Source organism: Luteimonas terrae (assembly GCF_031457535.1).
Taxonomy (GTDB): Bacteria; Pseudomonadota; Gammaproteobacteria; order Xanthomonadales; family Xanthomonadaceae; genus Luteimonas; species Luteimonas terrae_A.
Genome location: NZ_JAVDWO010000004.1, coordinates 230686 through 275806, shown reverse-complemented (window position 1 = coordinate 275806; position 45121 = coordinate 230686). Strand labels below are relative to the sequence as shown.

Sequence of the window (45121 nt, the reverse complement as noted above, 5' to 3'; positions counted from 1 at the left end):
CGCGCCCTCGGCGGCTTGCCACCGATGCGCTATGCGATGGCACACTCACCCACCACCTCTACTTTTGAATGACTCGAAAAAAGGAGGACGCTTCACCCCGGTTGTTCCACACGCCAACCAGCGCAGGTGTTCGACTGCCGCGCTCGGTCGCGTACACGGCGACGGAGATGTGCAGTAGTGGCTCCAGGTCCTCGGGATAGCGCAGCCGGAACCACGCATCCCGGTTGCCTCCGCGCTGCAGCAAGGTGCCGTCCCGTACATCGTCGATGACATTGCCGAGCATCGACCAGGGCGTGACGTTGCCCATCGCGCCCTCGCCGCCAGGCGTGTTGCTGGCTGAGATCCAGCGATGATCGAACTCCACGCTGACCCTGGTCTTCCTACTTCACTTCCACAGCTGACGCTCGCGATATCGCTGCTCCGAACGCGCATCGGCAGCTTCGTTGTCAGCGAATTCCGCGATGACCGACGGTTCTGGCAACTGGTGCGGATCTCCTGGCTCGATGGCACACTCCGCCTCCACTTCCGGTGGAAATACCGGTGCGCGGCAGCTCTTCATGGTCAGCCAGCGACTCAGAGTCAACGCGCCATAGATCGGGAACATCAGGTTCCACCGCAACGGATGCAGATTGGTGCCCATCATCAGGCACACCATCAGCCAGCAGTTGTGCCATGTCACTTGAGTGGAGAGCGCGATCATCCGGTCCGCCGGGTGGTCGAAGCACTTATCCGGCCCGTCCTCCATGTAGCGGCGGATCAGCTCCCATTCCTCCCGCACGCGGTTTTCATGGTCCCAGAAGTGGCCCACCGTAAAGGTTTGCTGGACCTGCCGGTGACGGCCGAGCACATGGCAGCGCAGGTCACGCAAGAGCTTGTTCTGTGCGCCTTGGCCGATATGGAAGTAAACGCTTGGATCGCCCCACGGCAGCGTAACCGTGCCGCCGGGACCATCGTGGCGGAAGAAGTAGATCTTGCGAGTCTTCCGATTAAAGCGGACTGGATAATGGGTGTACTGAAATACGTCTTTACTGAGAAGCAATAACCATTGCGCCCAAGCAACGCCAAAACAAAGCAAGCCAAAAAAAGCTATAAAAAATAACTTTGAAATGAAATTAATCCTGTGATTTCCAGTAATATCAAATAAAATGAATAAAAAGAAAGATATGAAGAACAGCTCGCCAATTAAAAATATTAAAGTCGGCAGCATTCCTTTTATCTTAAAAGTTCGGTCCACAAAGTCAATGAATGTCCCGTTGAACCGGATCATTCCGATAGCCTCGTCAGGACTGAAATTCTGCGAATTTTCGTAGGGCAGATAATTATTTCGCTCGTGATCATCCAGACCACGATCCAACTTAAATTTCGGATACCAGCCGGTCAGCATGTCATCGCACCTGCTGCAGCTCAGTCATGGCAGAACTTTGCGCAGCCAAATCTGGATACACACCCGAGATATTATTTCCAAAATACATGACCTTATCCAACCAACGCTGAGTATCGTCGGGCTTAAGCCAATCAACCACTACTGCCACTACCGCGCAAATAATCACAAGCACAATCGCCACGGGCGCTGCAATACCAGCGAATATAAAAATTGCTGCGGCGATAGACGCAACTCCCGCAAACATAGCTGTATATCCGTACGTAGCGTCCAGATTCCTATCGTTGTAGCCATCAACCGCAGTCACCCCTCCCATCACAACCCCACCAATACCCGTCAGCCAGCGCCCCACGCCTGCAATCACTGCTGCGCGGGTGGTCGCATTACGCAGCAGAAAGCGATTCGGCGTTGCCAGTTCCTGCGAGAACCATGGCAACTTGCTCCCTGCCGCACCTACACCTTCCGCGCCGATGCCTAGCACACCCACCACACTTGCTCCGAAATTAGCAGCCTTCAGCCCACGCTCCCCTGCTGCCGCCTTTTTGTACTCGGCGCTCAGTTGGCCCAGGCTGCCGCCCGCGAAGATCAGTCCCACCACCCCCAGGCCCAGCGAGCGGTTCCCCAGGTTGCCGATACTCTGCCGCAACAGGCCGCGGAATTCGTGCGCGCGATAGTGCTGAGGTAGCGCGGCCCGATAGCTGTCACCGGGTGAGATCGCACGAATGTTCAGCGCGTTCATCAGCCTGACCTGGTTAGCATTCGCAAGCACCACGTAGCCGAATCTCACGCTACCCGGCCCACTGGTTGGTGCGCCGCCCGCCCGCAACGCTTCGCGTGCGGGCCTGCCGGCGCTCACCCGGTCCGGCAAGCCTGCCTGGATCGCGATGGTCGCCGCCAATGCTCGCGACGCATTCTGCGGACTGACATGACCGACCAGATCGATGATTTCTACCAGCGGGTCCTCCACCTTCACAAGCGCACCCAGCAAGCCTATCTGCATCTTGTGCGGCAACTGCGTGATTGCACCCGTCGCTAGACCGTTTACTCGTCTCCCCACCATAGCGGTCAGGGGACCCGCCAATTGCTCCGTGTACTTGGCCAAATTCTCGAACGCCCCCGTGAGCTTTCCCGCGCCTTGCGCGTCCAGCAGTTCCTTGAGCGCATTGAACAGCCCACCCGACAGGGCTCCCCAGTCGATCGATGGCCCCTCCCCCTGACTGGCGACGGCAGACTTCCAAGCCGCCACTGCCTTGTCCTGGTTCCACACCTGCGCTCGCAGAACGAAGGCCGTCGGTTGCTCCGGATCTTCCTCGTCCAGGCAACGCGCGATGTGGTTGTACACCACACCACGCGATGCGGCGTCCTGCAGCATGACCGCCACCGCTTCCTGGTACTGGATGCCGCTGTCGATATCGTCTGGATCGAAGTTGCAGATCATGTGCTCGTGCAACTGCGGGGCTTGCAGCCACCATACGAACGCATCGTCGAGTGCTTGCAGGTGCGCCTCATAGAACGCTTTCTGTTCCGTCGGATAGGTTTGCGTCAACCACACGTCGTATCCGTCCCCGTCCTTGAGATGTTTGCGGTATTTCTCCCAGGATTCCTCACCGAGGCGAAGCACAGTCTCCTCGTCCTCCACCTTGAACCAGTCATCTTCCCATTCGTCCACCGGCAGCATGACCTGGTTGCGCGCGGTCGGGCCGGCAAGCACACCCACAAGTGCGCGACCCACAAATGCGCGGTCCCGCCGCCGATGCTGCTCCCCTTCCAGGGCGCCGTTCCTGATCGCCTCCCGTAACGAGATGACAGCTGAAGCGCAGGCCTTCTTCTCTTGTCGCTCCGGCTCCTGCTCCCACTCCACAATGCGTTCGAGCACCAACTGATTGATGTCCGCGGCGATACCGATCGGATCGTCCAGCGCTATGAGCGCCGGGGTTACACCCTGCGGATGGTCCGGTGTCATCTGGTGCGCGGCCTCTCTCGCTTTCGAGCGCAACTGATCCACTTGGCCCTGATCAAGCGCAACGCAGTCGGACATGCTGTGATCGAACGGCCTCGCTCCCGGTTGCACCGATACGGTCGCTAGGGTGGGAATGCCTCGCGGATCGTCTGTTTGCGGCCGGTAGTCAGCCGCCAGTTTGAAGTCGGAAACCTGATCGGCCGCTCGGTAGAGGCTGTCCACATGCGGCTGCGGTGTCGGCGTTGCAGCCCAAGCGCCTGCATCGATCTGACGCATGTGTCTCTGCCGGTACGAAGCCTGCCGATGGCGCGCAAATACCGCCGGCGTCCAAGGCGTTCCACTAAATGCCAGCCACAACACCGTCGTCTGTTTTGCGTCCGGAATCACGATGCACTTTGCCAGTGCCGACGCGCCATGCCGTGAGCACACTGCCTGCGGACCATCTTCCTGCGGCGGCGGCGAGGGGTCACGAATGTCGAACTCGGTCAAGTCGCCGTAATTGTCCGACTGGTACGCCGCCCACTCGTCACGGGACTCGTTGAACACGTATAGATAGCCGCTACGCAACAGGCGAAGCGTGTATGCGGCTGCGTCAGGAAGTTCGATCGACTGTACACCGTCACCGAACGGCGCCTCCAACTGTGGCGCCTTGGTGCGCACGCTGTCGTCGTGGCGCGCGACCGCGTAGCGCGCCGGCAGGATGGGCAGACCGAACTTGGTGCAGTTCGGGCATGGTGTTTGCTGGGGCTGATCGGTCGTTGTCATGCTCGTCAATCCTTGTACAAAGCCACGAAGCGCATTGTCGGCGTGGGGGATCGTCTTACGGCATGGAATCCCATGCCGCGATACTGCTGGAGTTCACTCACAAGGGGCGCGCAGCCCTATTAATACCGCCGGGTGCAGTGCGCTCTAGCCCTCGTGCCAAATGCTGGCGCGCGTACAGCATCACATCCACGTCCTGCACCAGCCCTTGCCGCCCTGCTTCCAGCAGGCCTTCGAGTAGGCCGCGCGCAGTGTCGTCGTCGGTAGCCTCGCCTGCAGCGGAAAGATCACGCAGGCAGCCGTTCAACGCCTCGAACTGCTCCACCGCCTCCCACTGTTTGGCATCCAGACGCAGCCGCGGATGTCGTTGCACAACCGGGCAGCTCCACTGGTGCCAGCGCCTGCAAAGCGGATCGAAACCCAACCAGGTTTGCGCCGGCCCCATGAGTGCCGCCACTTGATCATGGTCGAACAACCATTGCAGGTGACGGAAGACGCGCGGATCGTGATAGCGCAACCATACATGCCGTCCTGCGCGTCGGAGCAGCATGTTGGCCAGAAGGTTGGGCATGACCCTGTCGGGTGGCCGCGAACTCGAAAACAGCGCGCTGAACAGCGGCATGTGGTGGCGGCGCGCCCACTGATTAGTGCGTTCGAGCAGTTCGAGCCGCCTTGGCTCGTTGACACTTGCCAGGCGGACAAGCAGCGGCATCATTCGGTGGTGCCGTTCGAGTCCTTTCGGAATCATGCGCTGGGCATCGAGATCGCCGTACTGATCACTGCTGACCTGCATCGGATTGATGATGGCGTAGTCCTGAGCCAAGAACAGCCGATGCTCCAATTCAACGATCATTGGATCACCCCAGGCTCACGACACCTGCGCCGCCGGCATCGGCCCGCTTGGCGTCGAGTTCGCAGAATTTTGGCTCCGCTTCGCCGAAAGAAAGCGGCTGCGCAGTTGCTGACCGTGCCCCCACCAACTCCTTCCTGCTCGCCTTGAACTCCACCACCCCGGGCGCGCCCAGTTCGATGTTGCCGCCTTCGAGCTTGAGATAGGCGCCCTGCGCGGTCAGTAGCACATGCTTGTTGGGGGCGGAAATCTCCACATCCGCTTGCGTGCTCGCAATCGTGACGCTGGTCTTCGCGGCCACTTTCGCTTCGTTCTTGTGCGCACGTGCACTCACCTTGCCCTGCGCGGCATGCAGCGCGATGCCGGTCTCCTGGTTCGGTTTGCCGGCAGGCGGTTTGCCGCCCTGGGTGAATAGTGCGATGCCGTCGGCTGCGGCAACCACGGTGCCGGCCTGGCTCATCCAGTCGAGATCACTGCCGGCGAGCAGTGTGGTGCCGGTGCCCGACACCCAGGCCTGGTCGGCCGGGGTCAGGCTCATCACGCCGGCCGGGCTGCCCAGCAGCAGTTGCGGGGCGCTCCAGCCGGGGGCCTCGCCGTCCCCACCGCCGATGGGCGCGCTGTCGTCGCTGCGCCCTGAGCCGCCACTGCCCTGCTGGGTGGCCTGCAGGTCTTCCTGCAGCGCCTGCAGGCTGGCCTGCGCTGTCAGGGTGTCGGGATCCTCGGGCAACGTGGCCTGCTGGCTGCGCGCGGTGTCGGCCAGCGCCTGCAGCAACTGCTCGCCTTCGGCCAGTTGCGCGAGCGCCTGCGGCGCGGCGAGTTGCTGCGTGCCGGGCTCGGTGGTCAGCAGCAGGCCGGCGCCGGCGCGCACGGCGCCGGACGCGTCGGTGGACAGTTCCACGCCGAAGCCGCGCTCGCCCTCGCGCACGTTGTCCTGCCCGCCTTTCAGGTGGCCCAGGGTCAGCGTGGTCTGATGCTGCGTGGTGGCCAGCTGCGCGCGGCCCTGGCCGGGCGTGTCGTCCAGCCGCAGCTGCTGGTAGCCGCCGCTGCCGGTCTGGCTGTCGGCCAGGGCCTGGCTCTTGAGCCCGGTGAACACGGCCGCGTGCGCGTTGCCATCGAACCACGACGGCGCGTTGCCGGTGGCGCCACCGCCGCCGCTGGCGACCTGGTTATGGGGCGCGTCCGCCTGACCGCGGCCGTTGTAGAGCGCGCCGATCACCACCGGGCGGTCGATGTCGCCCTCGAGAAACGCGACCAGCACTTCCTGGCCCTTGCGTGGGACCACCACCCCGCCCCAGTTGTCGCCCGCCCAGGGCGTGGCCACGCGCACCCAGGTCCAGGCGCTGTCGGTGCCGGGGGCGTTGTCGTCGCCGCCGGGATGCGCCTCGCCCCCACTCGCGTCGTGGCCTCGCTGCCACGGGAACTGCACCTTGATGCGGTGGTCGCGGTCGGTCTGCAGCGGCGCGCCGTCGCTGACGACGATCGCGGTCTGGGTGCCGTATACGGTGGGTCGTGGGTGCGCGCGCAGGCCGTGGCCGTCGACCGTCTTCGGGCGATAAGGCACGCCCGCAGGAATCACCGAGAACGTGTTGCGGTAGAAATGCTCGCGCGGATCGACGGGCTGCTTGGCAGCATGCTCGGCCCATGCATCGATTGGCGCATCAGCATCCGCCATCAAACCATCCGGCAGTCCCAATGGCGTGCGCGTCCATGCGCCCAGTGCGTCCTCGGCCGCATCGAAGACTTCGGCCTCCAGATTGTTGCGCCCGCAATGCGCCACGCGCACGCAGGCGAAACGTGCGCCCTCGGGGTCACGATGTGCGAAATGCTGGGTGAGCGCGAACACGCCACCGGGCGCAAGGGCGCGCCAGCTGCCGCTGCCCTCGATGCGGCAGGCATCGACCTGCAACGCCTCGACCTGGCGGCCGATCCGGCGCTCGCCTGATGCCGCGTCGTGCCAGGCATACGGGCCAGCCGTGTCGGAATCCACCGGGGCGACGTCGCCGTGCGCCTGCCCTGCCATGTCGAGCGGGCGCCGATCCAGGCTGCGATAGTCCCAGCTGGCGCGCGTCAGCCGCGCGGTCTGCAGACGCCGCGCGTCCGACCACTGCTGGATGCTGTCGTGACGCTCGGTCACATCGCTGCGGTGGTAGCGCACCGCGCCCAGGTCCAGGAACGCGTCGGCATGGTCGGCCAGCACCAGCGTGTGGGCACCGCGAGTCTCGGAGGCAGCGTCTCCCTCATGCTCGAACCAGGCGTAGATGCCCTCCTCGGCCAGCAGGCGCTGGAGGAAGGCGAAGTCGCTCTCCTGGTACTGCGTGGTCAGGCTGCGCCGCGCGTAGATCCCGCGATCCGCCAGATCCCAGCGCCAGGCGGGGACCAATGGTCCGGCCCCGGCGTAGTCGGCCAGCACGTCCTCGACGATGTCCATCACCGTCATGTCCTGGAACACGTAGCTGTCGACGCGATGACGCAGGAACGCAAGCCAGGGCTCGAGCACAAGCCGGTAGCGCGCCAGTCCCCCATTGCTCCCCACCCGCTCGCATGCGGTGACGTGGGCGTGGAAGGGACGATAGCCGGTATCGGAGGTCAGCAGTTCAAGCAGCAGGGGCGCGCCGAGCATCGCGCCAAGATCGAGATGCGCGTCCGCCGACAGCGCCAGCACCTCGAACCGGAAGCCGTTGCCATCCAACGATTCCTCTCCCGCGAACTGCTCGGGCACGAGCACGTCGACGCCCAGCGCGGTATGCAGGCGGAGCAGTCGGTCCTGCTGCCCGGGGGCGGCGCGCAGGTGGGTCAGTGCGGTCTGGATTGCATCCATTGCATTGCTCCTTGCCGGATGCGGCTCTCCCTGAGCCAGCAACCATCGGCGTCGCCGACTTGGCGACGTGCGTCCAGTCAGGTGGTGATGCGCTCGAGTGTCAGCGACGGGCTCTCGGTGCAATGGAGAACAAAGCTGCGCGCTCCCGCCGTCACCACCACTTCCCGCGTATTACTGACAAGCCGATTGGCAGAGTGTGTGGGCGCAGAAGCCTGCTGGATGCGCCACGGCATCCGCGACAGACGTGTTGCGAGCATATTTGCATCACCGCGGGCGTCCCATGACGCCTGGTCGAGCAGATCGACGACATGCTCGGGATGGATGCGGTTCCATGCGCGCACGGAGGCGACGTCACGGCCCGCACGACCGAGCGCGGCGCTGTCGCAGTTGGCGATCGCACGACCGCGATCGAGTCCATAAAAGTCCATCTCACTCCTCCTTGTTACGGGTGTTGCTTACGACACCTTGTACTTGAATGCGCCATTCTTGCCCGTCGTCACCCGCACCTGTCCGACCTTCCCGCCTTCGGCCATCGTCGCCAGGACCGTCTCCGCAATCTGTGGCAGCAAAGTCCCGTTGAGGATGTGATCGACATTGCGGGCGCCGGAATCGACCTCGGTGCAACGCGCCAGCACCGCATCCACGAGGCCGGTGTCCCATGCAAACACTGCCTTGTGGTTCGCGGCGATGCGGTCACGAATGCGTTCGAGCTTGAGCACGATGATCCGGGCCAGCGCGTCGTCGCCGATCGGATAATAGGGCACCACCTTCATCCGTCCGAGAAAGGCCGGCTTGAACCGCTGCATCAGCACCGGCCGCAGCATCTCCGCGAGCGCATCCGCATCGGGGATCTCGGTGGCCTGCTTGTTCAGGCAGGCCTGCATGATCTGTGCGGAGCCAATATTCGATGTGAGGATGATCAGCGTGTTGCGGAAGTCGATCTCGCGGCCTTCCGCATCGTCCATTGCTCCCTTGTCGAATACCTGGAAGAACATTTCCATGACATCGGGATGGGCCTTCTCGACTTCGTCGAGCAGGACCACGCTGTACGGATTCCGGCGTACGGCTTCGGTGAGCACACCGCCCTCGCCGTAGCCGACATAGCCCGGCGGTGATCCCTTGAGACCGGAGACGCTGTGCGCTTCCTGGTACTCGCTCATGTTGATCGTCACCAGCTTGCGCTCGCCGCCGTAGAGGATGTCAGCCAGCGCCAAGGCGGTTTCGGTCTTACCGACCCCGGATGGGCCGACAAACATGAATACGCCTCTCGGCTTGTTGGGATCTTCCAGCCTGGCGGTCGCTGTCCGTACCCGCTGCGCAATTGCATCGAGTGCATGATCCTGGCCGATCACCCGTTCGGACAGTAGCCCGGCGAGGCTGCGTACGGTCCGGATCTCGTCCTTGACCATCCGCCCCAGGGGAATGCCGGTCCACGCCGAAACGACTTCGGCAACGACCGTTCCATCGACCTGCAACGGCACCATCGGGGCATCGCCCTGCAGCTCGGCGAGTTCGGCCAACAACGCGTCCAACTGGCTCTGCTGAGGTGAGTCGGCCTGGGCGGTCTTGTTACCCCGGCTGGACTTCGAGCGGCGGACGTCCGTCACTGGGGCCAGGACGTGCTCACCGCCGTGGTCATCCCCATCTTCGTCGGTGACGGCCGCGGCCCCGTGCTCCATCGATTCACGCAAGGCGCCGATCCGGACAGCCAAGGCCCGCTCATGCGCCAGCCGGTCCTCACTGGCGACAAGCACAGCTCGCGCCTGGAGCTGCAGTGCGTGCAGCTCATCCAGCCGCGCGGTGTGATGCCGCGCGCCGCCCGCAGCTTCCCGCCCCAGCGCCGCGATCTCCGCCTCCAGCCGTTCGAGCTGCCGTCGTGTGTCCTCGACGATGCCGGGAGTCGCGCTTTGCCCGAGCGCGACTTTGGCGCAGGCCGTATCTAGAACCCCGACGGCCTTGTCGGGCAACTGACGCCCGCTGATATAACGATGGGACAAACGCACGGCTTCTGTGATCGCTTCGTCAAGCACGCGGATTCCGAAATGCTGCTCCATCAACGGCACGATGCCACGCAACATTGCGGCCGCCATGGTTTCGCTGGGCTCTTCAACCTTGACGACCTGGAACCGACGCGCGAGCGCGGCATCCTTCTCGAAATACTTCTTGTACTCGCCCCATGTAGTCGCGGCGATCGTCCGCAGTTCTCCGCGGGCAAGCGCGGGCTTGAGCAGGTTCGCGGCATCGTTCTGGCCTGCTGCGCCGCCGGCGCCGATCATCGTATGCGCCTCGTCGATGAACAGGATGATCGGGTGCGGACTCCTCTTGACCTCGTCGATGACGTTCTTCAGGCGGTTCTCGAACTCGCCTTTGACGCTGGCGCCCGCCTGCAGCAGGCCCATGTCGAGCACATGCAGCTCGACGCTGTGCAACACCTCCGGCACGTCTGCTTCAGCGATCCGGCGTGCAAGCCCCTCGACCACAGCCGTCTTGCCGACCCCTGCCTCTCCCGTAAGGATCGGATTGTTCTGGCGGCGCCGCAGCAGGATATCGATCAGTTGCCTGATTTCGCCGTCGCGCCCGATGACGGGATCGATATGGCCGTCGCGCGCACGCTGCGTGAGGTTGGTCGTGAACTGGTCGAGCGCTGGCGTCCTGGACAGGCCGGGATCGACGCGCGCCGCATCCGGCTCGGCATCACCCGATGATGCATCGGCGAAATCGACTACGCCCGCCGATTCCTGCGATCCCTCGGTCACCTTTGCGAAATCGTGCTTCAGGGCCTCGCGTTTGAATTTCGCGAACTGGCCCGAGGCGCGACTGGCCAGTTGCGCCAGGTCCGGCTCGGTGAGCAGCGCCAGCAACAGATGACCGCTGCGGATGCGGGTGGTTCCGGAATCCAGCGATGCCAGCAGCCAGGCGTGCTCGAACAACGTAGGCAGATGCGTCGAAAACACGGGCGTCCGGGTATTGCCCATCTGGAACCGACCGATCTCGGCGGAAAGATCGCGCTCCAGTGCTTCCGGCGAAACGCCGCTACGGCGCGCGATCAGCACGAAGTCGCATTGCGGCTGTTCCAGCAATGCGAGGAAGAGATGTTCGAGATCGACTTCGAAATGGCCGCGTGTCAGGCACAGGTTGGCGGCACGCTCGGCGGCCTGGCGACAGGTGTCGTTGAGCTTGCCGATCAGGGTCTTGAGATTGATGCTCATGCGGTCAGGAACACTCCATGTCGTTCATCGTGATTGCGTCAATGCAGCGCATGCAGGTGATAACGGGTGTCGGCCCGGGGCACCGGAGACGGACGCGTGCACAGATGGCTGTCCCACCCCAACCGTACGCCCTCCCCCACACCTGAGCTGAATCCCGCAGGGCGAACGTCTTCGGCGCGGATCAACAGGCTGACCTCGTACTCCAACACGCTGCCTGTCAGCAGGGTCAGCCATTTCGCGAGCGAGGCCGCGGCGCTTCCGCCCGGCAGGAAATCATCGAATGCGGCCCGATCGAGCGGCCCCACCTGCAGGCGCAGCCGCAAATCACGTTGCCAGACCCGCTCACCCGCAAGCGCCGTCGTTCCCAATCCTGCATTCTTCATACCCAGCCGGCTGCGCTGCGCTTCGGGAACGTAATACCAGGCGCCCGCAAACTGTTCTACCTGCACTGGTACGCCGAAATATTCCGACAGGATCTGGCGCACCACCACGGCAGAGGCCGGTCGCTGCCGGATGGCCCCGGCATAGTAGGCCACGGCCTGATCGAAGATGTCGCCGTGCCCGTCCACCATGCGGTCGCGAAGCCCCTGCATGCCGAGGCCGCCCAGCGACAGCGCCAGAGGCAGGAAGTGCTCCTTCCGGTCGAGTTCGTACTGCATCGCGAGCCGGTACTTCTTCCATGCGCCGTAGTGCAGGGCCACAGCACGCGTAGTGAAGATGTCCAAAAACGCGCGCGCAGCACGATCGCGCTTGTAGATCTCCCGACCAGCGATGGTTTCGGTGTAATGCAGTGGTAGCGCGCCAGCCGTCCCCAGCAATCCCATGAAGGCGGGCGTCAGATGCACCTCGCCAATGGACTCCGTTGCGGCGGCGTGGTCGATGGCCCCCGGCAACTCGAGCGGCTCGCCGGTGGTGGAGATCGCGCGTGCCGATTCCAGTTCGGCGGACGGGAATGCCAGCGAAGTACTGTTCTGGAAGCGCAGAAAGCGCGGTACCAGATCGCCGCCCTTCGCGCCCTGCCCCAGGAACACGTGCTCGAGGACCCGCAACGCCTGGAAGAATTCGAAGCGATGCGGCTCGGCAAGCAGTTGCTGCGCTATGCCAGGATCGATTCGCCGCTTCGCGGGTCGCATCGGATCAACACCTCGTCGTCATTGATGGAAAGCAGCGTCAACTGCGTGAAGCTGTTGGCATGCACATAAAGCGCGAAAAATCGATCCAGTACGCCGGCAAACGCACTGACACCCGCCCCCACAAATGCGGAAGGATCGATCGTCACCCGGATTTCCAGGCCACGCACCACCGCTGCGAAATGCCGTCCCGGCAGCCAAGCTGTCGTCGCGCGATTCTCGATCCCGACCACTCCGTCGATCTGCCTGCCGGTCACATTGCTGCCCGCGATGTCATAGAGCCGGAGCATCTCGCGAAGTGCGGGTAGCGCTTCTTGGGTCAGCGTCAGACTATTGAGCGACAGATGGGAAATCAGGCGCCACTGCGATGCTCTTCCCTGCTTGAAGCGATGTGTCCGGGTAGGCTTTCGCAACAAAGCAATTGAGCGAGCCGGACTGCCGCCTTCAATCGTAAGGTCGCCCCCCTGGACGCCATAGGCGAGATGCGTCGGCAGGTCGCGATTGCTGCAGGTCAGTTCGATACTGGCCACGTCCGTCTTCGGCGTCACCGGGGAGAAATCGATGTCGACGAACGCGATCTCCGTCTCGTATCCAGGACTCGTGCGTGCCACGTCTTCGTCGCGACTGGCCACCCAGTACGCGCCGCTCCGGTCAGGATCGTCGCCATGCTGCAGTGCGTAGAACGGTCGATAGACATTGACCTGCTCACCCTGGGGCGTGATCCGTATGCGCTGGACGGAATCGATCGAACTGATCTCGAATCCCCAGGCACGACGCCCATCGGCCACCACGGGATAGCTGGCCGTCCGGTGCGTGATCCGGATCGGCTCGCCGTGCTGCGCGAACAGGTTCACGACCGGCGTGCAGCCCAGCAACACGTTGGCGGCGCTGAAGTTCTCGAGGAGGCGACCGTCTGCGTGATCCCCCGAACGCGCCTTGAGCACTAGATGCACGGTGAAGGCGCGTGCCGCGCCCGTTGCCACCGATGCGAGATCGAGATCGAAGAAGCCGAACTTCTCTGGAAAGGCAAACAGCTCGGTGAGCAGGCGATAGGCAGGATGCGAGCGTGCGGGATAATCGATCAGCGCCTCTTCGGCGGAGAAGCCGACCTGTCGCAGCGGAGAGCTTTCCAACGGCCGCCAGCGCCCTGCGTCGTCAGCTTCTACGTAGGCGGCCAGCACATCCATCGCCAGAGCATCCCGCGCTGCGGCACAGAACGATGGTTCGCCGTCGATGAACAGCCGCAGTTGCGCTGTTCCGAGCGCCGCGAATCCGACCTGTTCCGATGCGAGCTCGAAACGCAGGGAAATCTGTGCGCCGGCGCCAGGCGGTGCGCGTGTCGCCATCGGCACCTGCGCAACCGACGCGTAGGTCACCGACGAGACCACCAGCGGCAACAGGTCGACGTTGTAGGCAGTCCTGAACCGGCAGTTGATTCCGCGCACGGGCCGAGACAGCAGCTGTGTCCCCCTGGGCAGGCGAACCGGTGCACTCAGTTTCGCTGCCGCGGAGCCCAGATCGAAACGCGCAATTGAGCAAGCCGGAAACGGCCGCAGGTAATGCGGATACAGCACTTCGAGCAACGCATCCGTGAATTCGGGGTAATCGTCATCGATCTTCTTCGATATGCGCGCACCCAGGAATGCGAACGACTCAATCAGGCGCTCGACATGTGGATCCTGGCTGCCATCCGCCGACAACAACAAACGATTGGCAATCTTGGGATACCGGTCGGCGAACTCCCGGCCGTAACGACGCAGGTAGGCGAGCTCGCGCTCGTAGAACGGCAACAGATCCTGCATCGTCAGACGACCGCAGCTTGGCGGCGCATGCGGCTGACGGAATACTGGAGCGTGCTTGGCTGCAACAGTGCATCGAAACTGACCGCTTCTTTTGCAGGCTGCAGATCAAGCAGCGCATTGATCGTGAAATGCAGGCCGGCGCCCAAGCAAGGATTGGCGTCAAGGGTCACGTGAACATCGTGCAGTCGCGTTTCATGGCGTGAGATTGCCTGCTCGATCGAGCGGCAGATCGCGGCCCGATCGTAGGCGTTCGCGAGACTCATCGACGAAAAATCCACCAATCCGTAGGTCAGCAATGACTGGCAGCAGTTCGGAAACCCGGACAGGGCGTCCGTGCCGAACGCGGCACGGCTGTTGAGCAACCCTTCCAGGTCATTGGCAACCGACTCCTTGTACTGCTCGACGGAAACCGCCTGAAGCACGTTGCCGCGCCCTGGACTTCGCGGCGCCTCATCGAACAGCTTTTCCAGCAGACTTGGCTCGAATCCCTTCATGTTCCCGCGCAATCGATATGGAATGGATCCAGGCAACCCGGCGCCGCCACTCCATGGCGAGCAACGTCGAGCCAAATGCGGTGGCGACATTGCGCCACCGCATTCCAGCGCAATCAGGCGCTGTAGTTTGGAACGTTCTTGCTGGCGCTCCACTGGGCAACCGTCTTGCCGCCGACGCCGCCCTCCGCCTTCTGCTGGTTGTACGTCCACTTGATCGCCGCGAAGCTGAGCTGCACGACTTCCTGTGGCATGCCGTCCTCATCAACGGTGGTTGTTACGCGGTGTACCAGCACGTTCAGCAGTTCAATCAGGTAGTAGTTGATCGCATTGCCGTCCTTGTCGGCGCGCATGAACTCGATGCGTGCCTTGGGGAAGGTCGTGCCGCTGGAGCAGGCCTGGTTGAGAGCCGTGGTCGACAGGTCGATTGACTTGACGATCTCGATCGGCGACAGGTTCACACGCGCTGCGGTCTGTCCACCTGAAGTCGATGCGGTGGCAGACCGCGGCTGCAAAAGATCCTGCGAGAACGACTTGATCTCGATCCAGTCCCGGTGCTTGTCGTCGTGCGACTCGCCCTTGATGGTGTCAATAGAGAGGAATGCATGTTGCATAATCTGGTTTTCCTTGTTCCGTTCTTCCGTGAGATTGAGGGTGCCGGCGTGCAGCCGGCGATGTTGATATGCCGTCTTGCTTGACAGCCGCGTCACTGCATAACGGGGTCTCCGCCCCTAGACGCACAACAAAGCAACCCACTACGACTTTTTGGCAGTTGCCGGCAGTTCGGCCACCAGTCGCAGTGAAACAGACAGCTCGTCGAGCTGAAAATGTGGCCTGAGGAAGGCCACCGCGCGGTAGACGCCGGGCTTGCCCGGCACCTCCGAAACCTGGATCGACGCTTCGCGAAGCGGGTACTGCGCCTTCGCCTCCTGTCCCGCGTTGTCATCGAGCAGCACGTACTGCGCGATCCAGCGGTTGAGGAAGTCCTCGACATTTCCGGCCGAGGCGAAGCTGCCGATCTTCTCGCGCATCATCGACTTGAGGTAATGCGCGATTCGTGACACTGCGAATATATACTGCAGCTGCGACGACAGGACCGCATTCGCGTTCGCCGCGTCGGTGTTGTACTTCTTCGGTCTCTGGGCCGACTGCGCGCCGAAAAACGCGGCATAGTCCGTGTTTTTGCAGTGCACCAGCGGTATGAAACCCAGATCACTGAGTTCCTTTTCGCGGCGATCGGTAATCGCGACCTCGGTTGGGCACTTGAGCGCGATCTCGCCGTCGTCTGTCCGGAAGGTGTGCGTGGGCAGATCCTCGACCAGACCGCCACCCTCGACCCCCCGGATTGCAGCGCACCAGCCGTAATCCTCGAAGGCCTTGGTCAGTCGTGCACCAAACGCATACGCGGTGTTGCACCACAGGTACTTGCTGTGGTCCAAGGCATCGACTTCCTCGACGAAGTTGAAGCCTTCGACCGTGGTGCCATCCTTGGGGTTGTAAGGCAGGCGGCCTAGAAAGCGGGGCAGCGTCAGACCGACGTAACGGCTGTCTTCCCCTTCACGGAACGACTTCCACTTCGCGTACTCGACCGTGTCGAAGATCTTTGCCATATCCCGCGGCTTGCCGAGATCGGTAAAGCTCTCCAGACCGAACATATCCTCGGATGCCGCGGAAATGAACGGCGCATGGGCAGCCGCGGCCACATGCGACATCTGCTCGACAAAATACATGTCCTCGGGCTGACGGCCGATCTGGTAGTCGCCGATCAACGCACCAAACGGCGCACCGCCGAATGTGCCGAATTCCTCTTCGTAGACCTTCTTGAACAGAGCACTCTGGTCGAAATCGATCGCCGACTTGAAGTCGCGTACGAGATCCTTCTGCGGCGCGTTGAAGGCCTTGATCTTCAGCTGGGACCCGGTCGACGTCTGCTGGCAGAGATAGTGCAGGCCGCGCCAGGTACTCTCGAGCTTCTGGAATTCGGGCGCATGCATGATCGCGCTGAGCTGGTCGGAGATCAGACGATCGAGCTCCGCAACCCGCGCGTCGAGCGTGAGGTTGAGGTTGTCCGAAACCACGACGGTTCCATCGAGAACCTCGCGGGCAAGCTCCGAGATGATGTCGCGTGCGCGACTACGCTCCTGATCAGACCTTGCGACACGGCTGGTCTCGATGATCTGGTCCAGCAGGCCAGCGTCGGCGGCGACGGGGGATGCGACTTCGGCAGTGCTCGCCTGTGCGGACATGCATTACTCCTGGGTGTCTTTCGGGCCGAGTTGCTTGAGCTGCTCGGTGTTGTTGAGCACGTCCGACAGCAGATCCTCGAGCTTCTCGTTGCCTGCAATCTTGTTGCGGAGATCGGCCAGCTTCGACCGGGATTCGAGCAGGCGCCGCAGCGGCTCGACCTGTTGCACGATCGACTCAGGCCTGAAATCGTCCATCGACTTGAACTTCAATTCGACCGCGAACTCGCCGCCCGAATCGCTGATCTTGTTGGGCGCGCGGAACGTCGCCCGTGGCGCCATGCCCTCGATCACCTCATCGAAATTATCGAGGTCGACATTGACGAATTTTCGGTCCTTCACCTTCGGCAGCGGCTGATCCGGATTGCCGCTGAAATCCCCGAGCACGCCGACAACGAAGGGAATTTCCTTGTGCTCGATGGCATCGCCCTTCTCGACGTCGTAGGTCAACTGCACGCGCGGTGGTCGCACCTTCTGCAACCGCTTCTGGACACTATCCTTCTTGGACATCTGTTCGTCTCCTGACGAAATGCGAGCGTGGGCGCCGGCGTCAATCCCCACCGATGCGTTTGAAGGGATCAGCCGCAGGTGCCCGCGCCGGGTCTGTCTGCTCGGCCCGCGGCGCGGACTGGGATGTCGTCTGTCGGCCAGCAGGTCTGCGGCTCGCGGAGGCCGCAGGTGCGCGGCGGCGCGCCGCATCCCGCGCGGACTCGTCCTGGAAAATTTCGGAGCCCATCGTGGCGCGCAGTGTCGTGACCAGCGTCTCTGCTTCACGACGCGCGGTGTTCGAGCCCAGGGCGCCGCTTGTCTGCAGACGCAGCAGCGACTGGTTCGCGATGCGAAGTCCGCTCACGGTCAAGATACCGTCCGCGACCAGATCACCCTCGTCACGCTGCAGGACCTCTTCTGCGGCAACCACTGCGCGCGCATAGTTGCCGTTGTTGAATTCGATCTGCGCAATGCGCACCCACGGGTCTTTGCGCGTGGGATCGGCCTTGCCAGCATCCTGGAACCCGATCAGGCCGGTGTCGACGCGACCCGCGGCAATCTCCGCCTCAGCCATCGACAGCATCGCGTCATAGTCGCCAGTGGACATGGACGTCGCGTCACGCGTGGTCGCACAGCCGCTCAACAGCGCGAGCACTGCCACCCCGCCGAGCATACGCACGTATCTTGCCTTCCCTTCTGTCTTCATGACATTCCTATTCAATCCTGAAAGTTCCTTCGCGCAACACGTGCTGCGCGCCGCCCCAATGCCGTATCCACGACATCCATACGCCGGACGATTTTCCGCTTCGCTGAAGATATATTCGCGTTCGCACACCGCGTCAAGCGGCGCAAAACCCGCTACAGTCCTTGCAACGATATCGTGCCAAGTATCACGCTCCCTGACAACGCCGCCATTAAAAACCACAAGGTCGGGCGATTCAAGGCATGGATGTATACGTGAATACGAAAAAAATTCGGATATTTCGTACCTTGCGGGCCTGCGCAGTGATGCTGGCGGCGCTGCTCGCAGCGGCCTGCGCTTCATCGCCGGAGAAGCCCGGCATACTCAAGCGCACCATGCAGAGCATCGGCTTGCAGGACGCGCAACAGGCTGGGAACCGAGAGATCGACCTTCATCTTCATGCCGGTGACAACCTCAATGCGGGCGCGGGCGTGCGCCCGAATGCCGTGGTCATCCAGGTCTACCATCTCCGCGGCACCCAGCGTTTCGAGCAGGCGCGCTTCGACACTTTTCTCGATCAAAGCCTGGTGACGCAGGCACTTGGCGATGATCTGATTGCGTCGGACGAGATCGTCTTGGCACCGGGCACACGTCAGACCCAAGTCGAGGGCGTTTCAGCTGACACTGTTGCGATCGGCGTGGTTGCGCTCTTCCAGGCGCCTGCAAGCAACAGGTGGAAACTTGCCTTCGACGCTAGGCACATCGAGCCGGCGCAGAAAGGCATCACCATTGGCGTACACGCCTGTGCAGTGACCACAGCGAGCGCCGCATTGATGACACGCCTGGCTTCGGATGCATCCAGCCTGGTGTCGGTACGATGCGGGAAATGAGACCCTCACTCCAAATCGAGGTCGGATTTTTCTGACCCCAATCCGTTGTTTCAGTTGTTTGTCTGGTTTCCGCCAAGACACTTCGGTGCAGCCTTGAGGTCCGTGTCGTGAGGTCGGTAAAGTCGTGCGATGATTGGCGCGAGCAATGCGATGCCGACAATGGCATCAGCTGGTTCGTCACGAACTGACAAGGAAGATTGCGTGTCGCAAGCAGGTCGGATGTCGAAGATTTTCTGGGGTGAGGGCCTGTTTCTACGCCCACAGCATTTCCAGAGGCAGGACGCTTATCACGAAGCTCGGCTGCATGAGCTCGCGCGTAGTCTGCACCCGCACGCGTGGGGCGTCCGCAGCGTCAAGCTGGATCGCCAGAGCCTGTCCCACGGCACGGTGCGTGCGCTGGAGGTCTCCGCGATCTTCCCCGATGGCGAGTGCTTCGATGCGCCTGCACAGGATGCGATGCCGGCCCCCCTGTCACTGACAGAGCTGCCCGAAGGCGTGCAGAGCACGCGCATACATATCGCGCTACCGCTGCTGCGCGAGCATGGAGGGAACAGTAGTCCAGCCAATGACGCGCAGCGAACGACCCGCTTCATTCAGCACAATCTGTCCACGCCGGACCTGTTCACCGACGCCGCCGAGTCGGAGCTCGCCTATCTGGGAAAAGCGGTCCGCCTGCTGACGGACGACACGCCGCGCGATCCTTATGTCACGGTGCCCATCGCGCGGATCCGTCGAACCTCCACTGGTGGGTTTGAAGTCGACGATGCTTTCATCCCGCCGGCCCTGCATATCGGGTCGGCGCCGCAACTGCATCTCCAGTTGCGTGGACTGCTCGACTCGCTACGAGCAAAGGTCGATGCCCTCTACGGTCTGCATCGCCAGCCCTCGCAGCACATCATCGAGTTTCGTTCCGGCGACATCGCGTCGTTCTGGCTGCTGCACACGGCGACGTCCGCGTTCGCAACCTTGTCGCATCTGTTCCATCAATCGGGGTTGCATCCAGAACGTCTTTATCAAGAGCTGCTCCGGCTCGCCGGCGCGCTTCTGACGTTCTCGCGCAGTTTCAGCCTCGACGACCTGCCCCAATACGACCATGCGAATCCAGAAGCCGGGTTCGTGCGCTTGTTCGAGATCGTCCGGGAGCTGCTCGATACGGTGATCTCCGCACGCTATTTTCAGATTGCGCTCTCGGAGGTCAAACCGTCCTTCCATCTGGGCCGCATCGAATCCCAGCGCATCGACGACAACTCCGCATTCTATCTGGGCGTCGGCGCCGACATGCCGGGGCAGGACCTGATCCAGACGGTCCCGGTGCGATTTAAAGTGGGCGCGCCGGACGATGTCGAGAAGTGTGTGCTGTCGGCGCTGCCTGGCGTAAAGCTTGTGCATGCAGCGCAGGTGCCGACAGCCATCCCGGTGCGTCCGGGCAGCCATTACTTCTCCATCGAGCCGCGCGGGCCGCTCTACGAGCGCATGTTGAAGTCGCAATCCCTGATGATCTATGTGCCGTCGGGAATCTCGGAACTCAAGCTCGAACTGATCGCGGTGGCGCCATGAACCAGTCCCTGCCTCCCGTTCCGGGCGCCATGCCATCCCTGACGCCGCAGCAGACCGCCACTCCAGGCGCTGCGGCGGCGACGCCGAGAACCCTACTCGATCTGATGGCCGACGGATTCTATCTGTTGCTCATGCTCAAGCGCGGCCGCCTGCCCCAGGACGCCGAGACCTTCGTGCAGTCCGTGCAGCGTCTCCTGGACACGGTGGAGCGCAACGCGATGAAGATGGGCATCGCGTCGGAGGACGTCTACTCAGCCAAGTACGCGTTCTGCGCGGCCGTCGACGAGGCAGTCCTCTCGCAAGCCTCTGCGTTGCAGGACGCCTGGGAGCGCAACCCACTGCAGTTGCGCCTGTTCGGTGAGCACCTCGCTGGCGAGCACTTCTTTGATCGACTGGAGGCGCTGCGTGCACAGGGCGCGGCGCGACTGCAATCGCTGGAGGTCTATCACTACTGCCTGCTGCTCGGCTTCGAAGGCAAGTACCGGCTGGAAGGCCCCGAGAAGCTGGGATATCTGACCGCCCGGCTCGGCGATGAAATCATTTATCTGAAAGGCCGTCGCACGGGGTTCGCGCCGCACTGGCCACCGCCCGACAACGTGCGGCACGCGCTTCGACGCGTCGCGCCGATCTGGCTGCCCGCCGCCGCCGCCGCTGCCTTTGGTCTGATCGGCTATTTCGGCCTCAATGCCTGGATGGTGCGGCAGACAGAGCAACAGCTGGCCGCCTACCAGAACGTCGTGCAGATGCCGGAGCGCACTGCACATATCACCATTACCCTGCCGTGAGCACGCTATGGAATTGCCGTCTCAGGCCCGCGAGGCGCTCGCCGCGCTTGCCGCGCCCTCCCAACATGCCCGACTGATCCGGCTCGATGCCCCGCTCCCGGGGCTGGTGGTCGAACGCTTCACCGGACACGAGGCGGTCTGCGCGTCGTTCCGGTTCGAGATCGACGTCCTGTCGACCTCCGCGTTCCTTGAGCCTGACACCCTGCTGGCGCAGCCGCTGCGCCTGCATCTGCAGCGTGCCGATGGCGGGCTGCGGACCTGGCATGGCCTGTGCACGGAGGTCATGCCGCTGGGCGCCGATGGCGGCTTGGCCCGATACCGGCTGGTCCTGTCGCCATGGACCAGCCTGCTGATCCACCGGCGCAACGCGCTGATTTTCCAGGACCTCGACGTGCGCGGCGTACTGGAGCAGGTCTTTGACGACTACCCGGAAGCCGTCTTCCGGTTCGACGTGCGTCGGCCGCTGCCGGTCCGCGCGATGACCACCCAATATCGTGAGACCGACGGGGCATTCGTCACACGCCTGCTTGCCGAGAACGGCCTGGCCTGGCACTTCGAACACGGACCGGCCGACGGTGACGATGCCGGACACACGCTCGTGATCGCAGATCAGCAGGCCGAGCGACAGGCAGGCGAGTCCCTGCGCTTCCATCGCATCGATGGCACCGAGCAGCAGGACGCCATCGATGTCTTCAGCGAGCAGCGGCAGATCACGCCCAATCAGGTGCATGCCGGAAGCTGGAGTACAGCGCACCTGGCGACCGTCATCGGACGCAGCGCCACAGAGGTCGGTGCCCTCCCCGGGCTCGAGATCCATGCCCAGCCACGTAGCGGGCGCTTCGACGATCAGACCAGTGCACAGCGCGAGGCAGAACATCGGCTCGATGCGCTACGCCTGCCCGACAGACTGTTCCATGGCGCCGGCAGCGCACGCGCCCTCGCTTGCGGTGCCGCCTTCCCGCTCGTCGGCCATGCCCAGCATGTCGGCGAGCGCTTCGTGCCGGTGCACATCGACCACCTCGCCGTAAACAACTTGGGTGCCGGCATCGTCGATCTGCTGGGCGATGCAGCCTTCGAGCATGGCAGCTACCGCAATCGCTTCGCCGCCGTGCCCGCCGACACGCCGATTGCGCCCGTCGTGCCGGACCGCCCGGTCGTCCACGGCCCACAGACCGCCCGTGTCGTCGGCCTGCCCGACAGCGCGGTCACCGCCAGCCGCGATCACCAGGTCCGCATCCAGTTCGCCTGGCAACGCGGCGCCGCGCCCAACGCCGGCGGCCTCACCGACACCGCCAGTGCGCATGCCGGCCATGCGCCCGGCGATGCGACCTCCGGGACGTGGGTGCCCGTCGCCGAATGGATCGCCGGCCCCAACTGGGGCAGCCACTTCCTGCCGCGTGTCGGCGCCGAGGTGCTGGTGGAGTTCCTGCACGGCGACATCGACCAGCCGCGCATCACCGGCCAGCTCTACAACGGCGAGGTCGCCCCGCCCTTCGCCGGCGGCATCGACGGCGCCAGCAACCATCCCGGCACGCTCAGCGGCCTGCACACCCAGGCGCACGATGGTGCCGGCACCCAGCAATGGGTGCTCGACGACACCCCCGGCCAGTTGCGCACCCGCCTCCACACCAGCCTGGCCGACAGCCGGCTCGAACTCGGCTATCTGATCCAGCACCAGGACGCCCAGCGCGGCGCGCTGCACGGCCAGGGCGTGGCGCTGACCACGACCGGCTGGAGCAACGTGCACGCGGCTCAAGGCCTGCTGCTCTCCACCACCGCGCGACCCGGCGGCGCCTCGACCCAGCTCGACGTGGCCGAGGCCGTCGCCCAGCTCAAGGGCGCCGAGCGCACGACCGAGGGCCTGCACGACACCCTGGTGCAGCAACAGGTACCGGGCTTCGATGCCAACGACCGTCTGACCGCGCTGCGCGAAGCCCTCGATCCCGAAGCCCAGGGCCGCTACAGCGGCAGCGTGCGCGGCCAGAGCGCGATGAAGCCGGCGGCGGGCAGTCGCGATCCCGGCGAGGATCCGGTCGAGCGTTTCGCTGATGCACGGCTGGTCGCCGAGTCCCCCGAGTCGATCGCCCTTGCCACCCAAAAGTCCGCGGTCGCCTACGCCGGTGGCGCCCTGCACCTGACCGTGCAGGACGACGCCCACCTCGCCGCGGGCCAGACCATCGCCTGGGTGTCGGGCCAGCACACTGCGCTCTACGCCCACGCCGGCCCGCTCCGCGCGATCGCCGCCAACGGACCGGTCACCCTGCAGGCCCACACCGGGGAGCTGGAGCTGCTGGCCGATCAGAGCGTCACCGTCACCGCCACCGATGCGCGCATCGACGTGCTGGCCCAGACCAAGATCGTGCTGCAGGCTGGCCAGACCACCGTCACCCTCGAAGGCGGCGACATCACGTTTGCGTGTCCGGGGGAATTTACGGTCAAGGCCAGTCAGCATCCGTTCTTGGGTGGCGAGACCGTGGCGGCTCCGATTGCGGCCCTCCCCGATTCGACGATCGCCTTGAACAACTGGATTGAAATCAACCATCGCGACCCGGAAAACGAACCCTTCTCCGGCCAGGCCTACAAGATCTTCTTTGCAGGTGGCCAGATTCTCTCCGGCAAGCTCGACACAGACGGTCATGCCCGACACGAGAGTGTTCCAGACAGGGCAGAGCGCGTCGAATACGAACCCCGCACTCCGGAACAGGACGATCCCCCGGAGCCTCTGGACAAGCTGATCTCAGCAGCGCAATCCAGACTCGGCTGACAAGGAACCGGCAACGATGTGGGATGAACTGGAAAACGCACTCGCGTGGTATGCCGCTGCGCCAGGCCGCTGGGTCGACAGCGCCAAGCAAGACCTGAGCGCAGCTGCAGAATGGATTTGGGAAGTCTTGCAGGGGGACTTCAACGAAGAACAGACCACCGCCCAGGTGGTGACCAATACCGCCATCTCGATGATCCCAATCGTGGACCAGATCTGCGATGTGCGCGACCTGGTCGCCAATTGCCGAAAGATCCACGACGACACCAACAACAAATGGGCTTGGGTGGCGCTGGTGCTGACCCTGATAGGCCTGTTCCCGACTCTGGGTTCACTGGTCAAGGGCTGCCTGAAAATCCTGTTTGCCTATGGCCGCCGGGGCGTGCTGTCAGGCAGCCGGGCGGCGCTGGACTCGGACCTGTGGAATGCCACTCGCCGGTCTGTCGAGGCCGGCATCCGCAAGCTCAACGAGTTCCTTGCCCGCCCCGCCGTGCGGCGCGCCATCTCGCGCTTGCGCGTCGACAACATCTACAAGCACCTGGCCAGCGAAGTGCGCCGGGTTGCAGCCATGTTGTCGGTCTCGCGCCTGACGGGAGTGTTCGACGAGCTGCTCGGCGCATTGCGCAAGTTCGTGGACATGATCCAGCGCTGGGGCAGTGCGGCCCTAGGCACGCGCGCCGGACAACTGCTCGAATCCGTCCTGCGCGTGCGTCGGTTGGCCAACGCCAAGCTGGCCGAGGCGCTGGCCCCGGTGCGGCATTGGCTCAACCAGTTGGCCCGTCGCCTCGATATCGAAGCGGACATGCAGTACCGCGCCCTCGTCAACGCCCGTAACCCGCATGCCTACGCCCGCCCACGCGTGGATGACGAACTGGCGCAGTTCGAACGAGCCAAGCCGGAGTGGGTGGATAAGACGGGGCGACTCAGGTACGAGGCAACGGAAAGGGCACCAAACGTTAGAGGCTGGCCGAATATCGGCGAGTCCGGGCCACGGCCACTCAAGGGGGCTTTTGAGACATTTCATGGCAACATCAATCACGTCACCTACCCCCCAGGCACCCGGCTCTATCGGGTGGTCGATCCGGGACGACGCTCGTTCGACAACGGCACGTTCTGGATGACCGAGGCCGAGTTCCGCAAACTCACCAGCAAGACCGAGTGGCGTCGCCGCTTCGCGGTGTGGGCCAACTGGAACGGCAACGGGGAGTACGTCACCTACACCGTACCGCCCGGACGGCCCCTGCGCGCCTGGGAAGGCCAAGCCGCCTCACAACAGCTCAAGCTTGGTTACGATTACGTGCTGGAAGGCGGCGCTCGCCAGATCGTGCTGGACCCGGGCGACCTGGACATTGGCGGGCTGGGCCCGCGCCGCGCCACCGGCTGGGGCTACAGTGACTTCGGTGAGTCCGTCGGCCTGGTCGGCGTGCCTACCCTCAAAAACAACTGGTACAGCCAGTGAGCCAACGCGTCACTGACCCGCACACGGAACTGCCATGCCCACGCCCCTGATCCCGCAGGAAGTCTATCTGCTCGAACGCTACAGCTCGTTCGAGTACTTCGCTCCGATCCGCGACCAGTGGGCGGCGATGCTCGAACACGTCGAGAGATGCCTGGAGGTGTTCACCGCGCACCTGCCGCTGGAGTACCGCAGGCGACCGCTGCACGATCAGCCCGATATCGTCTGGGGTGAACAGATCCTGCCCAACTTCCGCGACACCATGGCATTGCTCGATCGCGCCTGCATTCAACTCAAACATGGTGATCTTCGCGGCCTTGGCCCTGCAATCGGTGTGACCGGGGATTTTCGTGGGCAAATCGAGTTCTGGGCCGGCTGGATGGACGAGCCGCAGGTCGCGGCGGTCATTCCCAACGCGCAGGAAACTTACTATGACCTGATCTCTGCGCCACAGCAGCGGGCTTGGAATATGCAGCGAACTTTTCAGCGGATATGGTCGCCCGGGGCCTTATCATCCCGATACAGCGAAAAGTACCAAGGCCCGCTCGACCCGCCCGAGCGCTGGCCTCGCTATCGCCTTAATCCCGCAGTACGGGTCGAAGTCGGTGGCCCGATTACGCGCAGTGGCCTTTACCTGCCCGACATCGACGACAGTTGCGCGGCACTGCTGATCGAAGGCCACGACTGGGACGACGGGAAAGTTCTGCTCCGCTATGAAGACCCAGTCACCGAAGACGGCGAAAAACTCTACGACAGCCCCCTACCGGTCACCGAATGGCGCTCCACCGGCTGGACCCTGATCGACCGCGCACCCGGCGAAACGATCCCCTTCGAAGCAGGGCTGGGGGCGGTGGACACGCCGCCTGCTCGGGTACCCGCCGGTGAACCCTGTCCGCGCACTGGCTGGTGGCACACTCCGGCGCGGGCCGACTCCCGTCGCTTGTTCAAGACTGGCGACACCTTCCCCAACATCGACAACAGCGACTACGGCAGCACATTCTGGCTCTGGTCGCAGGATCAGACCACCCCGCAGCTGTGAACACGCCGTCCGGCCCATCGCAGGGCAGTTGGTTTTCCCGCCTTGACGGCAGCCTCAAGGTCTTTCTGGCGATTGCCGCGTTCATTGGCATGGCTTACGGCGGATTCAAGTGGCAAGACGCACAGCGCGAAAACGTCAAAGAAGCCGAACAGGCACGCGATGCCGCCATAATCGCGAGCGATCAGCTTCGCGAAGATAACGAGCAACTGCGCGCCCGGCTGCAAACCGAATCGCAAGGCATGCAGTGCCTCAATGTGCTGCCGGATTGGCAGAAGGAACTTGCCGTCTGTCGCGAGTCACTGGGCAAATGGCAAGCCAATGGCGGCATTTTCCAGCGCATCAACGCCCTGCAGCAATCGAGCGGGCAACTTAAGCGGGAATCAGATTCGCTGCTCCGGTCCGGATTTACAGGCATCGCAAAGGACCAACTCAACGACGGCGAGCAATCGGCACTTGAAGAGCTAAAACGCCGAGACGGCAACATCCAACAGCAGATCCTCGATTTGCAGCATCGGCTGCATTGTGAGTGCTGATACGGATAGACGCCTCATCACATTGGCGCCCCTGCACCAGTATCCCGGCCTGCGCCCCGTGCTCAAGGCGCAGTCGATGATGCTCTACGTGCCGTCGGGAATCTCGGAACTCAAGCTCGAACTGATCGCGGTGGCACCATGATGAACCAGTCCCTGCCTCCCGTTCCGGGCGCCATGCCATCCCTGACGCCGCAGCAGACCGTCACTCCAGGCGCTGCGGCGGCGACGCCGAGAACCCTACTCGATCTGATGGCCGACGGATTCTATCTGTTGCTCATGCTCAAGCGTGGCCGCCTGCCCCAGGACGCCGAGACCTTTGTGCAGTCCGTGCAGCGTCTCCTGGACACGGTGGAGCGCAACGCGATGAAGATGGGCATCGCGTCGGAGGACGTCTACTCAGCCAAGTACGCGTTCTGCGCGGCCGTCGACGAGGCAGTCCTCTCGCAAGCCTCTGCGTTGCAGGACGCCTGGGAGCGCAAGTGCGGCCCTAAGCACGCGCGCCGGGCAACTGCTCGAATCCGTCCTGCGCGTGCGTCGGCTGGCCAACGCCAAGCTGGCCGAGGCGCTGGCCCCGGTGCGGCATTGGCTCAACCAGTTGGCCCGTCGCCTCGATATCGAGGCCGACATGCAGTACCGCGCCCTCGTCAACGCCCGTAACCCGCATGCCTACGCCCGCCCACGCGTGGATGACGAACTGGCGCAGTTCGAACGGGCCAAGCCGGAGTGGGTGGATAAGACCGACGAATTGGCGTTTCAGCCCACGACACGGGCACCCGCCCAACAAGGCTGGCCGAACATCAGCGCATCCGCACCCCAGCCGCTCAACAAAGCCTTCCGCAATTTCCACGGCAACATCAATGCCGTGACCTATCCGCCCGGCACCGTGCTTTACCGCATCGTCGACCCCAATTCAGCCGACAATAGTATCTGTTGGATGACCAAGGCAGAGTTCGACAAGCTCAGCAGCAAGGCCGACTGGCGGCGAAGATTTGCCGTGTGGGCCAACTGGAATGGCAACGGCGAGTACGTCACTTACACCGTGCCCCCCGGTCGTCCTTTGCGGGCATGGGATGGCAAGGTCGCCTCACAGCAGTTGGAACCAGGCTCCGAATACGTGCTGGAAGGTGGCGCACGCCAGATCGTGCTCGACCCTACCGACCTCGATATCGGCGGCATCAGTCCGCGCCAAGCCAACCACTGGGGCTACAGTGACTTCGGTGAATCCGTCGGCCTGGTTGGCGTCCCCACCCTCAAGAACAATTGGTACAGCCAGTAATCCGCCATCGCCGTTGACATGCAGACAAGCCGCCCATGCCCACACCGCTGATCCCCCAGGAAATCTACCTACTCGAACGCTACAGCTCGTTCGAATACTTCGCGCCGATCCGCGATCAGTGGCAGGCGATGGTGGATCACGTGGAACAGTGTCTGGAAGTGTTCATGGCGCACCTACCTCCCGATTACCGGAGCCGACAGCAGCCCTATCAGCCGGACATCGTATGGGGTGAGCGCGTACTGCCCAATTTCCGCAGCACATTGCAGTTGCTTGATCGCGCCTGCATCAATCTCTACCGGGGCGATCTCAAGGCACTAGGCGCGGCATTGGGCGTCACAGGCGGGCATCGCGGACAAGTCGAATACTGGGCGGGCTGGATGGCGAGCCGCACATCGCGGCGGTCATTCCCAACGCGAAGGAAATCTATTACGACCTGCTCGGTGCCCCACAGCAGCGTGCTTGGAACGTGCAGCATAGTTTTCAGCGCGCCTGGGCCGCCGGGGAACTGTCCTCCCGCTACAGCGCAGAGAACCACGGCGCGCTTGACCCACCCGAACGCTGGCCACGCTACCGGCTCAATCCGTCGGTAAGGACAGAACCGGGGGGCATTGTTCACACAAGCGGCATCTACCTGCCCGACACCGACAATAGCTGCGCGGCCTTGCTGATCGAGGGAAAGAACACCAGTCGGGCACAGTATTTGATTCGCTACGAAGACCCAGTTAACGAAGACGGCCGAAAACTCTACGACAGCCCCCTACCCGTCACCGAATGGCGCTCCACCGGCTGGACCCTGATCGAGCGCGCACCCGGCGAAACGATCCCCTTCGAAGCATGGCTGGGGGCGGTGGACACGCCGCCTGCTCGGGTACCTGCCGGTGAACCCTGTCCGCGCAGTGGCTGGTGGCACACTCCGGCGCGGGCCGACTCCCGTCGCTTGTTCAAGACTGGCGACACCTTCCCCAACATCGACAACAGCGACTACGGCAGCACATTTTGGCTCTGGTCGCAGGACCAGATCACCCCGCAGCTGTGAACACGCCGTCCGGCCCATCGCAGGGCAGTTGGTTTTCCCGCCTTGACGGCAGCCTCAAGGTCTTTCTGGCGATTGCCGCGTTCATTGGCATGGCTTACGGCGGATTCGAGTAGCAAGACCCACAGCGCGACAAGGTCAAAGAAGCCGAACAGGCACTCGATGCCGCACGCCTTGATATCGAGGCAGACATGCAGTATCGCGCCATCGTCAACGCGCGAAATCCGCATGCCTATGCGCGGCCGAGAGTTGATGATGAGTTGGCGCAGTTCGAGCGGGCCAAGCCGGATTGGGTGGACAGGTGACCTGCCGGGATTTTTAGGACCACCGATTAGTTGAGGACGGCTTGGTGGGTTGATGCTAGCTGTTGTTGCTTCTGATGGTGGTGCTCATCCTTGAACTGCTTCGGTGTCCGGTATCCGGTGTCCGGTATCCGAGGCTGGAGTGCGGCCTGTCCTCGTTGTAGTGCCGACGCCAGGTTTCGATCATCACCTTGGCCTCGGTGCGATTCCGGAACCATTCCATGCTGAGACACTCGTCGCGGAACTTCCCGTTGAGGCTCTCGGCGGTGCCATTTTGCCAAGGCTTGCCGGGTTCGATATAGGCGGTCTCGATGCCGGCGCCTTGCAGCCACTTCAGGACGGCGCGGCTGACGAACTCCGGCCCGTTGTCCGATCGCAGGTACCGCGGCGCGCCGTGCTGACTGACCAGCCGTGCCAGCACATCGATCACGCGCTTGGAGCGGATGCTGCCCTGGACGTGGATCTCCAAGGCCTCGTGCGTCCATTCGTCGGTCACCATCAGGCACTTCAGTCCCTGACCGTTGGCGCAACCGTCGAAGACGAAGTCATAGGCCCAGACCGCGTTCGGACCCGCCGCCGGCAAAGGCCGCGGTCGGGACGCTGCGATCCGCTTGCGCGGCCGTTTCTTCGGCACCTGCAGCTTGGCCAACTGCCACAGCCGAAGCATCCTGTCCCAGCCCAGCGTCATGCCCTCACGCTCCAGGTAGACATGGATCCGGCGGTAGCGGAATCCCGGATACATGGCGGCGTAGTACTTCATGCGCTCAATCAAGGGAGCATCGCTGAGGGGTTGGGTGGCGACATAGCCGAGCGTCGAGCGCGGCACGCCCAGCAGCGCGCAAGCGCGGCGAGTGCTGATCCCGCGGTCAACTCACCCACCACCTCTACTTTTGAATGACTCGAAAAAAGGAGGACGCTTCAACAATACGACACCACGTCAGGGGTGCGTTCGATGCAGCTTTCATTTGGTGATGCCGAGGATCTGGGCCAGCGCAAGCGCACCCGGCGTGAGGTGTTCCTTGCGGAGATGGAGCAGGTTGTCCCGTGGCCGGCGCTGCTGGCGCTGATCGAGCCGCACTACCCGAAGATGGGCCGGCCTGGCCGGCAGCCTTACGTCCTTTCGACGATGCTGCGCATCCACTTTCTGCAGCAGTGGTACGCGTTGTCGGATCCGGCGATGGAGGAAGCGCTGTACGACGCGCCGGTGATGCGTCGGTTTGCGCAGATCGGCGGCATGAATGACGTGCCGGACGAGGCCACGATCCTCAACTTTCGCCGGTTGCTGGAGAAGCATGGCCTGGCGGCAAAGATCTTCGATCGAGTGAACACGCATCTGGCGCGCAAGGGCCAGAGCCTGCGGGCCGGTACGATCGTCGATGCGACGATCATCAGCGCGCCCAGTTCGACGAAGAACGCAGATGGCGAGCGTGACCCCGCGATGCACCAGACGAAGAAGGGCAATCAATGGTTCTTCGGGATGAAGGCGCACATCGGCGTCGACGACGAATCCGGCCTGGTGTATCACGTGGAATGCACCGCCGCGAACGTGGCGGACGCGGCGAAGCGTGCGGAACTCGCAGAGGTCGATGCGGCGTTCCTGATCGCGGCCAAGCCGTCGACGATCAAGGCGATGAAGTGCATGCGTGAGCAACGCGAGGCGCGGCATTTCGAGCGGCTGAAGGCGAGCGTGCGCGCGAAGGTGGAGCACCCGTTCCGGGTGATCAAGCAGCAGTTCGGTTATCTGAAGGTGCGCTACCGCGGTCTCGAGAAGAACGCAGCGGAGGTGCGAACGCTGTTCGCACTGTCGAATCTGTGGATGTCGCGCGCCGGCACATACTGCCGGCAGCAGGATAAGTGCGTCCGCTGGACGGGAAACCCCGCCCAGCGGCGCGGAAAAGCAAGCGATCGCGGGCTGATTGACGCGTTTTTGGGTCTGAGGCCACGACGCAAAAGCATCCGCCGGATTGTTCAGACCTTCCCTAGCACCCCAAGCAAGGTGGTTCCGGCGCGCACGCATGCGTGCTCTGGTGGATCTAGAACAGCGAAGGGGACCGGCATGTCTTTGCTGCCGTCTGGCGCTCCTTGTGGAAGCCCCGCTCGACCATGCAGCTTTCCATCTCGGGCCCGTGGCAATTGCAGGCGCGGGTGCACTCGCGCCGCGCCTCCTGCGGCGAGATCGAAGCGGTACTGCCAGGCGCCGCAACCCAGATCTCCTGCGCGCCGCCGCCCGAGCTGCCGTAGGCACAGCAACCGGCGAGTCCCGCCAACAGGCAGGCGAGGACGAAAGTGCGCATCAGCGTCCCACGGCGCCGGGCCGGATCCGCAGTGTGTCCAACACTCCGTTCCAAGCCGCGATCGCCGCCTCGTCCGATTCCAACGGCGCATCGATCACCTCACCGTCGTCGTCGCTCTTCGCCGTCGTACTCAACTGCAGCGACAGGAAGGGGCGCTCCAGGGAATTCGCTTCCCCCTGGTACTCCCACAGGAACTCGTACGACGTCTTGCCGGCTCCGTCGCCTCGCACCAGCAACTCCTGACCCCGCACAGATCCCACCTGCCGTGGTGCCGCCCGCATGGTATTCATGCGCGCGGCGACTTCCTCATATCCGGGCGGGATCGACGAGGCACGCTCGAGCAGTTCCCGATCCGGCTTTCCCTTCATGTACGACATGAAGGTGATGGTGACGCCCGGATACTCCCGCAGGGAAAATGTCGGCTGCGACTTTCTCCTTGTTGAGCTTGCTCCGCGCGATGAAGCCCGAGTCGATACAGAACCCGGGCGCTTCCGGGACCTCGCCTGGAGGCCGGTATCGCAGCGACCCCTGGAGCAGTTCCCGCTGGAATTGCGAGGCGGCGCTGCGTGCCTGCGCGGTCGCGTTGCCCTTGCCTTCCAGCCGGTAGAGCACGCCCCGCTGCGGAACATGGCTGAACATGTCGTACTGGTAGACACGCTGGCTGTTGCGTCCCTGCCAGGAGGCCAGCGAGACATTGTGGTCGTCGAAGGACTCACGCCCGACGAAGAGACTTCCATCGGTAGCGTGAGGCGACTGCTTCAACTCGACCTCCCTCGCGTGGACACGCGCACAGAAGCCTTCGTCGTCGACGCCGGAAAAGGTCTGCACGGCCGCATCGGCAAACGTGTACTTCGCCGTGACACTGGCCCCTCTCGGCAGATCGACGAGATATCGCCCCAGACAATGGGTGGCTTCTCCTGCGCTCATTCCTCGCTCCTCGGCGTATACATGCTGTCCGGCACCGGCGACTGCCGCCAGCCCGAACAGCAACATTGTTCCTGCTGTCACTAGTCGCACGCCCAGTCCGCCTTCTGTGCAATCTTGACGATTCCATAGAAGGTGGCCTACTGCGCACGCGCATCGTTGTAGCTTCCCCTGGCGGTCATAGCCCTTGGTGGGCTTTCCCTTCCTGTTCGTGCCCGCATGGGCCCCTGCGCCCTGATCGCCCTGGACGAAATTGCCGGCAACTGCCGTCAGACCGGGCGCACGCCCCGAGATGGCGGGAACGGTTTCGTCTCCAGGCGCATCGGGGCCGGCGATCTTCAACTCCACCGGCGCGCCGCCGAGATTGAGCGTGATCTTGCCCTTGCCGTTGTCCTTGGTGATCTGCGCACCGAGCGGATTGATGTTTGATGCGGGCAGATCACCGCCGGCCCAGTGAATGCTGCCCCACGCACGCATCCGAATGTCGTCGGCGTAGTGGACGTATACAGGTTCCGGGTAGTGCGTCGCGATGGCGGTATGGAAGTCGCGCACCTCCGCAACCCGCGGCGAGTTGGCCATGATGGCGGTCACTTCACCGGCGTTGCGGCCCAGCACGACTTTCGCCAACCCTTCGAAGTCCGAGCGGACCGAATCCGCCCTTAGAATCGCTTCTTCAACGAGCCCAGCACTTCTTCCCACAGGGCGATCGCAGATGCATCGTCCATCGTGGCACTCACTTCGTCATCCTCGCTTCCGGTCGACAGACTGACCAACACTTTCGGCGACTCCAGCGTAGGCTTGCGTGTGGCAGTCTCCGCATAGAATCCGTGCAGTCGCAGGCCGTGATTGACAAATGCACCAAGCCACTCCTCTCCTGCGTCACCAGCAAGCGCGCGGCCGCCGGCCCTCAGCTTTTCCGGGCGCACACCGATCCCCTCCAAGTTGGCTTCACCGCGTCGGATGAGTGCGGGCTCGTCAGCGTCTTGATGAAACGTATTGATATCAACCTGCAACGTTACGGCTACGTTGCCGATACGGCCCGAATAAGCGATGCCTGCTTCTTCATAGTCGTTCCCGAAATCGAACACCACACTACCCACGCAGAATCCGGGGGCAGCGTCTGCGTCCTCGCCCAGCGAACGCGTCGATGACAGCATCGACAACAGCCTGGATTGGATACTTTCCCTAGTATCAGGAGAATATGATGTCTCTCCGAGTACCACATGCGACCCGCCCACTAGCGTGTGAACTTCCATGCGGACAGCGTCTAACGAATCAGGACTCGCATAGGACTGGATAACCTCGACGCCGGGAGCGGTGCTCACGCGCGCAAGCAACATCGGCCCATCATTCGAGAAGTTAATCTTCTGTTTTAACTGAATCTCACGCCTAGAAACGGAAGATTCGAAATCTTCCGTACTCTCGACATCCTGTACGATCACATCAATTTTATTGAAATCCTCATCGTGACCGAAATAGAATGTGGCATCACCTGTGCTATCAAGTGAATTCTGCTGGCGCCGCAACCCGACAGGCACTTTCAACGTATACCTTCCGAGGCAGACGCCCCTTGTCTCGACAGCATGCTCATCCGCCATTTCAAGCTCCCCACCATTGCCACTGCAGCCCGCCAAAACCAGGCCGGTCATGAATAAAAATAAAATCAGGATAAACGATGTTTTCATGCCGCGAGGTTTGCTCTTGCGGCTATCTTCTGGATAGAAAACAAAGTTGCGAACTGAGCCTGCTCATTCTTATAGGAGGGCTCATGCTCAAACCCATTCATCCTGAACTGTTGCCGGATACTGCCGACAGAACGAGCAGTGAGAAGAGGCGCTCGCCCGGAGCTTGTAGGCACTGTACCGTCGCCCCCGCCATCCTGTTTGGCTGCGCTTATTTCCCAATAACTCGTTTCGTAGGTACTGGGCATACCACCCCCGTACATTCCACCGTAGTGCTGCACATACTCAGTTTTACCGCCGACATAGATCGGATTTGACCCGGTCTCTCTGACTGCATCGAACCCCATGTCACGGACCTGCTGCCCAGTAGGCCGGGGGTTATTGTCCGGCTGTAGACCCGCCACCATCTGCCACTGCACATGTTCGAAGCTGGGGACCTTCGAATCCGCACCGTAATAGACGTAGGTAGTGCTGTGGTATTGCCCCCGTATCTGCTGATGAAAGCTCCTTGCTGAATTGATGTTCAACGCGAATTCGTCCCATGACAATGGCCTTCCGCCCTGGGGACGCAACCATTCGGGCCGCACAAGGCCCCACCATCGATCACGTCGAAGATAAATTTCAGCATAGGGATCGGCGGCCGGGCGGGATTCAATTTCCGTGCCATCGGATTCCTTGATTTTCAGCCAACCGCGCTGATAGTCCGCAGAGGGAAGCAACTGCAATGCGCCCGGAGCCTGGGCAAAAACAGAAGTGACTTCACGCCCGTTACTGCCAATTACTAGGCCGGCAATAAAACTCTCGTCCCGCATACCGATCTTGCAGCGTCGGTAAGCCACAGCAGCCCCGGTCGCAGGCATTACGCCATGCACTATTCCCGCGATCTTCTCACTCATCCCCCCCATCATCGCGCAACGGCGAGCCACCAGCCCTCCCATGGAATGCGTGACCAGGATCACCTGACTGCATTTAAATCCATTGCGATTGTTGGCATTGATGACACCATCAATCCTGGCGCGCAATCGATCCGCTGCAACTGAGTTCGAATCAAGCCAGTTATAGCCACAGGCGTAAACGGGCATCCTGAACTTCGCCCTTGTAAGCAAGTCATCCGACAGGATTGATTCCGGAACAACGCGCTGGGGGCCAGTTCCTTCAACGTATTGAGAGGGATTGAACGCACGCATCTGCATCGGAATGCCAGGATGTAAAACCGGCTCAGGCCTGCGCTGTCCTGGCACCGGAGCAGCGCTGACCGCCGTATAGAAGAAATCCTGCCAGTTGGCCGGATTAATACTTTGGCCGTTGAGGCGTTCTTCAAGCCAGACCAGGAAATCATGGTAACTGCCTTCGGATATCTCGCCCCAGAATCGTTCATCAGTGTACTGTTCTTTCCTCGACACCGAGCCCTTTGGCCTACTAGGAACAGAGCCTCTCGGATCGACAGCTGTCCGAGCTGGATGCATCAGTCGTTGGCGCGCTGCAGGTCCGCTGAAAGTCATTCGTCTCGCAAGGCCGAGCGGCTGTCCAGCCGTCGTATCCAGCCTCCAGACCGTGTCCTTCTTGCTGTCGTTGCTCATGAGATTCGAGCCCATGATTCCCGGAACAAAGATCACGGGCAGGATTTTGTCCTGAACGACCAGATTCACCATGTCGCCCAAAGTGGTGTGCGATAGATTCCACGAGAAAGTCGGGTTACCAGAATTCCCAAGGACCGCGCCAGCGTTGCGCTCGCCGTGAGCATCTCCATCACCGCTGTTCATCCTGCCAGATCTCCATCGGTATGCTGCAGAATTTCAATCACGATGCGCTCCAGGCCCAATCCTTTCTGGACGGGTATCCGACCATTCTCACCCGTAACGCCATGAATGATCGCGCCATCGGCACGCGTCAGCTTGTAGGGCATATTGCGAATTAGGTCACCAGCGGGATCGCGCAGCTCGAAACCCTCGTTGAACTTCGTCTCCGGCCAGGCATTCATCTCGCGGCTGAGCTGGGTTGGCCCCACGAAGGACTTCTTCGCCGCGTGCACCTTGATCGTGCCGGGACAGGCGATGACGATGTTGCCGCCTTCGATCGTCAGGCTGGCGCCGCCTGCAGTGGCCAGGTGCAGGGTCTTGCCGGCTGCCATTTCCAGTTCGGCATTCGCGCTGACCAGTTGGAGTGCGTCCTTCGCCTGCAGCTTGATCTGGTCGTTCTGGGCCTGCAGGTCGAGCTCGCCTTCGCCAGTGACGAGGCTCAGGCTGGTGGCTTCCGTCTGCCCTTCAACTGCCGCGGCCAGCATGCCAATCGCCTGGCCGCTGTGGACACGCAGGTCGCCAGACACGGCCAGATGGCTGGCCTGCCCACTGGCCAGCGTCAGGGTTTCGCCGGCCGTCCAGGTCAGGCTCTGGCCGGCGATCAGGCCGATGCCCGCTGGTGCGGCCAGACCCAGTAATGCATCGCCGGTGTGCGGCACGCGATCTGCGCCTGCGGCTGCGCTGCGTTCGCTCGCGGCGCCGGTCGCTTCGCTCCAGTCGCTGCCGGGGACGGTGGTCTTTGCACTTGCCAGCAAGGCCTGCAGGGGCGACTGATCGTCGATCAACCGGGAATTGCGCGGCTGCCGGACGCCCTCGTGGCTGGCCAGCTTGACGGTCTGGTGGGTCGTCGCGGCCTTGGAAAACGTCTCGCCCAGCGTCGCCAGCTGCAACAGCAGGGCGCCCTGCGGCACCGCCTCGCCCGCCGGCTCCGCCGTGGTCCTGCCATAGGCGCTCAGCCACAGGCCCGATTCCGCCCGCACCGCACCCCACGCATCGGTCCGCAGCTCGAAGCCTTCGCCCCGGAAACTGCCACGGTAATTGTCGGCCTGGTGGATCAGATGGCCCAGGTTGAGCTGGCTGGCCGACTGGGTGGTCGACAGCTGCAGCCGCAGCTGTCCGTCGCTGTCGTCGAACACCAGCCGGTTGCATCCTGCGCCGCCCCACTCCTTCGACTGGATGCCCCACAGCGCAGCCGCATTGCGATGGGCCGCATCGCCTGTGCCCATACCGTGCCAGGCGGGGGCGTGACCGCCGGCCAGGTTGACCTGGGCGCTCGGCGCTTGGTCGTGGGCCTGGGCGTATCCGCTGGTGTCGTGTTCTGCGGTCCGGCCCGCGGGCGTTGCGGGCACACCGCCTTCGCCACGGCCGTTGTAGACCGCACCCACCACCAGGGGGCGGTCGATGTCGCCGTCGAGGAAGGCGACCAGCACTTCCTGGCCGATCCGCGGCAGGAACTGGCTGCCCACGCCGGGACCTGCATAGCGCTGCGCCACCCGCAGCCAGCAGCTGTCGCGATCGTCGGGCTGCGCGCCCTGTTGGAAATGGAACCGCACCCGGATGCGGCCCATGCGGTCGCTGTGGACTTCGTTTGCGCCCGACGCGGTGGTGGCGCCTTCCGCGCCGACCACGATCGCGGTCTGGTACCCCGGCGCCGTGGGGCGCGGGTTGAGGCGTACGCCGGTGTCGTCCTGCAGCACCGGGCGCCACGGGCGCGCGCGATCCACGGCCTCGAAGGTGTTGGCGTAGCCCACGGCCTTGGCGCGTTCGAACAGGGCCTGCGGCTCGCTCGGGTCGGCGTGCCCGGTCCCCAGATAAGTCTCGACGGCGCTGCGCAGGTCGACCGGCAGGTTGTTGATGCCGGCATGCCGGACCTGCGTGAGCAGCAGTTCCGGCGGCGCGTCCGCGCCGGCCTGCGCGGTGCCCGTCAGCGCGAACCACCGACCGGCCCGGAAGCTGCGCGCCGTGCCCTGCCCGATCCAGCTCGACTGCTGCGCTTCCCGCGCTTGCGCCAGCCGCACGGCGCACCGCGCGGCGTCCTCGTTGTCACGAAAGGCGGCAATCCCGACGGGATCGTAGGCGTCGAGCGGCAGTGCGCGCGGAGCGCCGCCGTCGAGCGGCAGCTGCGTGGAGATCGAACGCGCGGCCTGGTCGTCGTCACTGACCAGCGTGAGCCGCTGGGCGCCGATGCGGCGACGGCGCCCGATCGCCTGGATGCTGTCGCGCGCCTCGGTGGCATCACTGCGGTGGAAGCGCACCCCACCGCCGGCCGCACTGCCGGCATCCTGCGGCTGCGCACTGCTGTCGGAGAACAGCACCAGCACATGCCCGGCCGGTGCGTCCGCGTCTTCCTCCAGGCGCCAGCCGATGCCGTCCTCGGCCAGCAGGCGCGCGACGAAATCCGCATCCGATTCCCGATACTGCACGCAGTAGTCGCGTGGCCCCGACTGCGAGACCGCAGCAGCAAGCTCCTCGCTGTTGCGCCAGGCCGCCATCGGCGCGTAGTCGGCGAAGACCGTCTCGACGATCTCCAGGACCGTCCGCTCCTGGAACACGCGGCTGTGGCGTCCCTGCGTCAGCAGCCACGGCCAACCCGTCAGATGCAGTCGATAACGCGCCAGACCGCCGTCAGCGCCCATGCGCACCGACTGCCGGACGATGCCGCTGCGCACGGCATCGGCACCATCGGCGAGTCGTGTGAGCAACTGCGCAGATGCGCCGAGCCAGGAGTCGAACGGCAACGCCGCATCGGTCGACAGCAGATCAACCTGCCATTCGGTTTCGCCACCCAGCACCTCGACACCCTGCCAACGCTCGACCAGCAAGCCAGGCGGCGCGCCTTGCATGTTCAGACGATAAAGTCGGCTTGCGTCATCCATCGACAACAACGAGGTCAACGCTTCGCCAACACTGCCCATCGCACGCATATCGCATCTCCATCGCTTGCCCGAACAAGCGCGCCTGCCAGAATGGCGCAGCACCGTCAAAGCATCCTGAGCCCGAAGTTATCAAACCGGGCGCCCGAGAGGTATAGGGGCTTGTCGCATGCTATGTAGAATCCCACTGCTTACCCAACACAAGAGCACCGCCATGCTGGAACAGGAAGCCCTGCTGGCCCCGATCAACGGGAACGCCCCCTGCGGCGACGATATGTCCTTCTCAAGCGAGTTCGACGCGATCCAGAACGCGCGTCGCGCCGACGACCCGAGCCTCGACCAGGGCGAATGGGTCACCGATCTGAAGTCCGCCGACTGGGCAGGCGCGCTCGCGTCCTGCGAAAAGCTGCTTCGCGAGCGCACAAAGGACCTGCGACTGGCGGGGTGGTACGCCGAGGCCCGTGCCCAACTGCATGGGTTCGCGGGACTGGCGGCCGGATACCGGCTGGCCACAGCCCTTTGCGACCGTTACTGGGACAATCTTCACCCGCTACCGCAGGATGGTGACCAGGAGGATCGCATCGGCAACCTCACCTGGCTGGTGGGCAACTCGCAGCAATGGCTGCGCACGCTGCCGATCATTCAGGGGCCGCAGGGGCGGTTCGGGCTTGCCGATATCGAGGCAGCGCATCTGCGGAGCGATGGCGACGCCGGCAACATGGACGCGATCGAAGCCGCGCGTCACGACACCCCACATGCGTTTTATGTCGGGCTGATCTCGCAGCTACCGGAATGTTCTGCTGCACTGGAAGACCTGCAACGATCGGTGGATGCGCGCCTTGGAATCGACGGCCCCAACTTCAGTCACTTGCGCGATCAGCTGGACACACTCGACAGGACGGTACGACGCTTCGCACGCGATGCCGGCGTACTCACCGACGCCGAAGCGCCGCCGGCGCCCGATGCTGATGATGATGCCTCCATCGCCCAGGTCGCCCAGGGCGCCGTGTCCGGTCCGATCGGTTCGCGCCGGCAGGCGATCGCACAACTGCGCGAAGTCGCCGAATTCTTCCGTCGAACCGAGCCCCATAGTCCGGTGGCCTATCTGGCGGACAAGGCCGCACGTTGGGGCGAGATGCCGCTTCACGTCTGGCTCAAGCGCGTGATCAAGGACGATTCGATCCTTGCCCAGATGGAGGAAATGCTGGACATCGAAGCGCGCGGTGGCAACGGCTGACACAAACCGACGACCGGCCCTCGCCGGTCGTCGCCATCCTGGGACTGTCCATGGCGCCGCCAGGCAGCACTAACGCCGACCGTCGACCAGCCGCCGTCAAAGCAATCGGAACTGGATCCTGCGATTGCGTGCGCGTCCTTCCTCGGTCTCGTTGTCGGAGATCGGCTCGTCCGGCCCCTTGCCGAGTACGCTGATGCGCTGTGCATCGATTCCCCGCCGCGCGAGATACGCGCGCACGGCTTCCGCACGCCCATGGCTCAACGCGAGATTTCCCTCGCGGTTGCCAATATTGTCGGTATGACCGATGACCTCGACCCGTACGTCGCCAAGCTCTTCGAGCTTGCGTGCCATTTCGTCGAGAATGCTCGCCCCCAGTGGCGTCAGTGTCGCGCTGCCGCTGCGGAACTCGATGATGCGCTCACCCAGTGTCTCGTCGAGGACGTTCTGCGCAGAGCCGCCTGTCTGCAGCCCGCTGGTGACCGTATAGGAAGTATTGCTGGCCATGCTCAGCTCGCTGAGGACCTGCTGGCGCTGCGCCTCGTTGACTACATCGCCGCTGATCCGAACCGCCTGTCCGTTGACCTCGAGCTTGCCGCCGCTAACGCGGGTCAAGCCCGGCGTGAGCATGTTGCCCACGTATGTGCCCCAGTTCGGCGGCGTCGGGATAGATTCGACCCGGATGCGATCGACCACGCGTGCATCGCCGTACAGGCCGCGCAGCTTCTCGAGTATCTGGCCTTTCGTGGCCTGATCCGGCACAACGCCTTCGGCAATCACCGGCGCCGCCTCGGCTGGCCGGCCGGCGTCCTGCGCCTGCGCCTGCAATCCAACGAAGAGCAGCGACGCCACTATCCAGATCCTGCTGACCATCACACCGCTCCCAGAAACGTTTCGCGGAACACCTTTCGTGCCGTACTCAGCGATAGATCCTCACGATCGAGGTAACTCGCCAATCGGTTGAGTGCATAGTCGGACGCGAGCTGCTCCTCGACCCACGCGGCGTCGTGCATGCGAATCAGATATGCGTCAGCGACCTGCGGATCGAACGCGGCCAGCAATGTCTGATCGTCCGCACCGTTGAAGCCGACGATCAGCGAGGGGCGCGGCGTGTCGCGGATCAGGACCGCCAGCTCGAAGTCTCCCCGCGCCAGAAACGCCGCGATCAGATCCAGCCAGAATGCCGCTGTCAGGGGGCGGTGCAGTGGATCCCGGGGCAAGGGCAGTTCGAGCCCCTTGTCCACCGACACACCGCCACCCACAAGGATGGGCTGGAGCAGCAGACCGAGCGCAGGCAATACCTGACGCAGCGCGGTGCCGGGTTGATCCGCGTCGCGCAACGCCTCCTGCAGGTTGCCGACTGTCTGCAGTTCGAGGAAGTCGTCGAATGCCGGCGCATGCGCCGCCGGGTCCACATCGATCTCGACCCGGGCATCGGCCAGCCCGCGTAACGCCTCGGCCGCATCCTCGGCAGCGACCACGTCACGCGACGCGCGCGCCAGTCCCGCCCACGGCCGGGAGAGGGCCAGCGCACTGCGGCCGATGAAGCCGAGCGGATCGACGACTTCCAGCTTCACTGCGGACAGGAACGGAAACCGGCGTTGCGACTGGTCACGGCTGGGCAGAAACAGGCCGCCGATCACCGTACGGCTCCGCGACCCCAGGAAGGCATAGCGGATCTCGCCACTGCTGTCGTAGAGCCGCTTCCAGTCCGGATGGCGTACGAGCAGTTCGATCGTGTGCGCCGCCCAGCGATCGACCAGCGCCATCAGTTGATGGCTGTCCGTACTGCGGACGAAATCGCCGCGCGAGGGCACCTTGCCGAAGTAACCAACGGGGACCGACAATCTCTGGCTCATGCGCCGCCCTCCTCCTCCGTCGTCGCAGCCGGCGAGACGGTTGGTGCCTCTGCGCTTCCCGCAACCTTGGCCGGCAGCTGGAGTCCCCGCTGCCAGTCATTGCCACCGCCGCTGGCGCCCGGCCGGCGGATGATGCGCATCGCGACCGTGACCGTGACACCTTCCCGGGTCCAGGTCAGCAGGCTGCCATCGGCCTGATTCTGGACCTGAGCTTCGGCCATCATCCTGGCGAAACCGTTTCCGCCGGGCATGTCGAAGACTTCGACATTACGCCCATCGCTGCTGACAGCTGTCAGCTTCGCGCCCGGCACGCTGCCCGGATTGGGCCATTGCAGCGTGGTCCAGGTCGGCGGCGTGTTGCGATACCGCAGCGTCTGTCCATCGATCTCGATCGTGTATTCGACCGCGCCGATGGCCGGCGATGGCTGGATCGCGAAGATCGTGGCTTCCTGTCCACCGGCGCCACCCGCCTGCCCACTCACCCAATCCCCATAGCCGCTGATCAGCTCGGGCGACAAGGTGATGCCGTAGCCTGCCCAGCGCCTGGGCTCGAGCAGATTGCCACGCTGCAGGACCAAACTGCCGAGCGCTTCCTTGTTGAACGCGGCGATGGCCCCCGACGCGCCGAAGATCGCCGCGACATCCGCGGGTGACGCATCGACATCCGCACCGCTCTGGAACGGGAACTGACGGCCGATGCCCGTGCGGAACGGCTCGTAGACCTGGGCCTCCCACGCACGGTTGATCTCGGCCTCGGTAGGCGGCACCAAAGCGGCGAAAGTCTGCGTCAGCGGGTAGAGCAACAAGGGGCGCAGCGCGTTTCGTTGCGCTTCGTCGAGACCGGTCAGCATTTGCTCCTCCACCAGGGTCAGCGCGGCCTTCAGTTCGGAGCCCTCGTTGCCGAGCGTGTCCTGCATCAGCCGGCGTGCGCCGGGGCCGCTGTCGCCTTCGTTGCTGATGCCGTTGAGACGAGTGCGCAGGCTTCCGAGCGTTTCGAAATAACTGTCGATCAACGCACCGCCGCCCTCGCGTGGCGCGACGAGTCGAGCGATGCCCTCGAACGCTTTGCCGATTGGCCCCATGGGGCGAGGCGCCTGACGGCCTGTCTCCGGATCGATCTCCACCGGAATCGACGTTGGATTTCGACGCATGATCACGCGCTGGAACCAGGCGACGAAACCACGGCGCATCTCGCCTGACAATGCATGTTCGGCGCGCGGGTTGTCCCACACCGTCTGTGCGTTGATCGCCTCGAGCAATGCACGCAGCGGTGAATTGCGCGGATCTCCGAGGCTGTTCATTCGACTGACCGCCTGCTCGAAATCGGTGAAGCCGGCGACGCTGACACCCTGCAGGAACTTCTGCCACTCCTGCGCGTACTCCTGCTTGTAGAGCGTCTCCATCTGTCGAGCGATGTGCTCGGGGCTGCCGGACAGGCTCAGATCGCTCTGCTGCGTGCTGTCGAGTACCCAGTCCGTCGTGCTGAGCTGCGTGTTCGAGGCTTCCCGTATCGCGGACTGGACGTAGTCTTCCCATGCCTTGCGGGAAAACGCGCCGGAGATCGCATAACTGCCGGCGATCGCATCCTTGTTGCGCTCGTCGCCGATCAGCGTGTTGACCGTGATCGTGGGGAAACGGGTTGCTGCCCGCGCCTTGATCATCGCGAAGACTCGCTCGATCGCAGGCTGCCCCTTCATGACACGGTTCAGTGCCGTGCGTGTGTCATCGACAAGCGAGACGCTGGGCTCGATTTGGGGCCACGTCGGCGTGTCGGCATGAGCGACGTAGAACGTCATCAGCTTCTCGGCTGCGCGCGCCATCTCTTCGCGACTCATCTGGCCGCGGTTCGCGTCGAGCCAACCCCGCCAGAACCTTGTCAACTGGTCGCTGAGGTGGGCAGGCTCGATCTCGCCACGCTTGGCCAGCATCAGGTAGGCCTTGAGCGCGTTGTAGACGTCGTTGCTGTCCGTAGGCGATGCATCCTGATACAGCGACGCGGAGTTGTCTGCGTCGTTGTCCCCATTGGTGACCGGTGCATCCAACTCCGCGGCCTGCGTGACGGCTTGGCGCAGGTAGGCCTCCATCCGATCCCCGGTCGGCACCAGCATTACCTGCCGCATGCCGTTGAAGTACTCCTGCAGCATTTTCTGTTCGATGACTTGGCCCTGGTACAGACCCAAGCGCGTGGTCACGCTGTTTTGCCGCCGATGACGCGCAAGTTGCTCAATCCTGTCCTGCAGCAGCAGCAATGCATCGATACGCGATTTCAGGTCGACGCGACCTTCCTGCAGACGCACCGCCTGGGCCAGGTCGCGGTTGGCGTTCTCTACCAGTTGCCGATTGTCGGTGTAGGACCAAGTCCAGGCGCCGAGCATCAATGCGAGCAGCGCGGTCGCACCGAAGAACACGCCATAGCGCATCCGGTTGCGATGGGGGCTGGAGTACTGCTGCACGAGTTCCTTGTCGGCGAAGATGACCTTGCGGAACAAATCCCTCAGGAAGTGTGCGGAATTGCCGCTGGGGCTGCGATCTACCGCCTCGCCTCCCTGCAGGCGGAACTCGCGGCCGATGCGCTCGGAGGCGTAGTGGACGGAATCGCCTTCCTGCAAGGCGCTGGTGAAATAGAACCCGCGGAAGACCGGCTTGAACTGGTATGGATTGTCCTCGAACAGCGTCGCGATGAAGGTCCGTAGCGCAGGCTTGATGCCGACGAACTCCAGCGGCAGTGTCAGCAGGCCAGGATCGATGCCACGCCCGCGCAGCATCGCCATCTGGGTCAGACTCAATTCCTGCAGGCCATCTGCCAGCTCGTCGAAATGGCGATCGAATGCGGCCAGCGCGTCGGGCGCGCTGGCCGGGTCGAACGGCAGCGTTGCGCCCCAGACGCCTTCGCGTTCGGCTGGGTCCATGCTCTTGAAGAATTCGGTGAAGCCGGCGATCAGGTCGGCCTTGGTAAACACGACGTAGACGGGCGCGATCACCTCAAGCCTTTCGGTGACTTCCTGCA

35 protein-coding genes and 1 pseudogene (1 of these 36 cut by a window edge) are annotated in these 45121 nt (G+C 63.3%); 12 read left to right on the top strand and 24 right to left on the bottom strand.

All coding sequences use genetic code 11. From position 1 onward, the window contains the following. Positions 1-58: 58 nt before the first annotated feature. The 14 genes from J2W68_RS06820 to J2W68_RS06755 form a co-directional block, all read right to left on the bottom strand. On the bottom strand, positions 59-364 hold the full coding sequence (locus tag J2W68_RS06820; protein WP_310233888.1) for a hypothetical protein: 306 nt from the start codon (positions 362-364) through the stop codon (positions 59-61). Positions 365-385: 21 nt separating this feature from the next. After that, the gene (locus J2W68_RS06815) at positions 386-1384 is read right to left on the bottom strand and encodes a DUF6708 domain-containing protein (protein WP_310233885.1); all 999 of its coding nucleotides are present in this window, start codon (positions 1382-1384) and stop codon (positions 386-388) included. 1 nt (position 1385) lies between these two features. Then, on the bottom strand, positions 1386-4106 hold the full coding sequence (locus J2W68_RS06810) for a T6SS effector BTH_I2691 family protein (protein WP_310233882.1): 2721 nt from the start codon (positions 4104-4106) through the stop codon (positions 1386-1388). A 97-nt stretch (positions 4107-4203) separates the two neighbouring features. After that, entirely contained in the window at positions 4204-4956 is a 753-nt protein-coding gene (locus J2W68_RS06805) for a DUF4123 domain-containing protein (RefSeq protein ID WP_310233880.1), read from the bottom strand. Between the two features lie 4 nt (positions 4957-4960). Then, complete coding sequence (locus tag J2W68_RS06800) at positions 4961-7771, bottom strand: type VI secretion system Vgr family protein (protein WP_310233878.1); 2811 nt, start codon at positions 7769-7771, stop codon at positions 4961-4963. 77 nt (positions 7772-7848) lie between these two features. After that, entirely contained in the window at positions 7849-8199 is a 351-nt protein-coding gene (locus tag J2W68_RS06795; protein ID WP_310233875.1) for a hypothetical protein, read from the bottom strand. Positions 8200-8226: 27 nt separating this feature from the next. After that, positions 8227-10980: a type VI secretion system ATPase TssH gene (gene tssH, locus J2W68_RS06790; RefSeq protein ID WP_310233873.1), complete on the bottom strand. Its 2754-nt coding sequence runs from the start codon at positions 10978-10980 to the stop codon at positions 8227-8229. A gap of 38 nt (positions 10981-11018) precedes the next feature. After that, positions 11019-12113, bottom strand: a complete 1095-nt coding sequence (gene tssG / locus J2W68_RS06785) for a type VI secretion system baseplate subunit TssG (RefSeq protein ID WP_310233871.1) — start codon at positions 12111-12113, stop codon at positions 11019-11021. Then, the gene (gene tssF, locus J2W68_RS06780; protein ID WP_310233869.1) at positions 12077-13912 is read right to left on the bottom strand and encodes a type VI secretion system baseplate subunit TssF; all 1836 of its coding nucleotides are present in this window, start codon (positions 13910-13912) and stop codon (positions 12077-12079) included. Before tssF ends, tssG begins: the two co-directional genes overlap by 37 nt. 2 nt (positions 13913-13914) lie before the next feature. Next, on the bottom strand, positions 13915-14406 hold the full coding sequence (gene tssE, locus J2W68_RS06775; protein ID WP_310233866.1) for a type VI secretion system baseplate subunit TssE: 492 nt from the start codon (positions 14404-14406) through the stop codon (positions 13915-13917). A 113-nt stretch (positions 14407-14519) separates the two neighbouring features. Then, on the bottom strand, positions 14520-15113 hold the full coding sequence (locus J2W68_RS06770) for an Hcp family type VI secretion system effector (RefSeq protein ID WP_310233863.1): 594 nt from the start codon (positions 15111-15113) through the stop codon (positions 14520-14522). A 45-nt stretch (positions 15114-15158) separates the two neighbouring features. After that, positions 15159-16649, bottom strand: coding sequence for a type VI secretion system contractile sheath large subunit (gene tssC / locus J2W68_RS06765; protein WP_310233862.1), 1491 nt, complete (start codon positions 16647-16649; stop codon positions 15159-15161). 3 nt (positions 16650-16652) lie between these two features. Then, the gene (gene tssB / locus J2W68_RS06760) at positions 16653-17156 is read right to left on the bottom strand and encodes a type VI secretion system contractile sheath small subunit (RefSeq protein ID WP_310233861.1); all 504 of its coding nucleotides are present in this window, start codon (positions 17154-17156) and stop codon (positions 16653-16655) included. Between the two features lie 40 nt (positions 17157-17196). Then, positions 17197-17970 (bottom strand): tetratricopeptide repeat protein, encoded by a 774-nt coding sequence (locus J2W68_RS06755; protein ID WP_310233859.1) that lies wholly within the window; start codon positions 17968-17970, stop codon positions 17197-17199. 122 nt (positions 17971-18092) lie between these two features. On the opposite strand from J2W68_RS06755, the gene tssJ reads away from it, so the two are divergent. The 10 genes from tssJ (at position 18093) to J2W68_RS06705 (ending at position 29150) form a co-directional block, all read left to right on the top strand. Continuing rightward, positions 18093-18707, top strand: coding sequence for a type VI secretion system lipoprotein TssJ (gene tssJ, locus J2W68_RS06750; protein WP_310233858.1), 615 nt, complete (start codon positions 18093-18095; stop codon positions 18705-18707). Between the two features lie 219 nt (positions 18708-18926). After that, entirely contained in the window at positions 18927-20264 is a 1338-nt protein-coding gene (tssK, locus tag J2W68_RS06745; protein WP_310233855.1) for a type VI secretion system baseplate subunit TssK, read from the top strand. After that, the gene (gene icmH, locus J2W68_RS06740; protein ID WP_310233853.1) at positions 20261-21049 is read left to right on the top strand and encodes a type IVB secretion system protein IcmH/DotU; all 789 of its coding nucleotides are present in this window, start codon (positions 20261-20263) and stop codon (positions 21047-21049) included. Before tssK ends, icmH begins: the two co-directional genes overlap by 4 nt. A 7-nt stretch (positions 21050-21056) precedes the next feature. Next, complete coding sequence (locus J2W68_RS06735; RefSeq protein ID WP_310233852.1) at positions 21057-23813, top strand: type VI secretion system Vgr family protein; 2757 nt, start codon at positions 21057-21059, stop codon at positions 23811-23813. A 16-nt stretch (positions 23814-23829) separates the two neighbouring features. Beyond that, positions 23830-25269: a hypothetical protein gene (locus tag J2W68_RS06730; RefSeq protein WP_310233849.1), complete on the top strand. Its 1440-nt coding sequence runs from the start codon at positions 23830-23832 to the stop codon at positions 25267-25269. Between the two features lie 34 nt (positions 25270-25303). Beyond that, positions 25304-26305: a hypothetical protein gene (locus J2W68_RS06725; RefSeq protein ID WP_310233847.1), complete on the top strand. Its 1002-nt coding sequence runs from the start codon at positions 25304-25306 to the stop codon at positions 26303-26305. After that, the gene (locus J2W68_RS06720; RefSeq protein WP_310233845.1) at positions 26302-26838 is read left to right on the top strand and encodes a hypothetical protein; all 537 of its coding nucleotides are present in this window, start codon (positions 26302-26304) and stop codon (positions 26836-26838) included. Before J2W68_RS06725 ends, J2W68_RS06720 begins: the two co-directional genes overlap by 4 nt. Positions 26839-26976: 138 nt before the next feature. Next, a complete protein-coding gene (locus J2W68_RS06715; RefSeq protein ID WP_310233844.1) occupies positions 26977-27495 on the top strand; it encodes a DotU family type IV/VI secretion system protein in 519 nt (172 codons plus the stop codon). A gap of 654 nt (positions 27496-28149) precedes the next feature. Then, positions 28150-28704 (top strand): hypothetical protein, encoded by a 555-nt coding sequence (locus J2W68_RS06710; RefSeq protein ID WP_310233843.1) that lies wholly within the window; start codon positions 28150-28152, stop codon positions 28702-28704. Between the two features lie 71 nt (positions 28705-28775). Continuing rightward, complete coding sequence (locus J2W68_RS06705; protein WP_310233840.1) at positions 28776-29150, top strand: hypothetical protein; 375 nt, start codon at positions 28776-28778, stop codon at positions 29148-29150. 357 nt (positions 29151-29507) lie between these two features. Here the strand turns inward: J2W68_RS06705 and J2W68_RS06700 are convergent. Then, positions 29508-30314 (bottom strand): annotated as a pseudogene (locus J2W68_RS06700) (IS3 family transposase); the annotation flags it as partial. A gap of 87 nt (positions 30315-30401) precedes the next feature. On the opposite strand from J2W68_RS06700, the gene J2W68_RS06695 reads away from it, so the two are divergent. Next, a protein-coding gene (locus J2W68_RS06695; protein WP_310233838.1) for an IS5 family transposase occupies positions 30402-31303 on the top strand; the annotation gives its coding sequence in 2 pieces (ribosomal slippage) (positions 30402-31268 and positions 31271-31303; 900 coding nt in all). Between the two features lie 179 nt (positions 31304-31482). On the opposite strand, the gene J2W68_RS06690 is transcribed toward J2W68_RS06695, so the two are convergent. Genes J2W68_RS06690 through J2W68_RS06665 form a run of 6 tightly spaced genes read right to left on the bottom strand, consistent with a single transcriptional unit; the run spans position 31483 to position 38991 of the window. After that, positions 31483-31743 carry a hypothetical protein gene (locus J2W68_RS06690; protein WP_310233835.1) on the bottom strand — a complete coding sequence of 87 codons (261 nt, stop codon included), beginning with the start codon at positions 31741-31743 and terminating at the stop codon, positions 31483-31485. Then, entirely contained in the window at positions 31743-32153 is a 411-nt protein-coding gene (locus tag J2W68_RS06685; RefSeq protein WP_430539681.1) for a T6SS immunity protein Tli4 family protein, read from the bottom strand. The genes J2W68_RS06690 and J2W68_RS06685 overlap by 1 nt, the downstream gene beginning before the upstream one ends. Then, positions 32050-33294 carry a hypothetical protein gene (locus J2W68_RS06680; RefSeq protein ID WP_310233833.1) on the bottom strand — a complete coding sequence of 415 codons (1245 nt, stop codon included), beginning with the start codon at positions 33292-33294 and terminating at the stop codon, positions 32050-32052. The genes J2W68_RS06685 and J2W68_RS06680 overlap by 104 nt, the downstream gene beginning before the upstream one ends. 32 nt (positions 33295-33326) lie before the next feature. Continuing rightward, a complete protein-coding gene (locus tag J2W68_RS06675; RefSeq protein ID WP_310233832.1) occupies positions 33327-34352 on the bottom strand; it encodes a T6SS immunity protein Tli4 family protein in 1026 nt (341 codons plus the stop codon). Continuing rightward, the gene (locus tag J2W68_RS06670) at positions 34349-36112 is read right to left on the bottom strand and encodes an esterase/lipase family protein (protein WP_310233831.1); all 1764 of its coding nucleotides are present in this window, start codon (positions 36110-36112) and stop codon (positions 34349-34351) included. Before J2W68_RS06670 ends, J2W68_RS06675 begins: the two co-directional genes overlap by 4 nt. Next, entirely contained in the window at positions 36109-38991 is a 2883-nt protein-coding gene (locus J2W68_RS06665) for a type VI secretion system Vgr family protein (protein ID WP_310233830.1), read from the bottom strand. Before J2W68_RS06665 ends, J2W68_RS06670 begins: the two co-directional genes overlap by 4 nt. Before the next feature lie 244 nt (positions 38992-39235). Between J2W68_RS06665 and tssA the strand changes: the two genes are divergently transcribed. Beyond that, positions 39236-40258, top strand: coding sequence for a type VI secretion system protein TssA (gene tssA / locus J2W68_RS06660; RefSeq protein ID WP_310233828.1), 1023 nt, complete (start codon positions 39236-39238; stop codon positions 40256-40258). A 96-nt stretch (positions 40259-40354) separates the two neighbouring features. On the opposite strand, the gene J2W68_RS06655 is transcribed toward tssA, so the two are convergent. The 3 genes in view from J2W68_RS06655 to tssM are tightly spaced (each overlapping or abutting the next) and all read right to left on the bottom strand, a layout consistent with a single transcriptional unit that may run on beyond the window. After that, positions 40355-41128 carry an OmpA family protein gene (locus J2W68_RS06655; RefSeq protein ID WP_310233826.1) on the bottom strand — a complete coding sequence of 258 codons (774 nt, stop codon included), beginning with the start codon at positions 41126-41128 and terminating at the stop codon, positions 40355-40357. Beyond that, positions 41128-42114 carry a type VI secretion system-associated protein TagF gene (tagF, locus tag J2W68_RS06650; RefSeq protein WP_310233824.1) on the bottom strand — a complete coding sequence of 329 codons (987 nt, stop codon included), beginning with the start codon at positions 42112-42114 and terminating at the stop codon, positions 41128-41130. Before tagF ends, J2W68_RS06655 begins: the two co-directional genes overlap by 1 nt. After that, positions 42111-45121: the 3' portion of a type VI secretion system membrane subunit TssM gene (gene tssM, locus J2W68_RS06645; RefSeq protein WP_310233912.1), read on the bottom strand. The gene runs 721 nt beyond the window's last position; the window shows 3011 of its 3732 coding nt (coding positions 722-3732); its start codon lies beyond the right edge, outside the window; it ends in the stop codon at positions 42111-42113. Before tssM ends, tagF begins: the two co-directional genes overlap by 4 nt.

Coding starts and splice junctions, on each gene's coding strand:
- tssF (WP_310233869.1), bottom strand. CDS start 13,912: ATGCAGGATCTGTTGCCGTTCTACGAGCGCGAGCTCGCCTACCTGCGT.
- J2W68_RS06730 (WP_310233849.1), top strand. CDS start 23,830: ATGTGGGATGAACTGGAAAACGCACTCGCGTGGTATGCCGCTGCGCCA.
- J2W68_RS06805 (WP_310233880.1), bottom strand. CDS start 4,956: ATGATCGTTGAATTGGAGCATCGGCTGTTCTTGGCTCAGGACTACGCC.
- J2W68_RS06735 (WP_310233852.1), top strand. CDS start 21,057: ATGGAATTGCCGTCTCAGGCCCGCGAGGCGCTCGCCGCGCTTGCCGCG.
- J2W68_RS06795 (WP_310233875.1), bottom strand. CDS start 8,199: ATGGACTTTTATGGACTCGATCGCGGTCGTGCGATCGCCAACTGCGAC.
- icmH (WP_310233853.1), top strand. CDS start 20,261: ATGAACCAGTCCCTGCCTCCCGTTCCGGGCGCCATGCCATCCCTGACG.
- J2W68_RS06810 (WP_310233882.1), bottom strand. CDS start 4,106: ATGACAACGACCGATCAGCCCCAGCAAACACCATGCCCGAACTGCACC.
- tssH (WP_310233873.1), bottom strand. CDS start 10,980: ATGAGCATCAATCTCAAGACCCTGATCGGCAAGCTCAACGACACCTGT.
- J2W68_RS06665 (WP_310233830.1), bottom strand. CDS start 38,991: ATGCAAGGCGCGCCGCCTGGCTTGCTGGTCGAGCGTTGGCAGGGTGTC.
- J2W68_RS06715 (WP_310233844.1), top strand. CDS start 26,977: ATGATGAACCAGTCCCTGCCTCCCGTTCCGGGCGCCATGCCATCCCTG.
- tssK (WP_310233855.1), top strand. CDS start 18,927: ATGTCGAAGATTTTCTGGGGTGAGGGCCTGTTTCTACGCCCACAGCAT.
- J2W68_RS06725 (WP_310233847.1), top strand. CDS start 25,304: ATGCCCACGCCCCTGATCCCGCAGGAAGTCTATCTGCTCGAACGCTAC.
- tssC (WP_310233862.1), bottom strand. CDS start 16,649: ATGTCCGCACAGGCGAGCACTGCCGAAGTCGCATCCCCCGTCGCCGCC.
- J2W68_RS06800 (WP_310233878.1), bottom strand. CDS start 7,771: ATGGATGCAATCCAGACCGCACTGACCCACCTGCGCGCCGCCCCCGGG.
- J2W68_RS06670 (WP_310233831.1), bottom strand. CDS start 36,112: ATGAACAGCGGTGATGGAGATGCTCACGGCGAGCGCAACGCTGGCGCG.
- tssB (WP_310233861.1), bottom strand. CDS start 17,156: ATGTCCAAGAAGGATAGTGTCCAGAAGCGGTTGCAGAAGGTGCGACCA.
- tssE (WP_310233866.1), bottom strand. CDS start 14,406: ATGAAGGGATTCGAGCCAAGTCTGCTGGAAAAGCTGTTCGATGAGGCG.
- tssA (WP_310233828.1), top strand. CDS start 39,236: ATGCTGGAACAGGAAGCCCTGCTGGCCCCGATCAACGGGAACGCCCCC.
- J2W68_RS06655 (WP_310233826.1), bottom strand. CDS start 41,128: ATGGTCAGCAGGATCTGGATAGTGGCGTCGCTGCTCTTCGTTGGATTG.
- tssG (WP_310233871.1), bottom strand. CDS start 12,113: ATGCGACCCGCGAAGCGGCGAATCGATCCTGGCATAGCGCAGCAACTG.
- J2W68_RS06815 (WP_310233885.1), bottom strand. CDS start 1,384: ATGCTGACCGGCTGGTATCCGAAATTTAAGTTGGATCGTGGTCTGGAT.
- J2W68_RS06710 (WP_310233843.1), top strand. CDS start 28,150: ATGCCCACACCGCTGATCCCCCAGGAAATCTACCTACTCGAACGCTAC.
- J2W68_RS06690 (WP_310233835.1), bottom strand. CDS start 31,743: ATGCGCACTTTCGTCCTCGCCTGCCTGTTGGCGGGACTCGCCGGTTGC.
- tagF (WP_310233824.1), bottom strand. CDS start 42,114: ATGAGCCAGAGATTGTCGGTCCCCGTTGGTTACTTCGGCAAGGTGCCC.
- J2W68_RS06675 (WP_310233832.1), bottom strand. CDS start 34,352: ATGAAAACATCGTTTATCCTGATTTTATTTTTATTCATGACCGGCCTG.